The following is a 57,671-nucleotide window of genomic DNA, read 5'->3' on the forward strand; positions in this document are numbered from 1 at the left end:
GCCAGCGACTCGGCCCGTTCGTCGGTTTCGATATGCAGCGCACGGTCGGCGCCCAGCGCCAGCGCGGTACGCAGCTGCTCCTGAGCGGCTTTGGGGCCAATGCTAACGGCAACGACTTCCGTGGCCACGCCCTTCTCTTTTAGGCGCACGGCTTCTTCCACGGCGATTTCGCAGAAGGGGTTCATGGCCATTTTGACGTTGGTAAGATCCACGTCGGAGTGATCCGCTTTAACGCGGATCTTGACGTTGTAATCGATGAGGCGTTTAACCGCGACGAGAATTTTCATATGACATGCTCTCTTTGATCAGCCCTGGTACGTTGAGCCAGGGGCTTGTTCAACGTTTAAAGCGCGGATGAGGTTATTTTGCAGAGCAGATTTTGCACAGCAAAACTTTATTTCACTTTAATAAAACACCTTAAAAAAACGCTCGCGATAAATCAAGCGTTGCGACCTTTAGTATCTGATTAAAACGGCGACCATAAAAACCAGGCCGCCAACAGAGGGATACACGCTGCCAGAAACTTTCCATTCCAACGATAGCCGATGAGCGTGGCGGGCACGCCGGTAAATCTTGATAAAATCAGCATGGAAGCGGTCATTGGTGAAGACATCAGTGCCAGTGCCCAGCCCACCATTAATGAGGCACCGATCAGGATAGGCGAAAGACCTTCAATCATTAACGGCGGCAGCAGGCCCAGCAATAGTGTAACCGTTACGATGGGATTGACACCGATCTGGGCTAACCCGACGACCATGAGCATGGCTAAGACGGCGTTAAATGCTCCCCACTGGTCGAGTACGCCCAATAGAGGGGTAAGTTGCTGAACATCGACTAGGCCGACGCACAAATGCCCTAAGTAGCCTGCCGCACCCAATACCACAATTTCATTAGCACTGGGCGAAAGTAACCAAGGGAGCTGTCGATGCAGCGTACTCAACGCACCAGGTACTCCCGCATAACCAAGCCGACGACGCTGCCATGCAAGCCAGATAACCGCCGCTAGCGGTGCGCCTAGTAGCGCCGCAATGGGTAAACGCAATTCACCCAGCCAGGCAATTGAGAAGACCAGCGTTACAATGGCCATCAATAGCCAACTGAACTGGACCATTGGCCGCAACGATGGTGATACAGCTCTAGAGTTATTGGCAGGTGGATGGGGGCCGGTCAAAAAATCGACGGCCCAGCCGACAAAAAATATCAGCGCGGCGGCCCCCAAAATATACGGCGCAAGCTCAAGCCAGGTAATTTGCGGCAGACTTGAGAGCACAACGGCAACGCCAATGCCCATTGGCGAAATCAGCGGCGCCAAAGCAAATCCACGCAACAACCCAAGCATCATGCGCCGCTGGCGTGCCTGCTGCACCCATACGCGCCCTTGCGCCGCTTCTAAGGTGTTACTCTTTTCAATCATCGATGCAAACAGATTCAGCACGCCAATATTCAGAATAATGCCGAAGAGTGCCGAACCTAGCGATAGGATGGGGTAACGCCGACTGGGTAGCTGCAGCAGCATACTCTGCCCACAACGGCGCACTAAACGTGAACGGTAAGCTGGTAGCCTGAGCATACTTAGCGCCACCACAAAGGTCGCAAAAAACGCAAAGCGTCCTCCGGCGTCAAAAAGCAGCTGAGCGGGAGCAGGCGAGCGCCAAAGCGCCAATAAGCTTACCCCTCCGGCTACCCAGAGCAACCCTTTGGCCATCGTTGTAAGCTGACCGCCAAGGGTCAGTAGATATAGCAGTAGCGCGCCAATTCCCAATGCTTCGAACAGACGACTACCCAGTACCAGATGGATAAGCGTTGCTGAGGTTACGACTAGCAGAAAAGATACCCGCAGGCGGGCTGGGTTCACTCGTGGCCCTCCCCAGCCAGCGGGTCTGGCATCCCCTCAGGCGACTCGCTACCGTTGCGCCGACGAAATGCGCCCTCCCCGATGGCCACCAGGTTTCCCTGGGAATCCTTGATTTCACCGCTCGACATATACGTCTTTTGCCCGCCGCCGCGTACCGTGCCTATCGCTTGGATCACTCCTTCGCGGGCAGGCCCTACAAAGCTGGTGGTTAGCGAGAGCGTCATGCCGCGGCGAATATTGCCGGGTATGCTGCAGTGCAGGCCCGCAAGGCTCAAGGCGCTATCCAACATCGAGGCCAATACGCCACCGTGAACATTGCCGCTGCGATTAAGGTGCTGGGGCTTGATGGCAAGCTCGACCACGGCGCGCCCTTCCTGCCACTCCACTACCTGCATTCCCAGCAGTTCGTGATACCCCATAAGCGCCTGCTGCGGCGCGTTATCGGTTGACGACTCAGCGCTTGATGACTGACTCATGAGCGACTCTCCTGCTGGGCTAAATCACGTTGTTGGTCTAAATCGCGTTGTTGGGCTAAATCACGCAGCCGCCCTTTAAGAATTTTGCCGCTTGCCGTAGAAGGCAGCGCATCCATTAGTACAATTTGAGTCGGTCTCTTGTAGGGCGCCAGCCGCTCGGCAATAAATGCCTTGAGTTCAGCCATATCGACCTCAATGCCCGCCTCGCACTGCACAAACGCCACGACTTCTTCATTACCCGCGATTTGGCGTCCCACCACAGCGGTTAGCGTGACTGCCGGGTGCTCGTTGATGACTGCTTCGACATCTGGAGGGTAAATATTAAACCCAGAGCGAATGATCAGCTCTTTACTGCGCCCCACAATATACAGCTGGTTCTCGGCGCCAAGCCGGGCAATGTCTCCCGTATTAAGCCAGCCGTCTTCATTTAACGTCGCGCGGGTAGCTTCCGGCTGACGAAAATAGCCTTTCATGATATTGGGGCCGCGTACCCAAAGCTCGCCGACCTCATCGCCAGACGGCTCGTCGTTGCCGCTGTCACTTAAAGGCTCCAGACGATATTCCAGAAGCGGCAATACCCGGCCGACCGTACTGCTGGCATAGCGGTCATCGATGCGCGTTTGGCTGATGGTGGGGCTGGCTTCGGTCAAGCCGTAACCGTTATGCAGCGTCAGACCAAAAGCTGCTTCTACACGCACTTTGGTGTCGCTATCCAGCGGCGACCCGCCAGCAGAGATATAGATTAGCTCAGGGGCTTCTAGGGAGCGCTGTTCGCGCTTTAAAAACTCCAGTGCACGGGCGTACATAGCGGGTACGCCCTGAAGAACGGTAATCCGCTCCTGCTTTAACGCAGCCAGCAGTTGGGCGGCGTCAAACCGGGGCACGGTATAAAGACAGGCCCCGTTATAAAGAGAGCCCATGCATACCGATGAAAGCCCAAATACATGCGACATGGGCAACACGCCATACACACGCTGGCCTTGACTTAAATGGCGCATGCCGCCTGAAATCGAGGCGATATACAGAATACCCCGGTGGGTCAGCATGACGCCCTTGGGCGTGCCCGTTGTTCCGGAGGTATAGATCATCGCCGCGACTTGGTCAGCCCCACTGGCGCTTACCGGCTCGGGGTCGCTCTCGTACAAGGGCGAGATAGCCAATTCGCCCCATTGCGGATGCTGATAGCGCTCAGCCATGTGGCGCTCTGCATGCTGAGCGGCCTCAGGAGACGCTTCACAGGTATAAAACACTCGCCGAGGTAGGCAGTTAGCCTGAATCAGGTCAACCTCTTGAGCAGAAAGGCGTGAATTGACGATGGCTAACCACACATCCATTTCGCTGGCCGCGAGAAGCAATACCACCAGGGCACGACAGTTCTCACTCACCGTCATGATACGGTCGCCAGGACGAATGCCCAGCGTTTTTAGCCAGTGGCAGGCGGCATGTATTTCCTGACCCAGCTCGGCGTAACTCCAGCGCACCTGGCCATCCACAATGGCTGGCTGGCCGCCAAGACGCTGCGCGTTTTCAAGCACGCGCGTACTGAGCCGTTCAGGAAGTTCAGCCACCAGCTCGCTTGCCCAGCGTCCAAAAATCTCCTCATCCTGGGCTTGGTAGGCAACCGACAAAGTCATTAGGACGCCTCCCGCACCATATTGCGCGCAATGACGATTTGCTGAATCTGCGTAGTTCCTTCGTAGATACGAAACAGCCGCACGTCACGATAAAAGCGCTCTACCGCATACTCCGACATGTAGCCTGCACCGCCATGAACCTGCACCGCGCGATCAGCTACCCGGCCAACCATTTCAGCGCAGAACAGCTTGCAGCATGAGGCAAGCGTGGAGACGTTTTCACCATCGTCCTTGCGGCGTGCGGCGTCCATCACCATGGTTCTTCCCGCGTAGGCTTCGGTCTTACTATCGGCCAGCATCGCCTGAATCAGCTGGTGCTCGGCAAGCGCGGCGCCAAACTGCTTGCGCTCCATCGTATAGCGTAACGATTCTTCCACTAGGCGCTCTGCCACGCCAACACATACCGCTGAAATATGTAGCCGCCCTCTATCCAGCACTTTCATGGCGGTTTTAAACCCTTGGCCTTCTTTGCCGCCGATAATGTTCTCGGCGGGCACTCGGCAATTATCAAAAATGATATCGCAGGTATGCGCGCCCTTTTGGCCCATCTTGTTATCAGCCGGGCCGCGGATTAAACCAGGCGTGTCACCTTCAACGATGAACGCAGAAATACCCCCGGCTCCTTTATTAGCGGGGTCTGTACGCGCCATCACGGTAAACAGGTCGGCTTCAGGGCCATTGGTGATATAGCGCTTGGTGCCATTTAAAATGTAGTGGTCGCCATCGCGTACCGCCGTGGTGCGCAGGCTGGCCGCATCGGAGCCGGAATCGGGTTCGGTAAGACAAAACGAACTCAAGATTTCACCGGTAGCCAAGCGCGGTACATATTTGGCTTTTTGCTCCTCAGTGCCATCTATCAAAATGCCCTGGGCACCAATGCCGTTATTGGTCCCGAATACCGAGCGGAAAGCAGGCGAGGTTTTACCAATTTCCATGGCCACCAACGCCTCTTCTTCCATGGTAAGCCCCAGGCCGCCGTACTCTTCAGGAATGGATAAGCCAAACAGACCCATTTCTTTCATTTCCGCCAGAAGCTCAGCAGGCACCGCATCCTCTTCAGCTAAGCGCGTTTCATTAGGAATTAACCGTTCGCGAACAAAACGAGAAATGGTATCAACGAGTTGATTGAGCAATTCAGTATCACGAATCATGATGGCTCCTGGCGTGAATAATCGGTTTTAATCTTTTTAGAGTGAGATAAAGTGAATCAACCCACTAGATTCTGCCTAGCGGAATTAACGTTCACTTTTCTTGTCAGGCACTTTTGCATAGCCTAGGATGGCAGTCAATAAACGAAACGCCATTCTGCAATGCAGAACAAAATAAATTCAAAGCAAGGATTTAATACATGGCTAACGACTCAACATCGCTCCCCTTCACCACGCTTGGCATTGTTGGCACTGGCGCCATGGGGCGCGGCATTGCCCAATTAGCCGCTCAGGCAGGCCTTGACGTCATGCTTTTTGACCTCAAAGAAGGTGCCGTACAAGAAGCGCAAACCTTCATTAATGGCCTGTGGCAGAGAAGCGCTGACAAGCAGCGCATTACTGCCGAGCAAGCACAGCAATATAGCCAGCGCCTGCGCGAGGCAACCGAGCTGGCCGCCCTCGCCCCCTGCGATATTGTGGTCGAAGCGATCGTTGAGAAGCTGGAGGCCAAGCAGGGGCTGTTTAGCGATCTAGAAGAAATTGTTAGCCAGCAGGCGGTGCTGGCAACAAACACTTCATCGCTATCAGTAACAGCTATTGCAGCGGCGTGTCAGTACCCAGAACGGGTCATCGGCTTTCACTTCTTTAACCCTGTTCCGCTGATGAAAATCGTTGAGGTTATTCCTGGCCTGCGCACGGCCAGTGATGTTACCCAGCGAGTAAACGCGCTGGGCGACGCCATGGGCCACTTTACTGCCCAGACAACCGATACGCCTGGATTTCTGGTCAACCATGCCGGACGCGCCTTCGGCACTGAAGCGCTTAAAATTCTGGGTGAACGCGTCACCGAGGCGGCGACGATCGACCGTATCATGGTCGACCAGGGCGGTTTTCGGATGGGGCCTTTCACACTGCTTGATTTAACGGGTCTGGATGTTTCTCATGCGGTGATGGAATCGATCTATCACCAATATTATGAAGAAGCGCGTTTTCGCCCTTCACCGTTAACGCGTCAACGCCTGAGCGCGGGTCTATTGGGCCGTAAAACCGGCGAAGGCTTTTACCGCTATGTTGAAGGCCAGCAGCAGATGTCGGATGAGCCGGCCATAGCCTCAATATCCCCTTGCCCGGTATGGATCAGCCAAGACGCCCCCGATCATGCTGCCGCGCTTAGAGAACTGGTGGAAGCGGCTGGCTGGCCTTTAGAAACCGCTACACAGCCCACCGAAAAAGCGCTCTGCCTGCTGACCCCACTGGGCGAAGATGCCACCAGCTGCGCGCTTCGCCAAGGTCTAGATGCCAAACAGTGCGTTGCGATAGATATGCTGGCAGGCCTTGAAAAGCGCCGCAGCTTGATGACGACACCGCTGACCGATACTAACTTCGCTCAAGCAGCGGCCAGCCTACTCAGCCATGACGGCACCCCGGTGAGCACGCTTCAGGACAGCAATGGCTTTGTGCTCCAGCGCATTATTGCCTGTATCGTCAATGTAGGTGCCGACATTGCCCAGCAGGGCGTTGCCGCCCCAGCCACTATCGACCGTGCGGTGGAGCTTGGCTTGGGCTACCCCTTCGGCCCGCTACGCATGGGCGACCATTACGGGCCAGCACGCATTATGACGATACTCACCAACCTGCTGGATGCGACCGGCGACCCCCGTTACCGCCCTAGCCCTTGGTTGCGCCGCCGCGCCGCCCTGCAGATGTCGCTTACCAAAGCCTAATGCGTACCAGCACCCTCGTTCAGAACAACCGTTTTCATGACAGCTATCGGCCATAAGAATAATCGGGAGAATCATTATGCAAGACGCTTATATTTATGATGGTTTACGTACGCCTTTTGGGCGCCATGGCGGTAGCCTAGCGGCTATTCGCCCGGATGAACTGCTGGGGTTGACGCTGAAAGCCCTGGTCGCCCGTAATCCTTTCGCCCTTGAAAGCTATGAAGAGGTACTCGCAGGCTGCACTAACCAGGCAGGCGAGGATTCCCGTAATGTCGCTCGTCATGGTGCGCTGCTGGCGGGCCTGCCTATCGAAGTGGCGGGGCAAACGGTCAATCGCCTTTGCGGCAGTGGTTTGGCGGCGATGATGGATGCTGCTCGTGCAGCCCGGCTAAACGAGGGCGAGCTATTTCTGGCCGGTGGCGTGGAATCCATGTCCCGTGCGCCCTATGTGCTCGGCAAGGCAGACGCCGCGTTTGCCCGTAACCAGCCAATGTACGATACGGTGATTGGCTCACGCTTTCCCAACCCGTGGATTGCCAACGAGTACGGCAGCCACAGCATGCCTGAAACGGCGGACAATATTGCCCATGATCTGAATATTAGCCGTGACGCAAGCGACGCCTTTGCGGCCCGCTCCCAGGCGCGCTACGCCCAAGCGCTGGCCGCCGGTTTTTACGATGCTGAGATGTTTGGCGTTGAGGTCCCTCAAGGGCGTAAACAGCCGCCGCTAATAGTTGATAGAGATGAACACCCGCGCCCGCAAAGCACTGAAGACAAGCTTGCCAAACTAAATGCCCTGTTTGAAGGCGGCGTGGTGACGGCCGGGAATGCATCCGGGCTTAACGATGGCGCTGCGGCGTTAATTGTTGGCACATTGGGGGCCGGCGAACGGGTTGGGTTGCGCCCGCGCGCGCGTATTTTGGCGAGTGCCGTCGCTGGCGTTGCGCCACGCGTAATGGGCTTGGGTCCGGTGCCTGCTTCACAAAAAGCCTTAAGCCGAGCAGGGCTTACCCTTGAGCAAATGGATGTTATTGAAATTAATGAGGCGTTCGCCGTTCAAGTGCTGGGCTGCGTACAGCAGTTAGGGCTATCCGCCGACGATCCGCGCCTAAACGCTAACGGAGGCGCCATCGCGATCGGCCACCCGTTAGGTGCCTCGGGCGCGCGCCTGGCTCTGACGGCATTGCGCCAGCTGGAGGCAACGGGGGGACGTTACGCCCTGGTGACCATGTGTATTGGAGTTGGCCAGGGTATTGCGACGATTATCGAGCGGCTCAACCCTTAACCCAACTTCGCGAACCCAATACCGCTAGCGCCTGGGTCGTTTCGTTGATAGCGCTTTGTATGGTTATTAAGCACTTATGCGATACTTGCCGCTATAAGACATTCTCTGCTGGAATTATTAATGACCGCTATCGACAATACTGCTGATGATCCGCAGCTGCCGGAAAAAGATCGCAATTTCGTTACTGCACTGGCACGCGGATTAGAGCTGATGCGTGCCTTCGGCAATGGAGAGGAATACCTGGGTAATGCGGAGCTTTCCAACCGGACCGGGATTCCACGTCCCACGGTTTCGCGCTTGACCTATACCTTAACCCAGCTAGGTTATTTACAGCACAACACCCATCTGGAGAAATACCGCTTAGGCCCCGGCGTACTGGCGCTGGGGTATCGGTTTCTGGCCAATATGGGCATTCGTGAAGTCGCGCGTCCGCATTTGCAAAAGTTTGCCGATGCCACGGATTGTAACGTGAGCCTGGGCGGCGCTGACCGTAGCGATATGGTTTATCTGGAGACGTGTCACGGTAGCGGCCCTCTGATCATTCGCTTGGACGTTGGTTCACGCTTGCCAATAGCCACCTCGGCAATAGGCCGAGCCTGGCTATGCGGCCTGCCTGAAACCCGTCGCCAACAGATTCTTAAAGAATTAGCAGAATTCCATGGAAAAGAGTGGCCTGCTCTGGAAGCATCCATTAAGCAAAGCATGGAAGATTATGCCCATTACGGCTTTTGCTTATCCGAGCAGGACTGGCAACGCGATATTAGCGCCGTTGCCATGCCGCTGATTCTAGAGGATGGCGCTGAAGTGCTGGCGATCAACTGTGGGGGATCCAGCTTGCGTTTGGATCATGATCGTCTGGTCAATAATCTTGGCCCGAGGCTTAAAGAAGTGGCAGCTCAAATTAAGCAGGAACTCGCTCCAAAGCATAAACTGATGCGCTGAGTTTATGCTTCTTGGCCTTTCCCTAACGCTCGTTTGAATGCATCATAGAAACTTAACGATAGGCGGGTGTAGAGGAGCAGGGATGCCAAGTGAATGGATAACGCGCCAGGATGGACAGTTAGTTTTACAAGGGGAATGGACGCTTAACCATTACCCAGAGCTTAAGGAAGCCTCCACGTCTTATGCGGAGACCCAAGCAGACGAGACGGTATCGCTGACCGATATACAGCGTCTGGATACCGCTGGGGCTGTGCTGGTTATCGGCATTATCGGGGTTGAAAGAGCCAAGCAGGTGCCCGATTGGGCGGAAGATCTGCCCAAGGAACAGCAGGCGCTGCTGGTTCGCATCGCCGAGGCCATGGATGCACCGCTCGATGTATCTCGTCACAATACCCATCGTATTACCGATGCGCTAGCCAGCGTCGGCGAGCAAATGATGGGGTTGTGGTCCCAGCAGCGCCAGCTGCTGGCGTTTATAGGTTTGGTACTGGCCACCTTTGCCCAAACGCTGTTGCGGCCACGCCACTGGCGCTTTACCGCGACCATCGCGCATATTCAGCAAACCGGCCTGAATGCCGTCCCCATTGTTGCCCTGCTCACCTTCATGGTGGGCGCGGTGGTCGCTTTTCTGGGGGCTACCGTTCTTGCCGATTTTGGCGCTACCGTTTATACCATCGACCTGGTCGCCTTCTCGTTTCTTCGCGAGTTCGGTGTTCTTTTGGCTGCCATCCTATTAGCTGGCCGAACGGCGAGCGCCTTTACGGCCCAGTTGGGGGCGATGAAATCCAATGAAGAGATTGATGCCCTGCAGGCTCAGGGGCTTGATCCGATAGAGCTTTTGGTCTTACCCCGCGTCATGGCACTGCTGGTAAGCCTTCCCCTTCTCGCTTTTATAGGCATGCTTAGCGGCTTATTAGGCGGGGCGCTGGTTGCAGTTCTGTCGCTGGATATTTCATTTCACCAGTTTATGACCACGCTACAAAAAGATGTCTCGGTGGTGCATTTTCTGGTCGGGCTGAGCAAGGCGCCAGTTTTTGCCTTTGTTATTGCCGTGATTGGCTGCCTGGAAGGTTTTAAAGTCAGCGGCAGTGCCCAGTCGGTTGGCGCCCACACTACGTCCAGCGTGGTGCAATCCATTTTCATGGTAATCCTGATTGACGCCTTGGCGGCACTCTTTTTTATGGAGATGGGCTGGTGAGCGAGCAATCTTCATCCAAGGATGTATCCGCGGAGGCATCATCCAGCGATGCATCAAATGCTGCACCCAGCCAAGAGCCGGTTATCAAAGTCCGCGACCTGGAAAACCGCTTTGGTGATCATGTCGTGCATGAGTCGCTGGATCTTGACCTTCTAGACGGTGAAATACTCGGCGTGGTGGGTGGTTCAGGTACCGGAAAATCCGTTTTGTTACGCAGCATCGTAGGTTTAAAACGCCCTAATGCTGGAACCATTGACGTATTAGGCACTAACCTTAATGAGCTTAGTGAAAAAGAGCGTAGCCAGATAGAGCGGCGTTTCGGGGTTCTGTTTCAGCAAGGCGCACTGTTTAGCTCGCTTAATTTGCAGGAAAACGTAGCGCTTCCACTGATTGAGCATGCCAAGCTGGCCAGAGAAGATGCGGAGCACCTGGCCCGGGTAAAGCTTTCTCTAGTAGGGCTTGAGCCTGAAGCCGCTTTGCAATATCCCGAATCGCTCTCCGGCGGGATGATAAAACGCGCCGCATTGGCCCGCGCATTGGCACTGGACCCGGATATTTTGTTTCTTGATGAGCCAACGGCAGGACTCGACCCCATTGGCGCTGCCGCGTTTGATCAACTACTGGTCACGTTGCGCGATGCGCTGGGTTTTAGCGTTTTTCTGGTCACCCACGACCTGGATACGCTTTACGCCGCCTGCGACAGAGTCGCGGTTTTATCTCAAAAACGGGTTTTGGTGGTGGACACGCTGCAAAACGTTGCCGAAACCGATGATGAGTGGATTCAAAATTATTTCCACGGACCTCGCGGCCGGGCTGCAGAGCAGTCATCATCCTCTTCAACGGCTCAGCCTAAGGAGTGAGTAGCACATGGAAACGCGCGCTCATCACGTTTTAATTGGATTATTTACCTTACTCACCGCGGCTGCGGCGCTGCTATTTGCACTATGGATGAGCCAAGTGGCTGGCCAGCAGGACTATCAGCCTTATCGCATTCTGTTTGAGCGAAACGTTAGCGGCTTATCCGTGGGCAGTACCGTGCAATATAACGGCATCGAAGTGGGGGATGTGACCGAGCTGACGCTAGACCCCACTGATCCTCGCCAGGTGGTTGCCAGCATTCGCGTTGAGGAAGATACGCCAATCAAAACCGACACCCGGGCCAAACTCGCGTTTGCCAGCATTACCGGCAGCATGTCGGTACAGCTTCATGGCGGCACGCCGGAAAGCCCACGCCTTATTGACCAGACCGACGATGATGCGCCGTTTATTCGTTCCGATCCTTCTCCCATCGCCACACTGTTTGAAGAAGGCGAGGAAATGATCGATAACATCAACGCTATTTTACAGAACGTTAATGAGCTGTTTGACGATAATAACCGGGAACAGGCAGGCAATATTTTAACCAATGTTGCCCAGATCACCCAGATGATAGCCTCTCAGCAAGATGCGCTGGATGAGAACATGGCGCTTTTCGCGGACGCTTCACGCGAGGCGACTACCACGCTTGAAAGTATCAACACGCTTAGCCAAGAGGCCACTCAGCTCCTCAGGCAAGACGGGCAACAGGTCATACAAAGCGCTGCCGATGCAAGTAACGATGTGGCACGCGCGGCGCAGCGCCTGGAGCAGCTTATCGATCAAAACGCCGGTGCCGTAGAGAGTACCCTTCAAGGCACGCGGGATATAGCGCCCGCCCTTTCCGCGCTGCGCTCCACGCTCAATACGTTAGACCGCATTACCCGCCAGTTAGAAGAGAGCCCGAGAGACTTTTTACTGGGCCGCGATCAGGTAGAGGAGTTTCGACCATGAGCTTACGCCCTTGGGCTATTGCCGTAACCGCGACGGTGCTTTTATTGAGCGCAGGCTGCTCTATATTGCCGGAAAGCGATCCTGCAACGCTTTACCGCCTGCCATCTTCTGACCCAGCGCGCAGTAGCGTAGCGCCAACGGCCATGAGTGGTCAGAAACGCTTGGGCATTGCAGCACCCGAGGCGGGGTATCTGTTAAGCAGCAACCGCATCGTGGTGTATCCCGAGCACAACGTCGTGAATGTTTACGAAGGCGCCCGCTGGCACGAAGATACGCCGGAGCTTGTCCAGGCCAGGTTAATAGACGCCTTACAGCAAAGCCGCCTGTTTGCCAGCGTAGGCAGCGATCACATGCCGTCTGATTTACTGCTGCTCAGTGAGCTGCGCCATTTTCAAAGCGAATATGACAATGGCCGCCCCAAGGCGGTTATTCAGCTGGATGTGCAGCTTGTCGAAGCCAGTGCGCGAACGCCCATTGCTTCGCAAAGCTTTAGTGCCACAAGCCAAGCCGCAGACGTTGAAATTCCCTCGGTCGTAAACGCCTTTGGACGCGCCAGCGATACGCTTACCGAACAGCTCACCACATGGCTTTCAGATAATGCTCACGCGATCACTGAATCTGCCAGCCCGTAAGTGCCGTGTTTATTGTTTAGCTCACTGCGCTAGCTGCTTTATATACCCCCGCGGATCGCGGGGGTAATAGTATTCTGGTTGACGTTCCAAGTGGGTAAAAAAACGCGTGTCTTTATAGGGCATCTTCATAAATCCTGAAACCCCCAGGCCTTCAATCTGGTCGACACAGGCGAGAATACTCGCCAACAGCGCGCGAAACTCATCCTCCTTGGCCGGGTCTAGCAAACGGTAGTAGCTGTGAATTTTTAGATGCTGGGGTAGCGCTTCAAAGATGATCATGCCGGTATGGTGGATATCGTTGAGCCTTTGCAGGATATCCATGATCGATTGGGGAAGCGCTAACAGCTCCTCCGGGTCCGGCCCATCCTCAAAATAACTGTGCTGGCGCGTTCGATCCTCAAGCTCGGGTACCGCGCTTAACTCGTAGTTAATCGCCATCTTCGCTTCAGGATAAAAGGGCTCATCGAGCGCCAAACGCTCCAGGTGTAGCGTTTGTCGGGCGTTAAACAGGCAGCTTTTAAACACCCCCTGGCGATGAATCGCCCGAGCCAGGTGTACCATGTTATTGACGGCCTCGATGAACGCAGGCTTCAGAGCTGGGTCGTGAAGGTTTAACGACGAATCGATATACACGCCATCGCGTTCCCAGCGCACAGCCAAGCCACCCACTACCGGGTATTTGCCCAAGCGACTTACGGCGGCCAGGAAGGCTTTTTCAGTCTCCCCCATTCCCTGCATAAACTGCTTGTAGTAGCGGTCAAGCTGTACGTCATTGACGTCGTTTAGCGTTTCCTGAACGTTGGCTTCGCGCAGAAACGCCTTGCGAGAGCTATAAACCACGGTGTCGATTTCTTGTTTGGAGGAGCGCGCCCAGACCGGCACCAGCGGCGTTTTTAGACTAACCGGCAGGTCAATCATGACCATCTTGGAAAGCCTGGGCATCGCGCTTAAAAAATAGTCACCGGCTTTACGACGCACCTGCGGGTTGGGGTCCAGCATGCCGTCTAGAGTTTTTGCAAACTCCATGGGCAGACCTAACGAGCTTGCCGGTATTGCCCGATGACCAAATCGACATGACTGGGCTGATGCCAGCGCATAAAGCGTTCCGGCGGCGCCCTGCTCATCAAAGCGTGGCGAAGACAGCGCGCCGTTGAGCTGCTCCTCACCGATAAAGTAGACATCCCCCAGGCGGGCATTGGTCTGCTGCAGGTTATCGGACATCAGCTCCATCACGTTAGCGCCAACGAACTGCAGCTCGCTATCCAGCTGAGCAAATACTGAAGAGCCCCAATCAATAAGCCCAATCGACTCATCCACTGGATCAAACACAATATTGGAAGGTTTAATATCACCATGCACCACAGGCCGACACTGTGGCCCGGCTTCGCGGCGCAGCGCTTTTAAAATATCCGCCAGCTGCTGCGCGATACGCATAATCAGACGCGGTGACAAACGCCCTTCTCTCAGGGATATTTGCTCTAGATTCCATCCTGGGGCGCGCTCCATCACCAGGATCGACTGGCCTCTGGCGCGCTGGTAGGTAATCAGTTTAGGAATGCGGGGGTGAGAGACTTGCTCCAGCATGAACGCCTCTTCTTCCAGACGTTCTTGCAGGTGAGTGGGTAGCGTAATACGGGAAAACTTGAACACATAGTGAACTGAGTCGTTTCCCTGGGGCACGCTTCCCGCAAAGACAAAGCCATAGGCGCCCTTACCGATCAGCTCGATATCCCGATAACCCAATTGGGTAAGCTGTGCCTGGCACAGCGCTACCCAGTCTTTAAGCTTTTGGGCATCGTGATGGTTCAGCAGATAAACCGACTGCTCTTCGGGTATATAGAACTGCTGTAACGGCGCCTGCGGCATTCATTAGCCCCTGCGATGACGTTTTAGCCCAAATAAAGCAGCATCGTTTCAGGCGCTTCCAGAAAGCCTTTCCACGTATTACAGAAACGAGCAATAGTACCGCCATCAATAAACCGGTGATCGCCCGCCCAGGTAATCGTCATGATGGCACGGCGCTGAACGACGCCCTGTTCATCAAAGCGCGGTAGCCACTGGGTTTTGCCTATCGCCACAATCGCCGCTTCCGGAGCGTTGATGATGGGGGCGGCATACGTGCCCCCCAAGGCACCAATATTGGAAATACTAATCGTGCCTCCTTTAAGGTCGGCCTGGTCAACGCGCCCTTCACGCGCCGAGGCGGTCAAACGGCCTACTTCATGGGCAATCTCGAATAGCGTTAAGCGCTCAACGCCCTTGACGTTGGGTACTAGCAAACCGGCCTTGCTGTCTACCGCCATGCCGATATTGCACTGGGGATAGTAATGCAACGCGTCGCCAGCCTCGTTTAGCTGAGCATTGAGTATCGGAGTTTCGGCAACGGCCAATGCCATTGCTTTCATAAAGAAGGGCATTAAGGTGAGGCGTTGCCCCTGAGCGTCGACCTGGGGTTTTAACCGTTCGCGCAGGGCCAATAGCTCGGTGACATCGATCTCTTCGCCATAATGAAAATGTGGAATCGTTGTGGCCGAAACCACCATGCGCTTGGCCATTACAGCGCGCACGCCCCGCAAAGGCTCGATTCTGGGTGGCTCCTGGCCCTGGGCGCGGACTTCAGACTGATCGGATACCGGCTTATCGGGCGCTTCTACTGTCTTGCCTTGATCAAGATACGCCAGCACATCTTCTTTAAGCACCCGGCCATCTTTACCGCTACCTACCATATCGGTCAGCTTGACGCCGTGTTCGCGCACCAGCCGCCTCACGGCGGGGCTGGCAGGCACCTTGCCCTTATCGCTATAGACACCTTCGCCAGACGCTTTGGGCGGTGCAGCACCGGGCAGCTCCGCGGCGTCCTCTACTGCGTTATTAAAGGCTTGAGACGGCGCCTGGGACGGGTGAGTCGCCGAATGATCATCCTCTTGGGCCTCTTGAGGCTGGGTGGTGGACTCTCCCTCGCTCTCGCCCTGATAGGCATATAACGGAGCATGCACTTTGGCAATCTGCCCCTGGGCCACGTAAAGCTTGGTCACTACGCCAGCTTCCGGCGCAGTGATTTCTACCAGCGCTTTATCGGTCATTACTTCGACAATGGGCTGGTCTTCTTCGATCTGGTCGCCTTCCGCGACCCGCCATTCCACCACTTCACACTCGACGATGCCTTCACCGATATCGGGCAGCTTAAAATCGCTCATTGTGTTTCTCTCCATGCGTTCTTAGGCGCTTTAAACCGCTAAAAATTAACGCTTTCGCGAATCGCTTCATAAATTTTCAGGTGGTCCGGGAAATACTCTTTTTCCAGTACTAGCGGAAAAGGCGTATCAAGCCCGGTTACCCGTCTAATCGGCGATTCCAGGTAGAGAAAACAACGCTCTTGTATGGTCGCCGCTATTTCACCGGCAAACCCGCCGGTTAACGGCGCTTCATGACTGACCACTAACCGGCCCGTTTTTAGCACTGACTCGGCCACGGTATCGGCATCCCAGGGAAGCAACGATCGAAGATCAATGACTTCGCAGGCAATGCCCTGCTCTTCAGCAAGCTCTACCGCTTTACCAATCACTTCCATCTGCGCGCCCCATCCCACCAGGGTAATATCGCTGCCCTCCTTGATGATTTCCGCCTCGCCAATGGGCAGCTGATAATCCTCTTCAGGCACTTCACCAACTGAGGCGCGATAAAGACGTTTGGGCTCCATAAACAGCACCGGGTCTGGATCGCGTATTGCCGCCAGCAGCAATCCCTTGGCTTGGTAAGGGTTGCGCGGCACCACTACTTTCAGACCTGGCGTATGCGTAAAGTAGGCTTCGGGGGACTGAGAGTGATAAAGGCCCCCGGCAATACCGCCGCCATAAGGCGTACGAATGGTAAGCCCGCCGACGTTAAACAAATCGCCGGAACGATAGCGATATTTGGCGGTTTCATTAACAATCTGATCAAAGGCGGGAAAGATATAATCAGCAAACTGAATTTCTGCTACCGGAACGGAGCCTTGCGCGGCTAAACCGTTGGCAAAGCCAATAATCCCCTGCTCGACCAAGGGCGTATTGAAACAGCGTGCCTTGCCGTATTTTTCCTGAAGATGGCTGGTTGCTCGGAATACACCGCCAAAAATGCCCACGTCCTCACCAAAGCAGATGACTTTTTCATCCTCCGCCATGGCAATATCCAGCGCATTATTAATTGCCTGTAGCATATTCATCGTGGGCATATTACGCGTCCTCCTGCGGGCTGGTGGCGGTATCCACGTCTAGATCCAGCGATTGCATTCCGCGCGGGTATGCCTCGGGATAACGGCGAATATGGCTTTTCAGGTGATCGAATTGGCGCTGCAGCGCTGGGGTAACGTCGGCATAGACATCGCTAACCAGGCTATCCAGAGGCGGAGACGGACGTTTCTCAGCGCGCTTCATGGTTTCGAGCACTTCACGACGCAGGGTTTCCTGCAGGTGGGTCTCTTCCTCCTCACTCCACCAGCCCTTTTTAAGCATCCACTTCTGCATACGCAGCACAGGGTCTTTGAGCCGCCACGTTTCTTCTTCACTTTTCAGCCGGTAACCCGACGGGTCATCAGATGATGAATGCGCCGCAAGGCGATACGTCATGGCCTCAATTAACACGGGCTGATTTTGCTCAACGGCGATTTTTCGCGCCCGTTGCGTGGCCTCAAAAACCGCCAGCACGTCGTTACCATCCACGCGAATAACATGCATATGGTAGCCAAATGCACGCGGTGCGATGCCGTCGGCGGCAAACTGCTCAACCGCCGGGGTGGAAATGGCGTAGCCGTTATTACGGCAGAAAAAAATGACCGGTACTTTATGCACCGAAGCCATATTCAGCGCCGCATGAAAATCGCCTTCTGAGGCGGCACCTTCGCCAAAAAAGGTCAGCGTGCAGTTACCGTCTCCGGCAAGCTTCTGGCCGTATGCGTAGCCTGTCGCCTGAGGAATTTGCGTCGCCAGCGGTGAGGAAATTGTCATGTAATGGAGCTTGCGCGAGCCGTAGTGAACCGGCATCTGGCGGCCTTTGCCATAATCCAGCTCATTACCAAATAGCTGGTTCATAAATTCATCAATGGAAAAGCCGCGATACATCAGAGCACCCTGTTCACGGTACTGGGCCATGATCATGTCGGTGTCGCTCAGGGCAGCGGTAGAGCCGATAACGGCAGCTTCTTCACCGACACACTGCATATAGAAGCTAAGCCGCCCCTGGCGCTGAGCGGCCATCATGCGCTCGTCAAGAATCCGGGTGGAAAGCATGGCGTGATAAAGCCTGCGAGCATGGTCACGTTCAAGCGCCGGCTCTTCGGCGCCGCTATACAGCTCGCCTTCAGGATCAAGCACGCTGAAGGTGTCAATGGACAGCTCATCACCGGTCATGAATGTCGGCTGGTGTACGTAGTGCGTCATCATTATTGTCCTTGTTTTGCCCCTTTTGAAGGCAGTGTTGTTGGTGATGACCTTTTATGCCAGTGGATTTATCTGGTTTAAGTCAACGCAACTACTGCGACAGTAACGCAGCACAAGACAATAAGGGATTCAACTTAAGACGAAGAGACACGCGATAGCGCGCTTTGAGATGAGGCGACTTAGGCAAGGCGCCGCTTAACGTGTCGAATGACGGGCCAAATCCCCTGGGGAGGACGACAAATGCAGGCGTATCTTGCTTTGTAAGGCATCAAATAGGCTATCGATCGTCAGTGCCAGCAGCGCAATCAGTAGCGCGCCCTGGATAACATACGCCATATTGCCATTGATGATGCCGGCAATAATCGGGTCGCCCAAATTGCTGGCCCCAACGGTTGCACCCAAGGCAGCGGTGGCAATATTAATCGTCACCGATGTACGAATTCCGGCCAGGATAACCGGCGCGGCCAGCGGAAGTTCTACCTGATAAAGCGTTTGTAACGGCGTCATGCCCATGGCATGGGCAGCGGTTTTCATATCGGCGTCCACATCTTGAAGACCTGTGAGCGTATTGCGAACAATCGGCAGCAGGCCATACAGCATTAACGCCATGATAATGGGCAGCGTACCAAAACCCAGCACCGGCACCGCCAGCGCCAGTACCGCCACCGGTGGAAACGTTTGCCCAAGCGATGCAAGCTGCGATACTAAGGGTAAAAAGTCTTGGCCTTTTTTGCGCGTCACCGCAATCCCCGCGCCAACGCCAAGGCTAATAGTGACAATCGCCGCCACTCCCACCACCAGCAGATGACGCCCAAGCAGATCGTAGAAATGCGCGCGCTGATAAATCACCTGCCGGGCATTAGGTTCAAACCACCGAAAGAGCCCTTCTGCATACGGGATACCCAGCACACAGATCGCCAGCAATAAGCCCCAAAGTAGCGGCTGCCCCCATAAGCGATTGCTGGGGGATTGCGCTGACGGGCGAGCAGGCTGTTTTACGTTAGGTTTCACGCATACTTCCTTTTTCCAGCTGGGCCTCTTTAACGATTTTGCGCAGCGACAGTTCGCCAATGGGCACATCGTGCTGGTCGACAACGGCAAGGCGGTCGGTATGATCCCGCAGCATCATCGATAGCGCCTGGCGCAGAGAGAAGTCCGCGGGAATACGATACTGTGAAGGCAAGGTGGGTCCCATAGACGACATATGATCTTTTACGCGCGTCAATGCCGCCTGCTTTAAACCGCGCTCCAGTCCACCCAAAAGCGATTCGACAAAGGAGTCCTTCGGGTGCTGCAAAAGCGCCAGCGGTGTGCCCTGCTGCACAATCAAACCGTCACGCATCACCACTAGATGATCGGCAAGTTTTAATGCTTCATCCATATCGTGGGTAACAAATACCACCGTTTTATGCAGGCGAGCCTGAAGACTTGCCAGCTCATCCTGAAGCTTGATGCGGGTAATCGGGTCCAGCGCACCGAAGGGCTCATCCATCAATAGAATATCCGGATCCGCCGCCAGAGCCCGTGCTACACCTACGCGCTGCGCCTGTCCGCCGGAAAGCTGATACGGATACTTGTGGGCAAACTCCTCAACGGGCAGGCCGAGCAACTCCATCAGCTCTTTTACACGCGCCTGAATATCCTCAGCCGACCATTTGAGTAGCCGAGGCACCAGGCCGATATTGCGCGCGACCGTCCAATGCGGAAATAAGCCGGTGCTTTGTATCACGTAGCCAATCCGGCGACGCAGCTTGACCGGGTCGTAAGCCTCAATGGCTTGGCCATCCAGGATAATATCACCATCGCTACGCTCGATCAGGCGGTTGATCATACGCAGCGTGGTTGATTTACCGCAGCCCGACGTGCCTACCAGCGCACAAAATTTGCCTTTGGCGATCTTCAAATCAATCGCATTGACCGCCGTTTCATCGCCAAAGCGTTTGGTGACTTGTGATAGCTCAATCATCGAACACCTCCGGGGCGCAGCACTTCAGCCAAGGCACCCAGCCCAGCATCCACCACCAAAGCCAGTATCAAAATAGGCAGTGCGCCAAGCAGCACCATATCCATAGCAGCTTGGCCGAGCCCTTGAAATATAAACGTTCCTAACCCGCCAGCGCCGATTAACGCGGCAACCGCTGTCAGTCCTATGGCTTGTACGGTGGTAATACGCACCCCCTCAAGCATAATCGGAAGGGCCAGGGGTAAGCGCACCTGCCAGAACCGCTGGCTGGCGCGCATGCCCATGGCGCTGGCGGCTTCCAGCGTATCAGGGCTGACTTCTTCAAGCGCAATGTAGGTATTGCGCACCATGGGCAACAGGCTATAGGCCACCAATGCAATTAACGCCGGCGTATTACCAATCCCACTGACCCCTAACTGGGCAAGGATAGGTACGTTAGCGGCCAGCCAGGCAAGCGGCGCCAGCAAAAGGCCAAACAGGGCCAGACTCGGAATGGTTTGGAGAAAGTTGAGTATCGCAAAAGCACTTTTCTGCAGTTTTACAAAGCGTCGCATCAACAACGCCAAGAACGTACCCAAGACGATGCTAATACTGACCGCCACGCTTACCAGTAAAATATGCTCTAAAGCCGCCTGGATAAACTGTCGATCACGAGCTTTAAATTCTTGAACCAGCGCCAAATCGCTCAACCATAGCGATGCGCATAGCCACCAGACCAGCCCTATGCTCGAGAGTATCACCACCGGCCAAAAGCGCTTCAAGGCGAGTTTTAAGCGCAGCTCAATCAGGCATAGCATCAGGATAAACAACAAAACCCAGTAGCCTGCCCCAATGCCTAACCGTGCTTGAGGAAGCTCCGGGTCTATTAAAAAGTGGCCAGCAACCATTAATCCAAACGGCATCAGCGCTAGAATTAACACCACTACCCCGAGGGCTGCCCAGTAATTAGTGCGGCTGGGTTGATAGGCAAGCCCGCCCACCGCGATAATTAATAGCGATGCCAGCAGCACCCCGGGCCAGCCGATGGCATCCATTGCGCTAACGCCTGTCGCCTGGACAATTCGATTCGCCGCAACGCTTGCTGCGTCCAACCCCCACACCGCCGCAAGCATCGTCACGCTTAAACTGACTAAAACAGCATTAGGGTGCTTGCCACGCCCTAGCCTGGGCGTGGGTAGCGCATCCAAAAGCGACATTAATTAGTTATCCAGACTGTCGAGATAGTCGTTGGCGACTTGATCCGCCGATAGGCCATTAACGGCTACGTTGGCATTAAGTTCCTGCAGGGTTACTTCATCGAGAGTTGAAAAAACCTCTTCAAGCAGCGGCTCGATATCCGGATAGGCGTCTAAAACGCTTTCACGCACAACAGGCGACGGCTGATACACCGGCTGAACGCCTCGCGTATCCTCTAACACCACCAGACCCAGCGCGTTTAATCCACCGTCGGTCCCGTAGGTCATGGCACCATTAACACCGCTGGTCTGTTGGGCCGCAGCGCGCATTGTCGCGGCGGTATTGCCACCTGAAAGCACCAGCAGCTGATCTGCCGTCAGTTCAAACCCGTAAGCCTCCTGAAACGCAGGGAGCGCTTGGGCGGACTCAACGAACTCAGCGCTGGCTGCGAATTTGAAATCTCCGCCATCAGCGATATAGGCGGCTAAATCATCCAGCGTTTTTAAATTATGTTCGCTAGCGACATCTTCACGAATACTCATGGCCCAGGTGTTATTGGCACTCGCCGGCGTCAGCCACACCAGTCCGTTTTGAGCATCCTGTTCGCGTACGGTCTGGTAGGCCTGTTCAGGGTCTTTCCAAACGTCGCTTTCAGCCATGTCGAAAAAGAACGCGCCGTTACCGGTATATTCAGGATAAATATCTATCTCACCGGTTGTCAGCGCGGTACGCACAACATTGGTTGCACCCAGCTGCAGACGATTTTCAGTGGAGATGCCGTTGCGCTCCAGCGTCTGAATGATCAGCTCACCTAGCACGGCGCCTTCCGTATCGATCTTGGAAGACACTACGACGGGGTCGTTCGCGCTCGCTTGAGAGAGTGTTACCAGCGAGAGGCTGGTCACCAATAGCAAAGGTTTCATTGTAAAGCGCATCTTGGCAATCCTTTAGTAGACGTCTTTATTGAAGGGCTCGTTGCTGAGCGTTGTAGGCAAACTGACGCTCATGCCAGCTTGCCTACACATCCTGGCATTTACAGGTTCTACATTTATAAATGCTGTGTTTATAAGCCCCGTATCTATAAACCCTGTCCTTGCGAAGCGTGAATTTATAAATACTGAGGTTATAAACTCCAGTATAAGAGGCATTTGCGCGGATGCCAGACGCCGCTATCGCGGCGTCTGGACTACATATGCCTATTGCGGAGATTCAACCACCCAGGTGGTTCCTTCGCGGGAGTCTTTTAAAATAATGCCTAACGCGGCCAATTCGTCACGAATGGCATCCGCCTGGGCAAAATCCTTGTCCGCTTTCGCCGCTTGCCGCTGAGCAATCTTTTCTTCAATTGCCGTTTCGCTTAACGCAGCGGTTTGCGATTGCGTGCCCTTTAAAAACGCCTGGGGTGCTTGCTGAAGAAGGCCCAATAGGCCGGCGAGCTGTTTAAGCTCAGCGGCCAGCGGACGAGCTTTTTCAGGCGCTTCGCTCTTGGCGCGATTCAAGTCCCGGGCCAAGTCAAAGAGCACGGCAAGCGCTTCAGGCGTATTGAAGTCGTCATCCATCACGGCCGTGAAGCGCTCTCGATAGTTGCCGACAGCGTCTGCCTGAGCATCCTGGCTATCGCTCTCCACGCCTTCCAGCGCGGTGTAAAAGCGCGTTAACGACTTTCTGGCTTCATGTAGAGAATCGATCGAGTAGTTGATCGCGCTTCGGTAGTGGCTGGCCACTAACAGATAACGCACCACTTCGGGATCGTGGTCAACCAGCACATCGCGAATAGTGAAAAAGTTGCCCAGGGATTTCGACATTTTTTCCTGATTAACGCGCACGGCCCCCGCATGCATCCAGGTATTAACGTAGGTTTTACCCGTTGCGGCTTCCGACTGGGCAATTTCGTTTTCATGGTGCGGGAAGGTCAAATCAGGCCCCCCACCATGAATATCGAAGGTATCGCCCAGGCAGCAGGTCGACATGGCCGAGCACTCAATATGCCAGCCAGGACGGCCATTGCCCCAGGGGGACGGCCAGTGCGCTTCACCCGGCTTTGCGGCTTTCCAGAGCACAAAATCAAGCGGATCTTCTTTATGAACATCCACATCAACCCGTGCGCCTGAGCGCATATCATCGAGCTGGCGATTATTGAGCTTGCCGTAATCGGTAAATTTACGCACCCGGTAGTACACATCGCCGTTGTCAGCGGGGTAGGCGAAACCTTTAGCAATTAGCGTTTCGATCATCGCAACGATATCGCCAATATGCCCCGTTGCCCGGGGCTCATGACTGGGAGGCAGCACATTCAGCCGCGCTTCATCTTCATGCATGGCGTCAATCATGCGTTCCGTGAGCGCGGTAATGCTTTCCCCGTTTTCCTCGGCACGCTTGAGGATCTTATCGTCGATATCGGTGATGTTGCGCACGTAGGTAACATCGTAGTCCCGATGGCGTAGATAGCGGGTAATGACATCAAACGCGACCATGACGCGCGCATGGCCAAGGTGACAATAGTCATACACCGTCATGCCGCAGACATACATGCTCACTTTACCCGCGACCAGCGGAGTAAATGGTTCTTTGCGACGCGTCAGCGTATTATAAATTTGCATATGACTATTCCTTAGCCTTTCTGTTTGATTTTCGCCCAGCTATCTTTTAGTCCTACGGTACGGTTAAACACCAGCTGACCCGGTTTGGACAGATGGCGGTCAGCACAGAAGTACCCTACCCGCTCAAACTGAAAACGTGCTTCAGACGTCGCATCGGCAAGACTCGGTTCGCCAATCGCCTGACATACGGTGAGCGATTCTGGATTCAGGTGCTCCAGGAAATCGACGTCTTTATCGCGGTCAGGCTGCTCTACCATAAACAGGTTGTCATACAGGCGCACGTCCATGGGAACGCCGTGGGCCGCACTGACCCAGTGGATGACGCCTTTGACCTTACGCCCTTCCGGGTTTTTACCTAACGTATCGAAATCAACCGAACAGTGCAGCTCAGTGACCTCGCCCGCGGCATTTTTAATCACATCATCACAACGGATGACGTAGCTATTGCGTAGACGTACTTCCTTACCCGGCGCTAAGCGGAAGAACTTCTTGGGCGCGTCTTCCATAAAGTCATCCTGGTCGATGTAAAGCTCTCGACTAAACGGCACCTTGCGCATCGGCATATCGTCACGCGCGGGGTGGCCCGGCACTTCGTACGTTTCCTCATGGCCTTCTGGCACATTGGTTAGCACTACTTTAAGCGGCTTCAACACACACATGGCACGCGGTGCGTTATCTTCAAGGTCCGAGCGGATAGCGTGAGTTAGCATGGCAATATCCACCAAGCCGCCATCAGCGCGGGTTACCCCGATCATTTCGCAGAATTTACGAATAGAGGCAGCGGTATAACCACGGCGGCGCATACCGGAAATCGTCGGCATCCGCGGGTCATCCCAGCCGTCCACAATCTGCTCGTCAACCAACAGCTTCAATTTGCGCTTGGAGGTCAGCGTGTAATCAAGATTCAGGCGTGCAAACTCGATCTGACGCGGCTTTGCAGGCACCGGCAGATTGTTAAGGAACCACTCATACAGGGGACGGTGATCTTCAAACTCAAGAGTACAAATCGAGTGGGTAATCCCTTCGATCGCATCCGACTGGCCATGGGTAAAATCATAGGAAGGATAGATCTTCCATTTATCGCCCGTCTGGTGGTGGCTTGCATGACGAATGCGATACAGGATCGGATCGCGCAGGTTGATGTTGGGCGATGCCATATCGATTTTGGCGCGCAAGACTTTCTCGCTTTCGCCAAATTCACCGGCGCGCATACGCTCCAACAGATCCAGATTTTCTTCGACGCTGCGTTCGCGATAAGGGCTTGGCTTGCCAGGTGCCGTTAACGTGCCGCGATACTCACGAATCTCATCGGGTGAAAGATCATCCACGTAGGCTTTGTCTTCGCGAATCAGATGCTGCGCCCAGGCGTAAAGCTGATCAAAGTAGTCTGAGGCAAAGCGAACCGGGCCCGCCCAGTTAAAGCCTAACCAGCTGACGTCCTCTTTAATGGCATCGATATACGCCTGCTCTTCTTTTGCGGGGTTGGTGTCGTCAAAACGCAGATGACAGTCACCACCCATTTGCTCCGCCAACCCGAAGTTCAAGCAGATCGATTTTGCATGACCGATGTGCAGAAAGCCGTTGGGCTCAGGGGGGAAACGTGTCACGATTTTTGTGACCTGGCCGCCCTCGATTTCGTCGCGTACTTGGTTGCGAATGAAGTTCGGCGCTGGGGTGGTCTCGTTGGTCATGGTGGTGTTGAAAACCTCGTGGTGGATGGCGTGCCAGGCAACCAGTACCTACGCTAATCGGGTTAGCGCTTCGCGGTGCAGGGCAAAACCGCTATTATAGCGTGACGCCGATGCACAGCGCCAAGGCGAACGCCTTTATTGAACAGGAATTTATCTATGATCGTATTACAGACGAACCACGGTGACATCACTATCGCGCTTAATCATGAAAAAGCGCCGGTAACAGCGGCTAACTTTGAGCAGTATGTTCGTGACGGCTTCTACGATGGCACACTGTTTCACCGGGTCATCGACGGATTCATGGTCCAAGGCGGTGGTTTTGACCAGGACTTTAATCAGAAGCCTACGCGTGACCCGATCGAAAATGAAGCGGACAACGGCTTGAAAAACACCGTTGGCACGCTGGCCATGGCCCGCACCCAGGATCCGAACTCGGCTACCGCTCAGTTTTTTATCAATGTGGGCGACAACAGCTTTTTAGACCATAGCGGCAAAAGCCTGCAAGGCTGGGGTTACGCGGTTTTCGGTGAAGTAGTTGAAGGTATGGATGTGGTTAACGCTATCAAGGGCGTGAGCACTACTCGCCGCGGCATGCACGCCGATGTGCCAGCGGAAGACGTGATTATTGAGCGTGCCTATGTAAAAGAAGCGGAATAACCCTTCGGGAGCTTTATGCGCACACTGCTTGTAGCTGATATGCACCTAAGCAGCGACACCCCTGAGATCAATCAGGGGTTTTATCGCTATTTGGAACACACTGCTCAAGGAGCCAATGCCCTTTATATACTGGGCGATCTTTTTGATGCGTGGATTGGCGATGACCTGCTTGATACTCAGCACCCGCTGAGTGCGGTAGCTCATGAGGTTATCCAACGCTTACGCCAGCTGAGCGATAACGGTACAGCCATTTACATAATGCATGGCAACCGGGATTTCTTATTGGGTGATCGCTTTATCAATGCCTGCCAGGCATCGCTTCTCTCGGATGTACAGGAAGTGGAGCTGGAAGGCCTGGCGGTTGCCCTGCTGCATGGCGACAGCTTATGCACCAAGGATGAGGCCTACATGGCCTTTCGCCAGCAGTCACGCAATCCTGAATGGCAGGCTCAAATATTGGCCCTGCCGTTTGAGCAGCGCCTGGAACTGGCTAAAAGCTTGCGGTTACAGTCGGGTGATGCCAATGCCAACAAGGCTGAGGCGATCATGGATGTGACCCAGGACGAAGTAGTAGCACTGATGGAGCGCTTCGGCCTTACTACCATGATTCATGGCCATACCCACCGGCCAAAGGTGCACGACCTTACGGTGGAAGATGTGCCTGCCAAGCGCTTTGTGCTGGGCGACTGGGATAATCAGCACGGCTGGGATGTGATCATTGAACGATCAGATCATAATACCATGCCACACTTGCGCCAGTTTGACCTGACAACGCCTCCAGCGGCTTAGTCTGTTCATAATCTAGCGATAAAAAAGCCGATCAATTTGATCGGCTTTTTATCTCAGTTGTTATCTTAGGCGCTCGCCTTACGTGAGTAGACTAGCGCTTAATATCGGCATCCTGATGCAGGTTATCAATCAAGCCTTGAATCACTGCCTGAGCCCTTAACTGCTCTGACATTTGCGCGACAAAACCTGACATCTGTTCGTCAACCTCACCGTCAGAGACCTCATCCAAGGCCACCACGGCAACGCCCTGCGGCAACACAACTGCCCGATAAAGGCTCTCGCCATCTTCCGGATGTGGCATGCGGAAGGCTTCCTGCACTAATGCCTGAGGCAATGCGCTCTCCGACTGGCGGCTCACATTGGCGGCCTCCAGCCAATCGACATCGACTGACTCACCGGCATTAAGCTCAGCGGTCATGGCTTGCGCCTGCTCCAGCACGGCCTGCTGGCGCTGTTCTGCCGCGACGGATTGCTCTACTTCATCGCGCACTTCATCCAGGCCAATCAATGTTGCATCGCGATGCTCTGCGACACGCAGCACCAGGCGACGGTCATCATCCAATTCGATGACTTCGCTGTTATAGCCATCTCCCAAGACTTCGTCGCTAAAGGCTTCATCCAGCACGCCTGGCTCAGAAAGGACGCCTTCCCCTTCACCACGGGCAAGCCAGTCGGTCTGATTGAGGGTTAGGTCCAGCTGGTCGGCAACGCTTTGCAAATCTTCAGCGGCGAAACTTTCATCAATCAGCTGCTGCACTTTGGTATTAAACGTGTCGTTGACTTCAGTCAGGGCAACGTTCTGGCGCAGCATCTCACGCTGCTCTTCAAATGCAGGCGCATCGATTTCGGTCACTTGAAGGATATGGAATGCACCGTCAATCTCCACCGCCGAAGAAGTGTCTCCTTCTTCGAGGGCAAAGGCGGCATTATCAAACTCTTCGCCAAAAATGCCGCGTGAAATCGTACCTAAATCTCCGCCCTCTTCGGCACTGGCCGTATCATCAGAGTAACGCAGTGCGGTGTCAGCAAAGGTTTCACCGCTTTCTAGATCGCTTTTTGCGGTTTCAGCAATCTCGCGCGCTTCATCACGAGTGCGCTCATCGCCAAATGCCACCATGATATGCGAGATACGTCGATCGGCATTTTGATTCTGTTCACGCCACGCATTGCGCAGAGTTTGTTCATCGACATCGCTTTCAGAAGCCATCTCCTGACGATCAATCAGCACATATTCGACGCGCACTTGCTCAGGACGCTCAAAGCGCTCCTGATTGGCATCATAGTAGGCTTGCACCTGCTCGTCGGTGACATTGGTCTCGATATTGGCGTTATCGTTATCCAACAATACGTAACGGAAACTGCGCTGCTGACGCTGCAGCTCCGCTAAACGATTCTGTTCGCTTGGCAGGCTAAAATCACTAAACGCCAGACCTTGCTGCAAGTGCTGACGTTTGATGTCAAGGCGCAGGTCTTGCCTAAATGAGACAGGCGTGTAGCCTGCGCCTGCCAGACGGTTGCGGAAAATCTCAGCTGAGAAACGGCCTTCCTGGTCATGAAACTCGGGCAGTCCAACAATGATCTGATCTAGCTGTGCATCGGAAACAAAAAAACCGCCGTCATCGGCGTACTGCGTTAGCAGTTGCTGTGTAATCAGCTGATCAAGCATGTCATTGCGTAACGCGCGTTCCTGCTCTGGCGGCACTTGGCCAGAGCGCAGCGCCCGCTGCACTTCAAGCTCCACCTGCTGACGCATGATGGGCTCACCGTTAACGCTTGCGACCTCATTGGGATCACTACCAAAGACACTAAACAGGGATTCCACCCCAAACAGCGCCATGGCAGCTACCATGAGACCGATAATAATTTTGGCGCCCCAGCTTCTGGAGCCATTTCGAATACTTTGCAGCATGCTAGCCTCAGATAAACACAGCCATACAAATAAACCTTAATGTTGCCCGAAAATTGTTTTCGGATAACCCCTTAAATACCAGGCCAGAAAATAACATGGGCGCATCGCGGATGCGATGCGCCCATTAGATTACTTAAACACAGATCAATTAATTGACGGCGTCTTTCAGCGCCTTGCCTGCTTTGAAGCTGGGTACTTTAGCAGCTTTGATCTCAATAGGCTGACCAGTCTGCGGGTTACGACCAGTACGTGCAGCACGTTCTTTAATTGCGAAGGTACCAAAACCTACCAGTGAAACGCCTTCACCTTTTTTGAGGCTCTCGGTGACAGACTCCACCATGGCATCCAATGCGCGGGTTGCCGCTGCTTTAGGAATATCGGCAGACGCGGCAATGGCTTCAATCAGCTCGGACTTATTCACACTTCACCCCTTAACTGTTTCAAAAAAATGGCTCTGAACGGCATGGCCACCAGAAGGTACAACCTCAAAGCATAGCTGCGTTTTATAGCAATGCCTTGAAACACCTGTCAAGCAACCACGCCGTGAAATGCCCGCCGCACAAGGCATTGGGCAAATTCATTAAGTAAAATTAAAGACCAATGGCTTTAAAATTAATGGGTATTGGCGACGGCGGAGGCGTCAAACGATGACTCAGTGCTCTTTAACGGAGCACCTCCATCGTTTTCATTACTAACTAACGCCACTGCCAATACATCATCTATCCAGCGTACCGGACGAATATCAAGTGCCCCTTTGATATTTTCCGGTACTTCCTTGAGATCACGACGGTTTTCTTCAGGAATCAAGACAGTCTTTATACCACCGCGGCGGGCTGCCAGCAATTTCTCCTTCAAGCCGCCAATCGGCAGAACTTCACCACGCAGGTTCACTTCACCGGTCATGGCGACATCGCAACGTACCGCAAGCTGTGTATAGGCCGAGACCATTGCCGTAACCATTGCCACGCCCGCGCTGGGGCCATCTTTAGGCGTCGCGCCTTCAGGCACATGGATATGCAGGTCTTCAACCTCAAACCGCGCAGGGTCGATACCAAAGCCTTTGGCGCGCGCTTTGACAACCGTTTGCGCCGCGCTAACCGACTCTTTCATGACATCGCCCAGCGAGCCGGTTTTATGGATGCGTCCTTTACCCGGCGTAACCACCGACTCGATGCTTAAAAGCTCGCCACCCACCGATGTCCAGGCAAGGCCTGTCACACGGCCGATCTGATCATCCTGCTCTGCCAAACCATAGCTGTAGCGCCTTACGCCCGCATAGGTCTCAATCTGCTCGGCAGATAGAACCTGCTGCTCTTCAAGCCCCTTACTCTCAAGACGCTCACGAAGTACCTTACGACACACCTTCGCAATTTGCCGCTCTAACTCCCGGACACCGGCTTCACGCGTATAGTAACGAATAAGCTCTAACAGCGCGTCATCTTGAAGCGCCAGCTCGTCGGTTTTCAAGCCATTAGCTGCAAGTTGCTTAGGCAGCAGGTAACGCCGTGCGATCGCCAGCTTCTCATCTTCGGTGTAGCCAGGCAGACGAATAATTTCCATACGGTCCAAAAGCGGACCAGGAATATTCATGGAGTTGGCAGTACAGATAAACAGCGTTTCCGAGAGATCATAATCGAGTTCAAGGTAGTGATCGCTGAAACTGTTGTTCTGCTCTGGATCCAACACTTCAAGCAGCGCCGAAGCGGGGTCTCCGCGGTGATCCATGCCTAGCTTATCGACTTCATCCAGCAAAAAGAGCGGATTCTTAACACCTGCACGACTCATGCGCTGCATTAGCTTGCCCGGCAGCGAACCGATATAGGTGCGTCGGTGCCCCCGGATTTCAGATTCATCGCGTACACCGCCCAGTGCCAAGCGCACGTACTTGCGGTTCGTCGCCCGCGCAATCGACTGACCCAGAGAGGTCTTACCCACCCCTGGCGGGCCTACCAGACACAGCACCGGGCCTTTCATCTTGCGAACGCGCTTTTGTACGGCCAGGTACTCAAGAATGCGCGCCTTGACTTCTTCCAGGCCGTAATGATCCTCATCAAGCACCTCTTGCGCTTTGACTAGATCGTGCTTCACGCGCGTGCGTTTTTTCCAAGGTACTGCTATCAACCAGTCAAGGTAGGAGCGTACAACGGTCGACTCGGCAGAGTTAGTGGCCATCATTTTGAGCTTGTTAAGCTCTTGAGTCGCTTTAGCGGCGGCCTCTTGAGGCATGCCTGACTCTTTGATTGCCTTCTCGTACTTTTCCGCCTCGTTAGGCACGTTGTCGAGCTCACCCATTTCTTTCTGGATGGCCTTCATCTGCTCGTTGAGGTAGTACTCGCGCTGTGTTTTCTCCATCTGCTCTTTAACCCGCGAGCGGATGCGCTTTTCTACCTGAAGCAGATCAATTTCGGACTCGATCAACGCCATGAGGTGTTCGATGCGATCACGCACTCGATCCATCTCTAAAAGCTCTTGCTTATCGCCAATTTTCAGCGATAAGTGAGCGCAGATGGTATCCACCAAACGGCTTGGGTCCTCAATACCTGATAGCGAGTTAAGCACCTCGTTAGGCACTTTTTTGGACAGTTTGACGTATTGCTCGAACTGATTAAGCAGCACACGCACAAGCGCTTCCTGCTCGCGACTACTTAGTGGCTCGCTCTCACGCGGAGACAGGTGCGCCTGGGTGTAGCCCGCTTCGTTCTCTTCGATCTCAAGTACATCTGCGCGAAAGCTGCCCTCTATCAGCACTTTTACAGTGCCGTCAGGCAGTTTCAGCAGTTGCATAATATCCGCCACGGTTCCCATGGCGTAAAGATCAGCATTATCCGGCTCGTCCTGGGAAGCTTCGCGTTGAGCCACCAGCAATACACGCTTATCAGCTTCCATCGCCACTTCAAGCGCTTGGATCGACTTTTCACGACCCACAAATAGCGGGATAACCATCTGCGGGTAAACCACGACATCCCGCAATGGTAATAGGGGTAGACATTGAGTCTGTTCGGCGTTCTGCTGCATCGCAGACGTTCCTCAACAAATCGGATGAGTACTCGATAAAACGCTTAGCCAAGTACATCACTGTATGAAAAGTACTACGCAGTGTAGAGCATGCTACGCAGTGACACCTTATGAACAACGAGGGGCCGCCTAGGCGACCCCTCGAAATGGCGCAAGCGCTTAAAGCTAGGCCGCGGCTATTGATTCATTACTAGCCATCAGTGCCATCAACCTTCGCTTCTTCCTGCTTTGAGTACACTAAAAGCGGCTCGCTTTCACCAGCAATTACCGAATCATCGATAACCACCTTGCTGACGTTTTCCAATGAAGGAATTTCATACATGGTGTCAAGCAATACTGATTCAAGGATCGAGCGTAGGCCACGTGCACCTGTTTTACGCTCCATTGCCTTGCCAGCAACCGCCCGCAACGCTTCATCTCTGAACTCAAGCGTTACGCCCTCCATTTCGAAGAGCTTCGCATACTGCTTGATGAGAGAGTTTTTAGGCTCTGTCAAAATCTGCACCAGCGCATCTTCGGTAAGCTCGGTTAGCGTCGCGATCACCGGAAGACGACCAACGAACTCTGGAATCAAACCAAATTTCACCAGATCCTCAGGTTCGACATCCGCTAACAGCTCGCCCACACCGCGCGATGACTCTTTGCTTTTTACGCTGGCATTGAACCCGATGCCGCCTTTTTCAGCACGGTCACGGATAACCTTATCCAGCCCAGCGAAAGCACCGCCCACAATGAACAGAATATTGCCAGTATTAACCTGAACAAATTCCTGCTGTGGATGCTTACGCCCGCCTTGAGGCGGTACAGAGGCCGTGGTGCCCTCAATCAGTTTGAGTAGCGCCTGCTGCACGCCCTCGCCCGATACATCACGTGTAATGGACGGGTTATCTGACTTGCGTGAAATTTTGTCGATTTCATCAATGTAAACAATGCCGCGCTCGGCTTTCTCTACATCGTAGTCGCATTTTTGCAGCAGTTTTTGGATGATGTTTTCAACATCTTCACCCACATAACCTGCTTCGGTCAGCGTTGTTGCATCCGCAATGGTGAAAGGTACGTTCAATAAACGCGCCATGGTTTCCGCCAGCAGCGTTTTACCGCTACCTGTCGGGCCGATGAGCAGAATATTGGATTTACCTAGTTCTACATCGCCATCACGCACATCCGTTTTAAGACGCTTGTAGTGGTTATAAACCGCTACAGACAGCACCATCTTGGCGCGGTCTTGTCCGATGACGTAGTCGTCCAGGGTATGACGTATTTCGCGAGGCGTAGGTAAACGCTCCTCATCGCTCTCGGCATCGGCTTCGAGAACTTCCTCGCGAATGATGTCATTACATAAGTCGACACACTCATCGCAGATATATACGGACGGACCAGCAATTAGCTTACGCACTTCGTTTTGGTTTTTTCCGCAAAACGAGCAGTAAAGCAGTTTGCCACCTTCGTCCTTGCCTTTGCCGTCGGCCATTCGCGTACCTCTGTCACTGCGGCGGCTTACACCGCCATAAAAGCTCGTTAGAAAAGCAAAACCTCATCACGCTATCAGGATGTAGGCCGCTTATCCAGCACTGCGTCAATCAAGCCATACTCTTGAGCTTTATTGGCGCTCATAAAGTTATCACGATCAGTATCACGGGCAACCGTTTCTAAATCCTGGCCGGTATGGTGCGCCAAAATCTGATTGAGCTTCTCGCGGATACCTAAAATCTCACGGGTGTGGATTTCGATATCAGAAGCCTGCCCCTGATAGCCACCCAGCGGCTGATGAATCATAACGCGCGAGTTGGGAAGGCAATAACGCTTGCCTGCCGCACCGGCTGTTAACAGCAGTGCGCCCATGCTGGCCGCTTGACCAATGCACACGGTTGATACATCGGGCTTAACAAACTGCATTGTGTCATAAATCGACATACCTGCAGTTACCGATCCGCCCGGTGAGTTGATGTAAAGGTGGATATCCTTATCGGGATTTTCCGATTCAAGGAACAACATCTGAGCGACCACCAGGTTAGCCATGTAGTCTTCAACAGGGCCAACCAGGAAAATCACGCGTTCTTTCAGCAGACGCGAGTAAATATCATAGGCTCTTTCCCCTTTGGCGCTCTGCTCAACCACCATGGGCACTAAACCGCCGGCGTTTTGAATATCAAATTCACTCATTAAGGTGATTCCTTGCGTCCGGTAAGGGAAAGGCGCACCGCAAACGGTGCGCCGCGCTGATGGGGTAACTTAGGCGTCCGCTTTCTCGCCTTCTTCAGCACCCTCGTCTTGCTCAGCCTGTTGCTGAGCGGCAGCTAGTGCTTCCTGATAAGACATTTCAACATCTTTAACGTTCGTTTGCTCAAGCAGCTTGTCTACCGCTTTCTCTTCGAGAATGGCAGATTTTACCTGAGTTTTCAGCTGATCGTTGCTCATGTAGTACTCAACAACCTCGGAAGGATCCTGGTACTGCTCGGCAAGCTCTTCTACTTTCGCTTTTATAGCAGAATCGTCAGCGTCAAGCTCATTAGCTTTGATTACTTCAGCCAGCAGAAGGCCTACCTGAACGCGGCCTTTAGCCTGCTCTTCGAAAAGCTCATTGGGCAGCTGACTAACATCGAAGTCTTCTCCCAGACCGAACTGCTGTGCCGCTTGACGCTTCATGGCATCGGTTTCTTGCTGAACCAGTGCGCTCGGCACCATGATGTCATTGGCTTTTTTCAGCGCGTCCAGCACTTGCTGCTTAACACGATTATCGACGGCCTGCGTCGCTTCACGAGTCATGTTTTTCTTAATTTCAGCGCGGAATTTTTCCTGGTCGCCATCTTCAACGCCGAAGCGTTCAATGAAGGCATCATCAATTTCAGGTAGTTTCTGTGTGCTGACTTTATGAACCGTAACGTTAAAGCTTGCTTCCTTACCAGCCAAGTGTTCGGCTTGGTAATCTTCTGGGAAGGTCACTTTAATGGTTTTATCTTCGCCGGCTTTAGCACCGATCAGCTGCTCTTCAAAGCCTGGAATAAAGCTGTTGGAGCCAATAACCAAGGAGTGGCCTTCTGCACTACCACCTTCAAACGGCTCATCGCCCAGGAAACCCTGGAAATCGATAGTCACCTGATCGCCATCAGCTGCCGGCGCATCAGTCTCCTGCCAATCAGCATTCTGTTTGCGCAGTGTTTCAATCATTTCATCAACGTCAGCATCGCTTACGCTAACCACCGGGCGCTCAACATCGGTACCTTCAATCGATGTCAGCTCAACCTCGGGGTAGATTTCCATGATCGCTACAAATTCTAGATCTTTGCCAGTCTGGTTAACCTGGGGCTCGATCTGGGGGTAGCCAGCCGGATTAAGGCCTTCTTCGGTGATCGCACGTACATAGCGCTCGCGCATCACCTCACCCACCACTTCACTGCGGACGCTGTCGCTGTAGCGCTGACGAACGACGGACATCGGCACCCGGCCTTGACGAAAACCATTCAGGCGCACGTTTTTCGCGGTGTCTATCAGGCGAGCACTGACAGCCTCGTCGATTTCGGCAGCCGGTACTTGAATAGTAATACGGCGTTCGATCTGGGAGGTCGTCTCGACGGAAACTTGCATGAATTGTCCTCTAGCGGCTGGGCGTTATGTTAACTGTGTTTAAATAAATTCTAAGGGGCAATTTTATGAACCCTAGCGCAAGGTGGCAAGCGCCATGCTCGCAAGATGGGGGCACAGCGATTAATTACAAGGGAATAAGTGACTAATTTATTACTTTTAGACCTTGGCCAAAGAATTATTTGCTCAATACGGTATGCTACCTACAACTTAGCAACCTTTACTGGCTATCGTAACGATACTCATGACTATTCATCAAGATTTACCCATTTCACGCATCATGCAAACCAGCATTTTGCACTGCGCAGCCGACACTCCCCTTTACCAGGCTGCAAAACGCATGACCGAGCGTCACTGTAGCTCCATTGTCATTATGGAAAATCAAAAAGCTGTGGGTATCTGGACAGAGCATGACGCCCTAACAATTAATTTCGATACGCCCTCTGCCCTCATGCGGCCTATCGCTGATTTTATGTCTGCACCGGTATATACCGCAACGCATCAAATGTTGCTAAGCGAAGCGACTCTCCTTCTCAATACCCACAAGCTTCGCCATCTCCTGATCATTAATGAAGAACAGCAGCCAATCGGGATTTTATCGCAAACCGATATTGCCGTTAATCAGGGACTAGAGCCCTACCTTCGCCTTCGCGAAGTACATGCTGCCATGCGATGCAACCCACTAATAATTGATGGCTCGCTAAATTTGGCGGAAGCTGCATTACAAATGCGCAATCACCATCAAGATGCTGCGATTATTCTATGCAATGATCAGCTCGGCATTATTACTGAGCGTGACATCGTATCGTTTATCGCCAATCAGTCCGATGATACCCCGGTGAAGTATCTGGCTAGTCAGCCATTGATCTCTATTGAGGCAACCGCACCATTAATCAACGCACGGGATCTTTTGATTGATCACCGTGTACGCCACTTAGCTGTTCACAATAACGATGGCGATATCATCGGCTTGCTTGGATTTTCCGACATACTTCACGGCGCTGAATACTTGTATCTTGCCGACTTACGCGATGCCCTTAAGCAACGCGATCAAGCGCTGGCGCGCTCGAATCAAAACCTGCAGTTGGCAGAGCGAGTAATTGATTCATCGTTGGAAGGAATTATCATTACCGATGCTGCAGCATGTATTGAATTTGTGAATCCTGCCTTCACCCACCTAACCGGCTATAGCCTGGATGATGTACTGGGCAAGACGCCAAACGTGCTAGGTTCAGGCCGGCAAGATGCAGCGTTCTATGAGCAAATGTGGAATACCCTAAAAGCAGATGGCTATTGGCGAGGCGAGGTATGGAATCGGCGTAAATCGGGTGAGCTATATCTTGAGCTACTGACCATCACGGCTATTCGCGATGACATGGGCATAACACAGCACTACGCCGGACTCTTTTTAGATATCACGCACATGCGTGAAAACGAAGAGCAGATTCGCCACTTGGCCTACTACGATGTGTTAACCCGGCTACCCAATCGTCGCCTGCTTGAAGATCGCATCACTCTGGCTATTCGCCACGCCCATCGCGCCACAGAACAGCTGGCGGTGATATTTATCGATTTGGACCATTTCAAGCAGGTAAACGACACACTGGGACACGCCCTAGGAGATGACCTTCTGTTAAGTGTTGCCGAGCGTATGACGGCTAAACTACGCGAAGATGATACGCTCGCCCGACTGGGCGGAGACGAATTTATTGCATTACTGCCTAATATTAACGGTTTTTCCGAAGCCTCTTCCGTTGCCCAACGATTAATTGACGCCGTCGGCGCACCTTATTCGTTACACGGCCACAGTTTTCGCATTGGCTCCAGTTTGGGCATCAGCCTTTACCCTGATGACGGCAGCACTTCTGAAGCATTAATCCAGCATGCCGACGCAGCAATGTATCGTGCCAAACGTGAAGGGCGAAATACCTATCGCCTATATCAGGCGGCTGTCGATCAGCAGGCGCGTGACCAATTAAGCATGGAAACGGCCTTGCGTAACGCGGTTGAAACCGGCGAAGGCTTATACATGGCTTATCAGCCGCTAGTTCAGCGCAACAATCGCCGGCTCGCCTCTGCCGAGGCGCTCGTTCGCTGGAGACATCCACAGCGCGGCCTGATACCACCGGGTGAGTTTATTCCTCTTGCAGAACGCTCAGGCTTAATTTTGCCGTTAGGCGAAAAGGTAATCGACCTGGTACTTGCTGACATGCGGGCATGGAAGGCTACAGGAAAAAAACTAATCTCTGTGGCCATTAATCTTTCCACCGCTCAGTTTTGGCAGTCCAATTTCGTTAATCATATTACTCAGAAATTACGTGATAGCCAGCTTTCCCCCGCTTTGATCACCTTTGAGCTAACCGAAAGCATACTGCTTAACCGCGAAGCAGAGGGAGCGACCCTGCTCAAACAATTACGTGCATTGGGTTGTGGTATTGCGCTGGATGATTTTGGCACAGGCTATTCCTCACTAAGCTATTTGCATAACATTCCCGCCCATAGCCTTAAAATAGATCGCAGTTTTATTGAGGCCTTGCACCCACAAGAAAACAGCAGCCGTACCATTGTTGCAGCGATTGCAAGCCTTGCCCGTGAACTGGGTTTAAAAGTAGTCGCCGAAGGCGTTGAAACGGAGCAGCAATGGAATCTGCTGGGAGAATACGCTATCGACTTTATTCAAGGATTTTATATAGCCAAACCCCAGCCGGCCAGCCACTTTGCTGAATTACTCGAAGCGAACTGAACGCTTCACTACCAATGAACCACTCATGCCTGCTAAACAGCATCATGCCTACCAAACACAGTATAAAGGCGCTTAAAAAGGCGCCTTTATAATCTGCCTATTTAGCCAGCTATGGATTACCTGCGGCGTTCATGTCCCCACCATAGGCTTACCGCATGAATTAACAAGCCGCAGGTAGCCGCATGAGATATAAACACTTGCCAGCTAATCCAGGTGGTAAAAATTGCGTGCCAGATACCCATAATCACTGCGCCGATGACAAGCATTAGCGCAAACCGAATACCCAGCCTAGGCAGTTTCCGTCGACTATCGCTGGTTAATAGGCGCCATTGCGCTATTGCGGCAGCAGCTACGAAAACTACCGCCATTATAATCAGTGTTTGACGGGTGCTATGTCCGCCCGCCATAAAGCGTGGCAAAGATGCCAGCATCACTACACATAGCCCCAGCGCAACGCTGACGCGCTCAGCTGAATAAGGCGTTGTTTGCTGCATCGTTAGGCTACCTTTATCTGCTGCTCTTCGATCCATTCCTCGACCCAAGGTACCGCAGCGTCATCGGCCATAAAGGTTTCCATGGCATCTACTTCCAACCGCTCACCCATCCGACGCGCACCGTGATCTTCAAGCAGGCTATCCAGCTTTCTGCCAGCGCCGCAGAAAGTATCGCCATAGGAGCTATCCCCTAACGCAATCAGACCATAGCGAAGTCCCGTAAGTGCAGGGCTTTTATCACTCAGGCCACGCACAAAAGGAACGAAATTACCGGGAAAATCACCATTACCGGTTGTTGAAATCACAAACAATGAAATATCCTCATCGCTTGTCAAATCATCAAGCGTGGGCTGCTCAACAATGTCAACGCCGAATCCGGCTTGCTCAAAGAGTGGCTTTACCTGCTCAGCCACATCTAAAGCGCCACCGTACATCGTACCAACCAATATCTTTAATTGAGGCATTATTGCTATCACCTTTCATGTTCACGGCGCCAATCCGCTGCCTTGCAAATAGCCGTCTGAATTTGTACAAGATATTAACATAGCTTGCTTATACGACCCATTTTGATGGCGCGGGGTTCACCGTCGGCAACGCAGCCGATTTTCCTACCCCTACGCTCACATGTGCTTCTTAGCGCTCTACTGCGGATGCGGCCAATCGTCATAACCACGTCTTTTACCACTGTAAAAAAACGGAGTGCTTAGAAGCACTCCGTTTGTATAGCCGAGACAGTCTAATAGCAATGCGATCCCTATTAAGCACTATCCCTATCAAGCGCTACTTCCCTTCCTATCAAGCACTACTTGTTTTGCACGTAATGCTCGACTTGCTGCTTTAGCTTTTGGCCTGGACGAAACGTTACCACCCGGCGAGCAGAAATAGGTATTTCTTCACCGGTTTTAGGGTTGCGCCCTGGCCGCTCACGCTTATCACGCAGGTCAAAGTTGCCAAACCCTGACAGCTTGACCTGTTCATTTTCTCGTAAGCAGGCTCGAATCTCTTCAAAAAAAGCTTCGACCATGGCTTTTGCTTCTCGCTTAGATAGTGCCAGCTCAGTATGTAAATGCTCTGCCAACTCTGCTTTGGTCAACGCACCCATAGGGACCTCCTTATAGCAAACGCATTGCCAAGAACGTGATAAGCGTCGTGTCGTGGCATATTATTGTCAGCCGCGTAGCTCAGCCTCCAACTGGACACGCACTTGTGTCACGATGGAATCTACCAACTGGTTGATTTCTTCGTCGTTTAGCGTGCGTGAAGGATGCTGCCAGGTCAAGCCTAAAGCAATACTCTTATGGTCGTCCGCCACGCCTTTACCAGCATAGACATCAAATAGCGTAATGTCTTTTAAGTAATCACCGGCTTTTTCTTTGGCGCAATCCAGCAAGGCCTGCACGGGCACTGCGCTTTTAACGATGAAAGCTAAATCGCGACGCACTTCAGGATAACGCGACAAGGCTTCAAAGGCGGGAATCTGGCCTTGGCTTAGGGTATCCAGCCGGACCTCAAACAGTACAGCGTCTACTTTCAGGCCAAGTTTGGCGCGTACTTGCGGGTGCAGTGTGCCAATCCAGCCAGCATGCTCACCATTACACAGTATCTCGGCACTTTGTCCGGGGTGCAGCGCCGAATGCTCAGCGGGTTCAAAACGCCAGGCATCAGGGTTACCCCCCAAAGCTAAAAGACTTTCTAGATCCCCTTTTAGATCGTAAAAGTCGATGCGCTCTTTCGAGCCGGTCCAGCCTTCGGTTTCCCGAGTGCCACAGACTAACGCACCCATCATGGGCACCTGAGAAAGCTGATCTAATTCGCCATTAAATACCAAGCCCGTCTCAAATAACCGTACACGGGTCTGCTGGCGATTTAAATTATGCTCCATCGCCCGCACAAGGCCTGGAAACAAACTTGCCCGCATCACCGACAGATCGGCGGAGATAGGATTGGCAAGTACCGGAGAGACGGCATCAGGCAGTATAGCGGCCTGAAGCTCGGGAGCAACAAAGCTATAAGTAATCGCCTCTTGGAAACCACGAGCGACCATTTGGCGACGCAGTTGCGCCTGGGTCAGCGTTGCTTCATCACTAGAACGTAGCGCTAATCGCGCAGCCGGGCGGCGAACGGGCAGATTATTGTAACCATGAATCCGAGCGATCTCTTCGATCAGGTCTTCTTCAATCGCGACATCGAACCGCCAGCTAGGCGCAACAGCGGACCAACCTTCTGCCTGAAGACTTACCTCAAGCCCCAATCGCGTCAGAATATCAGTGACGTCATCGGTGGCGAGCTTCTTGGAAAGCGCACTTTCCAGGCGCGCTTCACGCAGTAAAATAGTGCGTGGAGCAGGCACATCAGATTCACTGACGCATTCAGTGACAGGCCCTGGTTGACCGCCGCAGATTTCGATCAGCAAGCGTGTTGCCCGTTCAACGGCCACTTTAGCAAGCTCAGGATCCACGCCACGCTCAAAGCGGTGTGACGCATCCGTATGCAGGCCGTAGGAGCGCGCCTGACCGGCAATAGCCAGCGGCGTGAAAAAGGCCGACTCCAAGAAAATCGACTGGGTGGTTTCGTTGACCCCTGAATTTTCTCCGCCCATGACACCCGCCATGGCAAGCAGCCCCGCTTCATCCGCAATCATTAGCGTTTCAGGGCGCAGGGCAACGTCTTGACCATCCAGCAGCGTTAACCGCTCGCCCTCTTTCGCCATGCGTACAATGATGCGGCCGTTCAGGTTATCGCGATCAAATGCATGCATCGGCTGCCCGAGCTCAAGCATAACGTAGTTGGTAACATCAACCACAGGGTCGATGGAGCGAATACCGCTACGACGCAGGCGCTCTCCCATCCAGAGCGGTGTTTCTGCTTTTACATTGATGCCCTTGATAACACGGCCAATATAGCGAGGGCACTGCTCAGACACTTCAACGCTAATAGCAAAGGTGTCGTCAATTAACGGCGCAACGGGTTCAATAACCGGCGGCGTTACGGCCAGACGGTTAAGCACACCCACTTCACGGGCCAGGCCTTTAACGCTTAAACAGTCGCCACGGTTAGGCGTGAGATCTACCTCAATGGTCATATCATTGAGGTGCATATACTCACGGAAATCGACGCCAACAGGTGCAGAATCCGCCAGTACCAAAATACCCGGCGAGGTATCTTCCTCAAGCCCAAGCTCTGATGCTGAACAAATCATGCCGCGTGATTCAACGCCACGCAGTTTTGCCTTTTTAATTTTAAAATCGCCAGGCAAGACACCGCCCACCTGAGCGAACGGTATTTTCTGACCGATATCGACATTGGCCGCACCGCAAACCACTTGCACCGGCTCGCCGGTACCATCGTTTACGGTACAAACGTTTAACTTATCGGCGTCAGGGTGCCTCTCTTTGGTAAGCACTTCAGCCACGACAACGCCACTAAACGCAGCGGCTACCGTCTCAACGGCATCGACCTCTAAGCCGGCCATGGTGATCTGATCTGCAATCGCCTGCGTGTCCAGCTGCGGCGATACCCATTCGCGCAGCCACTGTTCTGAAAATTTCATGATCGTTCCTGTGTTCGGCAGCGGTCTTAAGCGAATTGGCGCAAGAAGCGCAGGTCATTTTCAAAGAACAAACGCAGGTCGTTCACACCGTAACGCAGCATCGCCAGGCGCTCAGCCCCCATACCAAAGGCAAAGCCGGTATAGCGTTCAGTATCAATACCTGAATGACGGAATACTTCTGGGTGCACCATGCCGCAGCCCATCACTTCAAGCCAACCGCTGTGCGAACAGACACGGCATCCTGAGCCACTACACATGACGCACTGAATATCGACTTCGGCAGAAGGCTCAGTAAACGGGAAGTATGAAGGCCGGAAGCGCACAGAAAGATCATCACGCTCAAAAAACGCCTGCAGGAAATCTTCGATTGTACCTTTCAGGTCGGCAAAGCTGACCCCTTCGTCCACCAGCAATCCTTCAACCTGATGAAACATGGGTGTATGAGTCAAATCGGAGTCACTGCGATAAACGCGCCCGGGGCACACAATACGAATCGGTGGCTCGCTCTCTTTCATGGTACGCACCTGTACCGGCGACGTATGTGTTCTCAGCAGACGCGTTGCATCAAAATAAAACGTATCGGCCATGCCGCGCGCAGGGTGATGAGCTGGAATGTTGAGCGCCTCGAAATTGTGATAATCATCTTCAATTTCAGGGCCTACCGCAACGTCATAGCCAATGCGCGTAAACAAGCTTTCAATACGCTCAAGCGTGCGTGTTACGGGATGCAATCCGCCGCTCGCCTGATGACGGCCGGGTAACGTAACGTCGATTCGCTCAGCCGCCAAACGCGCGTTTAGTGCAGTGGTTTCAAGCTGCTGACGCTTGGCATCAATTTCACTTGCCAAGGTCTGCTTGGCCTGGTTGATGCGCTCACCGGCAGCCGGACGCTCTTCAGCCGATAGTTTACCCAAGCCTTTCAGCAAAGCAGTTACTTCGCCTTTTTTGCCCAGGTAGCGAACTCGCAATTCCTCTAGCGCAGCGACATCTTGCGAGGCCTGGATGGCATCACGAGCCTCAGATACCAGAGTAGGAAGGTGGTCCATCCGTTTCACTCCGAATTAAGCGGTTCCCTCGTAATGAGGGTGTAGCACGTTGAAGGTGACAAAAAAACAGGGGAAGAGCGGCTGCTCTTCCCCTGCGGGTCACACTGAAATGACCTTCGTCAATTCACGCTGGCAGTCGCGCAGCGTATGACGTTATTGGGCAGCCTTGGCTTTTTCCACGATAGCAGCAAAAGCAGCTTTTTCGTGTACAGCCAGATCAGCCAATACTTTACGGTCAATTTCGATACCGGCTTTCTTCAAACCGCCAACAAAGCGGCTGTAAGACATACCGTTGATGCGCGCAGCAGCGTTAATACGCTGAATCCACAGCGCACGGAACTGACGCTTACGGTTACGGCGGTCACGATAAGCATACTGGCCCGCTTTAATAACGGCCTGCTTAGCTACACGGAAAACACGCGAACGGGCACCGTAGTAACCTTTAGCCTGCTTCAATACTTTTTTATGGCGACGACGGGCCACTACACCACGCTTAACACGGGTCATAACACACTCCTGACTTTATAGCTGAGGCTTAAAGCACTCAGACAAGAAAATTCGACTTATAGGTTCGGCAGCATGCGTTGGATCAACGCTTTGTCAGAAGCATGAATCTGCTTCATACCACGCAGCTGACGCTTACGCTTAGTCGATTTCTTGGTCAAGATGTGGCTACGGAAAGACTGCTTGTGCTTAAAGCCATTAGCGGTCTTTTTAAAGCGCTTTGCAGCGCCGCTGTTGCTTTTGATTTTCGGCATGAGAAAACTCCGCTCGATATTTTTTAGAAAATCCAGGGCCGACCATCGCCTACGCGATGGCCCGTTGGTTTCGCCGCTGGATCACTTCTTTTTCGGGGCAAGAATCATGATCATCTGGCGGCCTTCCATTTTCGGGAAAGACTCCACCGCTCCGATCTCTTCCAGGTCTGCCGCGATCCGCTCCATCAGCTTGCGGCCGATGTCCTGGTGCGCCATTTCGCGACCACGGAAGCGCAATGTGACCTTACCCTTGTCACCACCTTCCAAAAAGCGAATCAGGTTTTTCAATTTTACCTGATAATCGCCCTCATCGGTGCCAGGACGGAATTTAACTTCCTTGACCTGGATTTGCTTTTGCTTTTTCTTTTGAGCCGCTTTCTGCTTCTTCGTCTCAAAAACGAATTTACCGTAATCCATAATCTTACAGACGATGGGATCGGCATTCGAAATTTGCACAAGGTCTAAACCGGCAGCTTCCGCACGTTCGATTGCTTCAGTGGTGGGCACAACACCCAACTGCTCACCTTCAGCATCGATTAGACGCACTTCTTCTTCGGTAATTCGCTCGTTCATTGGTGGGCGTTTGTCTGCTGGACGCCCGCGCTGGTTGCTTCGCTTGATCGTTCCGTCTCCTTAGGCAATTGACGATGTCGCCAGGGCTGCTCGCTCTGCATTAAGACGTTCAATGAGTGCATCGATTGTCATAGTGCCGAGGTTTTCGCCGCTGCGAGTTCGCACGGCCACTGAGTCAGCTTCGACTTCCTTATCTCCCACCACAAGAAGATAGGGAATTTTCTGTAACGTATGCTCACGGATTTTAAAGCCGATCTTCTCGTTCCTCAAGTCCGCTTTGACCCGTAAGCCACTTTTTTGCAGGCGTTGCTCTAATTCAAGCGCATAATCACGCTGCGCATCGGTGATTATCATCACTACCGCCTGCTGAGGTGCTAACCATAATGGCATAGCGCCAGCATAATGTTCAATCAAGATACCAATGAAACGCTCCATAGAGCCCACAATTGCACGATGCAACATAACCGGCGGCTTGCGCTCACCCTCTTCGGTCACATATTGAGCACCCAGGCGCTCAGGCATCATGAAATCAACCTGCATGGTACCAACCTGCCACTCGCGCCCCAAGCAATCTTTCATGTGGTATTCAATCTTGGGACCATAGAACGCGCCTTCGCCAGGAAGTTCCTGCCATTCGACGCCACAGGCTGTTAACGCACCACGTAGGGCATCTTCAGCCTGATCCCAAACATCGTCACTGCCAATACGCTTTTCTGGGCGCAGAGCAATTTTAATGGCAATGTCTTCAAATCCAAAATCGGTATAAACCTTCAACGCCTGACGATGAAAGTTAGTAACTTCGGGCTCGACCTGGGCTTCGGTACAGAAAATATGCCCGTCATCCTGAGTAAAGGCTCGAACACGCATAATACCGTGCAATGCACCGGAAGGCTCGTTACGGTGGCATCCACCAAACTCGCCAAACCGTACAGGCAGTTCGCGATAGCTGCGCAGCCCGGAATTGAACACCTGCACATGGCCGGGGCAGTTCATCGGCTTAAGCGCATACTCACGCTTTTCGGATTCGGTAAAGAACATACCGTCAGCGTAGTTATCCCAGTGCCCGGACTTTTTCCAAAGCGACACGTCCATTACTTGAGGGCAGCGAATTTCCTGATAGCCACCTTCTTTATAAACGCCTCGCATGTACTGCTCGACCTGCTGCCATAGCGCCCAACCATTCGGGTGCCAAAACACCATTCCCGGTGCTTCTTCCTGCATATGGAAGAGATCAAGGCGACGGGCAAGCTTGCGGTGATCGCGCTTCTCAGCTTCTTCAAGGCGCTTCAAATAGGCTTTTAGCTGCTTCTTATCGCCCCAGGCGGTCCCGTAAATGCGGGTTAGCATGGCATTTGAAGCATCCGCTCGCCAGTAGGCCCCGGCAAGCTTGGTCAACTTGAATGCTTTTAGATGACGAGTATTAGGCACATGAGGACCACGGCACATATCCGTGTACTCTTCATGATGATAAAGCCGAATGTCTGCGCCTTCAGGAATATCGTGAATGATTTCCTGCTTATAAGTTTCGTCACGCTGCGCGAACGTTGCCATCGCTTTATCACGATCCACATATTCACGCACTACATCGTATTCACGCTCAATTAAATCTTGCATCCGCTTTTCGATGGCATCTAAATCTTCTGGGGTAATTGAGCGGCCAAAATCAATATCATAATAAAAGCCGTTTTCGATCACCGGCCCGATCGCCATCTTGGCATCGGGATAAAGCTGCTTCACTGCGTGACCAATCAAGTGCGCGCAGGAGTGGCGAATAATTTCCACGCCTTCAGGATCACGCGCGGTAATAATAGCAACATCCGCGTCACGCTCAATCAGGTCGGCGGCATCTACCAGCACGCCATCGATCCGCCCGGCTATGCATGCCTTGGCCAAACCAGGGCCAATGGACTCTGCAAGCTGCATGATGGAAAGCGGCGCTTCAAAGGTTCTTTCGCTACCGTCAGGTAGTGTCACAATAGGCATTCAGATATTCCTTGAGCGCAGTGGTGATCCATACCAAGGATCACATTTCGCTATCAATGATCGTAGGCGTAAAAACAATACAAAAAATACGCGCTTAGCCTACCAGACTTAAGCGCGGCGGAAAATAAAAACGGGAGGCTTGCGCCTCCCGTCGTTACTTACTTTATTACTTACTACGCAACCATTAGCGTTATAACAACCGCGCTAAAGAGCTACGTCTTAGTTCCACTCATCAAGTTCAACACGACGGTTTTGCGCGCGACCTTGATCAGTCTCGTTAGAAGCGACCGGACGCTCTTCGCCGAAGCCAACTGCACGCATACGGTTTGCGCCTACGCCACGCTGAGCGAGGTAGGTGGTAACAGATTCAGCACGACGCTGAGACAGGTCTTTGTTGTACTCAGCACTACCGCGTGAATCAGTATGGCCTTCAATGCTAACGCGTACGTCAGGGTTGTTAACCAGACGTTCTGCAACACCGTTTAGGATATTGCGGGCATTAGCAGTCAGCTGAGCTGAATCGAATTCGAAGTTAACGTCGTTAAGAACAACGCTGTCTGGGCAACCCAGCGCGTTCACTTCGGTGCCAGCTGGCGTATTGGGGCACTGGTCACGGTAGTCCGGCACGCCGTCGTTATCGGAGTCAAGCGGGCAGCCTACAGCGTCAACTTCAACACCAGCAGGAGTACCTGGGCACTGATCACGGTAGTCCGGCACGCCGTCGTTGTCAGAATCTAGCGGGCAGCCTTGAGCGTCAACTGCAACGCCAGCAGGCACTTCACCGTAGCTCGGGCACTGGGGCGCTACAGGCTCAGGTGTACGGTCTGCACACAGCAGGCCACCGATTGCGGCACCCGCTACAGCGCCAGTTGCCGCACCGCTTTCTTCATCAGAAGAGCCGCTAGTGGCATAACCAATGCTACCGCCAATCAAACTGCCCGCCAGACCACAAACGGCCGGGTGCTGGTACCAGCTACGATCGCTGCTGGCGCTAGCTTGACCAGATGATTGGTTGGCCGAGGTGGCACAGCCTGATAGGCCCACTACTAGAGCGGAACCGATTAGCAAGCCAGTCGTTGATTTTTTCATGCAAGACTCCTTCTTGATCCAATGCTGACATGGCCATATGACCAAATCTATCCAATGCTTCTTATTGCGAGAGCATCCATTTTTCGCCTGTTCAATAGTACCACGCGGGCGTTCCCCTGCTTGGCATTGAACGGTGCGCCTATCATTAACGTTTCAACGCTAGAAGGCAACAATGCCGAGATATCAACTTCTTGCCAATATCGACATCTCAAGCATAGCAAAGCTGCCACAATCGGCACCAAAAAAACACATTACACTATTAATTTAAATAAAATCGTCTTATTAATTCCAAGCTAGTGTAACGCAGAAGGCCCTTTTGCACGCCATTTTATAACGGCCTCGGCCGCAGCCAAAACAGCCGGACGCATCTCGTCCTCAACCGCTAAGCGCTGTTTATCTTCAGCCATGCGCTCGCGTGGTGTTAATTTCGCACGTGCCGAATGTGTTTTTAGATGCCGTGTACGGTTATAAACATCGGCAAATGCCTGAAAATCCGGCCGCTCGGTAAGACTGGGGTCAACGATTTCAAGCAGCACCTTACAGCGCCATGCACCTTCTGTAATCTCGACCTGCTCCTGAATCAACGCACTCGTAACGTAATCCAGATTTTCCAGGCTGTTTTGCTGGGCTCTACGATCTTCATCTATGCGAAAGGCCTCGCGGCGCTTTACCTCTTTACGCAGCTTAAGGGCATAGATTGATAAGCCGACAATGACAGCAAGCGCTAACGCTAGCGCTACAAGTGCGCTGATCGAATTCATAATACTCCCAGTTGCGCTTTTAAAAATAGCTTAACAGAAATTGTACATCAATTTAGCACTGAACCGTTAATTTCCATAATTCAGCGGCATACACCACCAAAATTAGTAATAAACCTGATCTTTCTTACAATTTTTTATGAAGGCACAGGAGGATGGGAAGAATATAAATCAGCTTGAGCAGTGTAGTTTTCCTCCTTACTCAATCGCCAACGCCACCATGCCCATAATAAGCTAACCGTCAGTAAAACGGCACCGGCTGTATGCAGCAAAGCTAGCCATAACGGCAGCCACATCAGCACGTTGGCCATTCCCAGCAGCGCTTGAAAAACATAAATTGCTACCACTAAGCCTAGCGGACCTGCAACATGACAAGCGCGTCGATGTCGATACCAAAGCATCAGCAACGCAATGCCTAACAGTAGCGCTCCCATACGGTGGATAAAGTGGATGGCAACTCTAGCTTCGGCATGTAATTGCCCGTGTAAGTAATTAGGCCCTACTGTTTGGGTCACATGAAAACCTTCGCTAATATCCATGGCGGGCCACCATTGACCATTACAGGTAGGAATATCCTGGCAGGCAATACCCGCGTAATTACTGGTAACCCATCCGCCCAATGCAAGCTGCACAATTAACAGCCCTACAGCCATCCCCCACCAAATATTTAGCCGTTGGACATTGAGCAGCTTTTGCTCGGCGACACCTCTTATCCTTAGATGCAGCCAGAGAAATAACAGCAGCACGCTTAATCCACCAAGTAGATGTAACGTCACTACTTGCGGCCAAAGTTTTAGCGTGACGGTAAAAGCCCCAAATGCACCTTGTACTAAAATAGTGGCAAGTAGCGCTATGCTAATAAACCAAGGATATTGGGGATGTTTCCTGAATGGCCAACCAAGCGCTAAAACGCTCACTACCAAGATGCCAAGTAGCGTTGCAATATAACGATGGATCATTTCAACCCAGGCTTTAGAGGCATCCAGAGGGACATCAGGATGGTGTAACGCAGCGTGATCATTATCAGGTACCAACAGGCGCCCATAGCAGCCTGGCCAATCAGGGCAACCCAGTCCAGCATCGACTAGTCGCGTCCATGCGCCCACTAAAATGACTAAAACTGTCAGTAACGTTCCTAAAAGTGATAAGCGCAAAAGCCACTTTAAGCGCCTCTCTAACGATGCTTGCATGATGTATCCTTACACTCATTAGCAATGGCAATACCCTTGGTTTTAATACAGAAAACCGAGCCTAGATCGCCAAATATATCCTTGAAAACTTATATTAGCACTAATCGAAATGATCGACCTGAAGCCTTAAAACGTGCTCATTGTCTTACTACAAACATTTGCCCTCCTCATAGCGGGCCACTTTATGATTTCAGCGTTGAGCTTTCCATGAGAACTGGCCATGAAAACTGGCGAGCCCGATGCGCATTTCGCACAGGCTAGCTGCAAATAAAATAAGTATAGATATTATTGGTTATTCGCTACGCTTTCGTGATTAATAGGTAGCTTTTTAACAAAGCGTTAACCTTATTGGCGATCTATAATTCACTGACTATCAATCTATAATTTTATCAATGATCCTGGCCATTCCTAATAGGGTCGGGCAACAATGGGAGCAATATATGCAGAAGTACCCCCTCACCACAGGGATAGTGGCCCTCGTGGCGTTCATGACCTTGGCTTCTCTCGCTGGCTGCACCACTTACACTTGGCCGGATGGCTCAAAGGAAACGGTGCTAGGTGTCGCCCCTGAAGATGAAAACAAACGCTTTGAAGAGCAGCAAGCTGATGGCGTTCGTTATCGCACCCCGGGTGAAATCCCCGAATAACAACCGTAGCGTTTAAATAGCCCCACCCACTGAGCACCTAATCGCTATACGCTTATTTACGTTTTTTAGTGGTGGCTGTTGCCTTTGCAGCGAGTGGATCGTCAGGCCACGGATGCCTTGGATAGCGGCCACGCATCTCTTTACGTACCTCTGGGTACCCATTAAGCCAAAAGCCTAGCAAATCCTGGGTCACTTGAAGTGGCCGGCGCGCGGGCGAGAGTAGATGAACCGTTAAAGCAATGCGCCCCTCAACCACAGTGGGCGTATCACGCCAACCAAAGGCTTCCTGAAGCTTTAACGCCAGCACCGGGGATTGATGCGCCAAACAGGGCGAATAGTCAATAACCGTAGATTTACCGCTAGGCACTATCAAGGCTTGAGGTGCCAGCCGCTCCATTTCATTTTGCTGATCCCATGTCAGGGTATTCAGCAGATAGTGATGAAGCGGTAGTTTTTCAACTTGGGAAAGCCGCGTTATATCGGTTAAGTAGGGGGCAAGCCAATGGCTTAGCGAATCTACTAGCGCCGCGGTAGACCAGTCTGGCCACGGCTTACCCAATGTCTCGCGCAGCAGCGCTATCCGCCCCTGCAGCTGCTCCAACGCTTGGGAATGTAACAACGCTGGCCGCTGGCTTACGGCATTTAGCAAGGCCTCTACTACAGCGTCTTTAGGCAGCGTAGCTAAAGGGTGCCTGGCTATCGTCAAAGCACCATAGGCCTGGACCTTCTCACCGATCAGCCGTCCCTGTTCTTCAGACCATGTGACGCGTGTCTGCCACTTCACTCGCTCAGGATAAAGCTCTATTAATGCCTCAAGTGTTAGTGGTTCAGCCGCGTATATTTTGGCTTCGCTTGAGGCACTCTCCAGACTTGCCACAATAAGATACGGCTGATGCGCCAGCGGGTCGTTTAACGAAACTACCGCCGTTTTTCCTGAGGCGAGCTGAAATCGCCCCGGCGTAATTTGCTGACCTATCCGGTCCGGATAAGCCAATGTCAACAGCCTACCTAATGGGGCCAAGTCGATCCGATTCAATGCAGCATGCGCCTGTTTGGCGAGCCGCCTGGCTTCCTGCGCCCATACAGGGAACTGCTTGGGTTGATCAAAGCGCTGACTAAGTGCTTTTTGAAAAGAGCGATCATTGCTTTCACAGCTTTCAAGCAATGCGGCCAAGCCACACGCCAGGGGGGTGGCCTCTAGCGCTTCCGAGCGCTCCATCATGACGGCAAGGCGTGGCGATAGAGGCCAGCGCGCGCAGCGCCGACCTAACAATGTGAGCTTATGTTGCTCATCCAACAACCCCAGCTGGACAAGCAGTGCCTGACCACTCTGCCACGCCCCTTTAGGCGGAGCTGAAACCCAGCAAAGCTTATCGGGTGAATCCACGCCCCAGCGTGCCAGTTCAAGCACAGTGCTCGACAAATCCGCCTGGAAAATTTCGGGTTCGCCGTGAGCGACCAACGGCTGCTCTTGAGACCATAAACGAAAACAGACACCCGGGCACTGGCGCCCCGCCCGCCCACGGCGCTGGTCTGCACTGGCACGATTAACGCGCCGGGTGGTTAAGCGCGTTAATCCTGTACGAGGTTGAAATAAAGGCACACGCTCAAGCCCCGCATCAATAACCACATTCACACCATCCACCGTTATGCTTGACTCCGTAATAGCGGTAGACACAATAACGCGGCGCTGCGAATTCTCTGCTACTAGCGCAGCCCGCTGCTCGGCAATGGTCATTCGGCCATGTAATGCGCTTACCGCTATGTCCGGCAGAGATTGGCGAAGGGCTTGAATCAGGCGCTCTATCTCGGACACGCCGGGGAGAATGACCAGTAAATCACGAGCATTTGAATCGCCTAGGGCCTCTTCCACGACTCTAAGCGCCGTCTGCTCGATTTTTTCGTTTGCCTGAGCGGGTCGATAATAGGTAGCGACCGGGTATTGACGCCCTTCACTAACAATTAGCGGCGTATGCTCGCCTATTACCTGCCGTAATGCATTCACATCAAGCGTTGCTGACATTACCAGCAGGCGTAAGTCATCACGTACACTAGCTTGAACATCCAGCGCGAACGCCAGCCCCACATCCGCTTCTAAGCTGCGCTCATGAAACTCATCAAAAATGATGCCCGACACGCCCTCCAGCAGCGGATCTTCTTGCAGCATTCGCAGCAAAACACCCTGCGTAATAACTTCTAGCCGAGTATTTGAGCCAGTACAGCTCTCCCCGCGCATCCGGTAACCAACCGTTTGACCTACCGTTTCACCTAGCGCTTGCGCCATAAAACTTGCCGCTAATCGAGCGGCTACGCGACGCGGTTCAAGCAATAATATTTTTTGTCCAGCCGCCCACTCACTGGTCAAGAGCATCAGAGGAACACGCGTAGTCTTTCCCGCGCCCGGCTGCGCCATGAGAATTAGTCGGTTATGATTTTCAAGGCCCGCTTGTATGGCCTCCAGATGCTCCTCGATGGGCAATGCATTCATAACATCAATTCGCTGCAGAAGATGCTTGGGAAGAAGCTAGCAGGGAGATACCACATCCTTTCAAAATAACGTGTTCCAGAAACTGGGTAATTGAGGCGAGGTCTTCCTCATTCAAGGCATCGCGCCCTAGCACCCGGGTTATCTGAGCACTATATTCAGTGTAATGCTGAGTCGCCGACCAGATTAAAAAAATCAGCCAGCGTGGATCTACATCATCCATTTTCCCCTGCAGGGACCACTGTCGAATAATCGCTGCACGAGATGCCACCCAATCACGCAGCTCACCGGCGAGATACTCATCCAGGAAAGGCGCCCCGGCTAATATTTCTGCCGCAAACAATTTTGAACCATCAGGGTAGCGCTGCCCCAGCACTATTTTAGTGCGAATAAAATCGCTAAGCACTTCACCGGGATCGCTCTCCGGCGTTATGTTCTCAAGAACGGCATTCCAGCGCCGCATCATACGATTGAGCAATCGAACATAGAGCGCCTGCTTGCTGCCCATATAATACAGAATGTTAGCTTTGGGCAGCTCCGCCTTATCAGCAATGGCTTGCAAGCTAGCCCCACGATAGCCATGCACTGAGAATATTTGTTCGGCAGCATTTAGAATTCGCTGCTCTATTCGCTCACGGTTTGCACTTTCGTTTGGTGCGGTTTCGACTGTCATTGATAGACTTCCTGGAAAACTTGGTTGCAAACGCTTTAGAAGGCGCATAAGCATCGCTTATTGCACAAAAATCCTGCATTTTTAATTACTTTGCCCCATATCAGTGCGTCCAGTAAATACTTGCAAGACACGCTATTTTGTCTCAAGCTCAAACCATATTGACCGATCGGTCAGAACAATCACAATGGAGTTTGGTATGGCTATTATTGAGTTTCTTCTCAATGGCGTTCCCAAACAGTGCACCGTATCGCCAGATACCAGTATTTTAACGCTATTGCGTGAGCATTTGGGGACCACAGGCACCAAAGAAGGCTGTGCCTCAGGCGATTGCGGGGCATGCACCGTTGCCATTGGTGACTTAGCTGATACTCCGCGCGCTTACACAAGCGCCAATGCATGTATCACGCCAGCCCACCAACTGCAGGGCAAAGCGCTTGTCACTATTGAAGGATTGGCTGCTGAAGGCCAATTACACCCAGCGCAAGCGGCCATGATTGAATGCCACGGAAGCCAATGCGGCTTTTGTACCCCAGGCGTTGTCATGTCTCTGTTTACGCTTTACGAATCGCCCGACAAAGACACTTTATCGTTAACACCTGAGCAGCTTGAGGAAAGCTTGGGTGGTAATTTATGCCGCTGTACAGGGTATCGCCCGATTCGTGATGCAGCACTTCAAATGCACACTCATTCTTACGAGCGGCCAAGCTGGTATAATGCCACCTCACCCAAAGCTTCGTCTTCTAGTACAAACACTCAAAATTCCAACGAATGTTTTTTCGTTCAGCCGACATCGCTTGCAGATTTAACGGCGGCTCGCCTGCGATTTCCAGATGCTCGCCTTGTGGCTGGTGGAACGGACCTATGGCTAGAAAGCACACAGCGCTTAACACCTCTTGATCAGCTAATCGACGTTACACACGTTAAAGAACTGCTGACCCTTAAAGCGGATGAATTTAATAATCAATCTGGTTGGTGGGTGGGTGCAGCAGTCACCTATACCCAGCTTGAGCCATTATTAAATAGCCACTTTCCCGCCTTTCGCCACTTGCTACAGCGCCTGGGCTCCCAGCAGATTCGTAACCGTGGCACGCTGGGCGGAAATATCGCAAACGCCTCCCCTATCGGAGACACCCCGCCCGTGTTGCTAGCCCTAGGCGCATGGGTTGAGCTGGCTAGTACATCAGGCACTCGCTGCCTACCGTTGGATCATTTTTTTAGGGGATATAAAAAAACCGCCCTGGCGGCGGATGAAATTCTGTCACGCATATTTATTCCCAAACCTCCAAATACCCATGCATTACGCGCCTGGAAATTGTCTAAGCGGCGAGAGGACGATATTTCAGCCGTGTTAGGTGCTTTCAGCTACCGCCTGGAAAAAGATACCCTGCACGATGTACGCATTGCTTTCGGCGGCATGGACGCCATACCCAAGCGCGCGCTGGCAATGGAAAAAAAACTGGAGGGTCAAAAGGTTACAGTAGACACCTTTCGTGCAGCACAGGCGGCTATCGCCCAGGATTTTACTCCGATGAGCGACGTTCGAGGCAGCGATGTTTATCGCCAACAGGCAGCAGCCAACTTGATTGAACGGCTTTACTTAACGCTTTCAACGCCGGATCAGGAGGTGATGCTGCATGCGTACGCTCACTAGACTCGATAAAGACAGCCAACGCGCCCGCCAAGAGCTTAAAGATCAAATCCAAGGCGATGGCCCACTCGCTTGCCATACGGTAAAAAGCAGCGGAGCACGCCAGGCCGGCCAATCCAGCATTCATGAAAGTGCTGAGAAACACGTTACCGGCAAAGCAGCTTATATTGATGATTTAAAAACGCCGTCTGATGCACTGCATGTAGCGTTAGGCCTGTCGCCGGTAGCACACGGTAGACTAACCGAGCTAAATCTTGACGCCGTGAAGCAAGCTTCGGGTGTTATCGATGTCATTACGTTTCATGATGTGCCGGGCGATACTGATATTGGGCCGGTTTTCCCTGGCGACCCTATCTTCGTTGATCAGGAAATTAGCTATGCCGGTCAGTGCCTGTTTGCTGTAGCGGCTACCTCTCTAGATTCAGCCCGCCGCGCGGTAAAACTTGCAAGCATTGAAATTGCCGAACAGCCTGCAAGCCTTGACCCCGTGACTGCCACTCAGCGTGAAGAATTCGTGCGTCCCTCTCATGTGCAGGAACGTGGCGATTGGCAGCAAACCTTACGCAAAGCCACTTATACTGTCGAAAGCGAGCTGTCCGTCGGCGGGCAGGAGCACTTTTATTTAGAGGGACAGGCATGTGTAGTGCTGCCGACCGAAGATGAAGGCGTGATTGTTCATACCTCCAACCAGCACCCCAGTGAAACGCAGAAACTTGTTGCTGAAGTGCTCGGTATTCCGCTTCATGCCGTCACGGTAGAAGTCCGTCGTATGGGCGGCGGGTTCGGTGGCAAAGAGACCCAGGCATCCTCCTGGGCCTGTATTGCCGCCATTATTGCTCGCCGTACAGGTAAAGCAACACGTCTTCGTCTGCCGCGCAGTGAAGATATGCGCGTTACCGGCAAACGCCATCCCTTTCATAACCGCTATAAGCTGGCCATTGATCAACAGGGCATTATTCAGGGCGGTGAAATAAGTGTTATCGGCGACTGCGGCTACTCACCTGATCTTTCTGATGCGATTGTTGATCGCGCCATGTTCCATACGGATAACGCCTATTCGTTAGGCGATGCCAGAGTGGTTGGCCATCGCGCTAAGACACATACTGCTTCCAATACGGCCTTTCGTGGCTTTGGCGGCCCTCAAGGCATGATGATTATTGAGGCGGCCATGGACGATATTGCCCGCCAGGTGGGTGAGGATCCACTGACTATACGTAAGCGAAACTTTTATCGTGATGGGCGAGACACAACTCACTACGGACAGCATGTCGATCAACGCCAGCTACTGCACACGCTTGTTGAAGCACTCGAAGCAGACAGCGCTTACTGGGCACGTCGTAAAGCCATTAAAACGTTTAATGCCAAAAGCCCCGTCATTAAGAAAGGTCTTGCGCTTACTCCCGTCAAATTTGGCATTTCGTTTACCGCACAACATCTTAATCAGGCCGGTGCGCTGCTACATGTCTATACCGACGGAAGCGTCATGATCAATCATGGCGGTACCGAAATGGGCCAAGGGCTACATACCAAAATCTGTCAGGTTGTTGCTCGCGAATTGGGTCTGAGCCTTGAGCAGGTGCGTATAACGGCAACCCGCACGGATAAAGTCCCCAATACCTCTCCCACTGCCGCTTCCAGCGGTGCCGACCTAAACGGCATGGCTGCTCGGGACGCGGCCAGTAATTTACGTGAACGGCTATTCGATTTTGCAGCCTCACATTTTACAGCGGGCTTGGATCGAGAAGGAATGCGCCTTGAAGATGGCATGCTGGTTTCAGGCAGTAACGAAAGCGAGCAGCGAATTCCCTGGGGCGAGTTGATTCAAACCGCCTATCTCAATCGTATTTCGCTTTCAGAAAAAGGCTTTTATGCCACGCCCCTGATCCACTACGACCGCGCGACCGGACAAGGGCGACCCTTTTATTACTACGCGTTTGGCGCAGCGGTATCCGAGGTCAGTGTTGATATGCTGACCGGGGAATACCAGGTTGATCGGGTTGATATACTGCATGATGTAGGTACGTCGTTAAATCCCGCCATCGATATTGGCCAAGTGGAAGGCGGCTTTATTCAGGGGATGGGCTGGCTTACCAGTGAAGAGCTTAAATGGAACGCTAAAGGGGTACTGGTAAGTGATGGCCCAGCCACTTACAAAATTCCGACCTTTGGCGACTTACCGCCTGTCTTTAATGTAGCGCTAATGGAAGGCCACCCGAACTCCATGGCAAGCCTTTATCGCTCTAAAGCGGTGGGCGAGCCTCCGCTTATGCTGGGCATTAGCGTATGGTCGGCATTACGGGATGCCCTTTCAAGCTTGACCAACTACGCTACTTCACCGCGCCTGGATACACCGGCAACGCCCGAACGCGTTATGCTGGCAGCCAACGCCATCAGGGAGAAAACCCTGTGACAGCCCCCATGGCATGGCATGCCGCGATTGACTGCTTACAGCGCGCAGGCACGCCTCATGTATTGGCAACCCAAGTCACTAGCGCTGGCTCTACTCCCAGGGAGCCGGGCGCGCACATGGTT

The 57,671-nt window shown here is 52.9% G+C and carries 49 protein-coding genes (1 of these 49 running past the window's edge); 14 read left to right on the forward strand and 35 right to left on the reverse strand.

Going from position 1 to position 57,671, the window contains the following annotated elements:
* The 5 genes from INT33_RS14110 to INT33_RS14130 all read right to left on the reverse strand — a co-directional run.
* Positions 1 to 287 (reverse strand): electron transfer flavoprotein subunit beta/FixA family protein (locus INT33_RS14110; RefSeq protein ID WP_407648095.1); only part of this gene is annotated, 287 nt, incomplete at its 3' end.
* Between the two features lie 179 nt (positions 288 to 466).
* Positions 467 to 1,855, reverse strand: a complete 1,389-nt coding sequence (locus INT33_RS14115) for a hypothetical protein (protein WP_193092198.1) — start codon at positions 1,853 to 1,855, stop codon at positions 467 to 469.
* Complete coding sequence (locus INT33_RS14120; protein WP_193092199.1) at positions 1,852 to 2,331, reverse strand: PaaI family thioesterase; 480 nt, start codon at positions 2,329 to 2,331, stop codon at positions 1,852 to 1,854. The genes INT33_RS14115 and INT33_RS14120 overlap by 4 nt, the downstream gene beginning before the upstream one ends.
* A complete protein-coding gene (locus INT33_RS14125; RefSeq protein WP_193092200.1) occupies positions 2,328 to 3,965 on the reverse strand; it encodes a class I adenylate-forming enzyme family protein in 1,638 nt (545 codons plus the stop codon). Before INT33_RS14125 ends, INT33_RS14120 begins: the two co-directional genes overlap by 4 nt.
* Positions 3,965 to 5,116: an acyl-CoA dehydrogenase family protein gene (locus tag INT33_RS14130; protein ID WP_018916229.1), complete on the reverse strand. Its 1,152-nt coding sequence runs from the start codon at positions 5,114 to 5,116 to the stop codon at positions 3,965 to 3,967. The genes INT33_RS14125 and INT33_RS14130 overlap by 1 nt, the downstream gene beginning before the upstream one ends.
* A 197-nt stretch (positions 5,117 to 5,313) precedes the next feature.
* Here INT33_RS14130 and INT33_RS14135 point away from each other — a divergent pair, with 197 nt between their 5' ends.
* The 7 genes from INT33_RS14135 to INT33_RS14165 all read left to right on the forward strand — a co-directional run bounded on the left by INT33_RS14135 (position 5,314) and on the right by INT33_RS14165 (position 12,703).
* The gene (locus tag INT33_RS14135; protein WP_193092201.1) at positions 5,314 to 6,837 is read left to right on the forward strand and encodes a 3-hydroxyacyl-CoA dehydrogenase; all 1,524 of its coding nucleotides are present in this window, start codon (positions 5,314 to 5,316) and stop codon (positions 6,835 to 6,837) included.
* Positions 6,838 to 6,913: 76 nt separating this feature from the next.
* A complete protein-coding gene (locus INT33_RS14140; RefSeq protein ID WP_193092202.1) occupies positions 6,914 to 8,122 on the forward strand; it encodes a 3-oxoadipyl-CoA thiolase in 1,209 nt (402 codons plus the stop codon).
* Between the two features lie 120 nt (positions 8,123 to 8,242).
* Positions 8,243 to 9,064 carry an IclR family transcriptional regulator gene (locus INT33_RS14145; protein ID WP_193092203.1) on the forward strand — a complete coding sequence of 274 codons (822 nt, stop codon included), beginning with the start codon at positions 8,243 to 8,245 and terminating at the stop codon, positions 9,062 to 9,064.
* 82 nt (positions 9,065 to 9,146) lie between these two features.
* Positions 9,147 to 10,262 (forward strand): ABC transporter permease, encoded by a 1,116-nt coding sequence (locus tag INT33_RS14150; protein ID WP_193092204.1) that lies wholly within the window; start codon positions 9,147 to 9,149, stop codon positions 10,260 to 10,262.
* An 83-nt stretch (positions 10,263 to 10,345) separates the two neighbouring features.
* Entirely contained in the window at positions 10,346 to 11,122 is a 777-nt protein-coding gene (locus tag INT33_RS14155; RefSeq protein WP_040460104.1) for an ABC transporter ATP-binding protein, read from the forward strand.
* A gap of 7 nt (positions 11,123 to 11,129) precedes the next feature.
* Entirely contained in the window at positions 11,130 to 12,071 is a 942-nt protein-coding gene (locus INT33_RS14160) for an MlaD family protein (protein WP_192538574.1), read from the forward strand.
* Positions 12,068 to 12,703: an ABC-type transport auxiliary lipoprotein family protein gene (locus tag INT33_RS14165; protein WP_192538573.1), complete on the forward strand. Its 636-nt coding sequence runs from the start codon at positions 12,068 to 12,070 to the stop codon at positions 12,701 to 12,703. Before INT33_RS14160 ends, INT33_RS14165 begins: the two co-directional genes overlap by 4 nt.
* 21 nt (positions 12,704 to 12,724) lie before the next feature.
* Here INT33_RS14165 and INT33_RS14170 read toward each other — a convergent pair whose 3' ends face one another.
* From INT33_RS14170 to INT33_RS14215, 10 genes are all read right to left on the reverse strand, one after another.
* Positions 12,725 to 14,569 (reverse strand): protein kinase domain-containing protein, encoded by a 1,845-nt coding sequence (locus INT33_RS14170; protein WP_193092205.1) that lies wholly within the window; start codon positions 14,567 to 14,569, stop codon positions 12,725 to 12,727.
* 23 nt (positions 14,570 to 14,592) lie between these two features.
* Complete coding sequence (locus INT33_RS14175; protein WP_193092206.1) at positions 14,593 to 15,900, reverse strand: 2-oxo acid dehydrogenase subunit E2; 1,308 nt, start codon at positions 15,898 to 15,900, stop codon at positions 14,593 to 14,595.
* 38 nt (positions 15,901 to 15,938) lie between these two features.
* Entirely contained in the window at positions 15,939 to 16,916 is a 978-nt protein-coding gene (locus tag INT33_RS14180) for an alpha-ketoacid dehydrogenase subunit beta (protein ID WP_193092207.1), read from the reverse strand.
* A gap of 1 nt (position 16,917) precedes the next feature.
* Complete coding sequence (locus INT33_RS14185; RefSeq protein WP_192538569.1) at positions 16,918 to 18,120, reverse strand: thiamine pyrophosphate-dependent dehydrogenase E1 component subunit alpha; 1,203 nt, start codon at positions 18,118 to 18,120, stop codon at positions 16,918 to 16,920.
* Positions 18,121 to 18,315: 195 nt separating this feature from the next.
* The gene (locus INT33_RS14190) at positions 18,316 to 19,131 is read right to left on the reverse strand and encodes an ABC transporter permease (protein ID WP_193092208.1); all 816 of its coding nucleotides are present in this window, start codon (positions 19,129 to 19,131) and stop codon (positions 18,316 to 18,318) included.
* Positions 19,121 to 20,086 carry an ABC transporter ATP-binding protein gene (locus INT33_RS14195; protein WP_193092209.1) on the reverse strand — a complete coding sequence of 322 codons (966 nt, stop codon included), beginning with the start codon at positions 20,084 to 20,086 and terminating at the stop codon, positions 19,121 to 19,123. The genes INT33_RS14190 and INT33_RS14195 overlap by 11 nt, the downstream gene beginning before the upstream one ends.
* Complete coding sequence (locus INT33_RS14200) at positions 20,083 to 21,279, reverse strand: ABC transporter permease (RefSeq protein WP_193092210.1); 1,197 nt, start codon at positions 21,277 to 21,279, stop codon at positions 20,083 to 20,085. The genes INT33_RS14195 and INT33_RS14200 overlap by 4 nt, the downstream gene beginning before the upstream one ends.
* A 3-nt stretch (positions 21,280 to 21,282) precedes the next feature.
* Positions 21,283 to 22,194, reverse strand: a complete 912-nt coding sequence (gene osmF, locus INT33_RS14205; protein ID WP_193092211.1) for a glycine betaine ABC transporter substrate-binding protein OsmF — start codon at positions 22,192 to 22,194, stop codon at positions 21,283 to 21,285.
* 261 nt (positions 22,195 to 22,455) lie between these two features.
* Positions 22,456 to 23,859 (reverse strand): cysteine--tRNA ligase, encoded by a 1,404-nt coding sequence (gene cysS, locus INT33_RS14210; RefSeq protein ID WP_193092212.1) that lies wholly within the window; start codon positions 23,857 to 23,859, stop codon positions 22,456 to 22,458.
* A gap of 11 nt (positions 23,860 to 23,870) precedes the next feature.
* Positions 23,871 to 25,550 carry a glutamine--tRNA ligase/YqeY domain fusion protein gene (locus INT33_RS14215; protein ID WP_193092213.1) on the reverse strand — a complete coding sequence of 560 codons (1,680 nt, stop codon included), beginning with the start codon at positions 25,548 to 25,550 and terminating at the stop codon, positions 23,871 to 23,873.
* Positions 25,551 to 25,706: 156 nt separating this feature from the next.
* Here INT33_RS14215 and INT33_RS14220 point away from each other — a divergent pair, with 156 nt between their 5' ends.
* Positions 25,707 to 26,207 (forward strand): peptidylprolyl isomerase, encoded by a 501-nt coding sequence (locus tag INT33_RS14220; RefSeq protein WP_018916247.1) that lies wholly within the window; start codon positions 25,707 to 25,709, stop codon positions 26,205 to 26,207.
* 15 nt (positions 26,208 to 26,222) lie between these two features.
* A complete protein-coding gene (locus INT33_RS14225; protein ID WP_193092214.1) occupies positions 26,223 to 26,996 on the forward strand; it encodes a UDP-2,3-diacylglucosamine diphosphatase in 774 nt (257 codons plus the stop codon).
* Positions 26,997 to 27,087: 91 nt separating this feature from the next.
* Here the strand turns inward: INT33_RS14225 and INT33_RS14230 are convergent, their stop codons facing one another.
* The 6 genes from INT33_RS14230 to tig all read right to left on the reverse strand — a co-directional run bounded on the left by INT33_RS14230 (position 27,088) and on the right by tig (position 35,505).
* Entirely contained in the window at positions 27,088 to 28,905 is a 1,818-nt protein-coding gene (locus tag INT33_RS14230) for a SurA N-terminal domain-containing protein (RefSeq protein ID WP_193092215.1), read from the reverse strand.
* A gap of 148 nt (positions 28,906 to 29,053) precedes the next feature.
* Positions 29,054 to 29,326: an HU family DNA-binding protein gene (locus INT33_RS14235; protein ID WP_018916250.1), complete on the reverse strand. Its 273-nt coding sequence runs from the start codon at positions 29,324 to 29,326 to the stop codon at positions 29,054 to 29,056.
* A 191-nt stretch (positions 29,327 to 29,517) separates the two neighbouring features.
* On the reverse strand, positions 29,518 to 31,920 hold the full coding sequence (gene lon, locus INT33_RS14240; RefSeq protein ID WP_193092216.1) for an endopeptidase La: 2,403 nt from the start codon (positions 31,918 to 31,920) through the stop codon (positions 29,518 to 29,520).
* Between the two features lie 190 nt (positions 31,921 to 32,110).
* Complete coding sequence (clpX, locus tag INT33_RS14245) at positions 32,111 to 33,391, reverse strand: ATP-dependent Clp protease ATP-binding subunit ClpX (protein WP_193092217.1); 1,281 nt, start codon at positions 33,389 to 33,391, stop codon at positions 32,111 to 32,113.
* A gap of 74 nt (positions 33,392 to 33,465) precedes the next feature.
* Entirely contained in the window at positions 33,466 to 34,083 is a 618-nt protein-coding gene (gene clpP, locus INT33_RS14250) for an ATP-dependent Clp endopeptidase proteolytic subunit ClpP (RefSeq protein ID WP_192538559.1), read from the reverse strand.
* Positions 34,084 to 34,152: 69 nt separating this feature from the next.
* The gene (gene tig, locus INT33_RS14255) at positions 34,153 to 35,505 is read right to left on the reverse strand and encodes a trigger factor (RefSeq protein WP_193092218.1); all 1,353 of its coding nucleotides are present in this window, start codon (positions 35,503 to 35,505) and stop codon (positions 34,153 to 34,155) included.
* A gap of 241 nt (positions 35,506 to 35,746) precedes the next feature.
* Between tig and INT33_RS14260 the strand changes: the two genes are divergently transcribed.
* Positions 35,747 to 38,245: an EAL domain-containing protein gene (locus INT33_RS14260; RefSeq protein ID WP_226940206.1), complete on the forward strand. Its 2,499-nt coding sequence runs from the start codon at positions 35,747 to 35,749 to the stop codon at positions 38,243 to 38,245.
* A gap of 116 nt (positions 38,246 to 38,361) precedes the next feature.
* Here INT33_RS14260 and INT33_RS14265 read toward each other — a convergent pair whose 3' ends face one another.
* The 12 genes from INT33_RS14265 to INT33_RS14320 form a co-directional block, all read right to left on the reverse strand.
* On the reverse strand, positions 38,362 to 38,739 hold the full coding sequence (locus INT33_RS14265; RefSeq protein ID WP_226940207.1) for a hypothetical protein: 378 nt from the start codon (positions 38,737 to 38,739) through the stop codon (positions 38,362 to 38,364).
* Positions 38,740 to 38,741: 2 nt separating this feature from the next.
* Complete coding sequence (locus INT33_RS14270) at positions 38,742 to 39,203, reverse strand: flavodoxin domain-containing protein (RefSeq protein ID WP_192538557.1); 462 nt, start codon at positions 39,201 to 39,203, stop codon at positions 38,742 to 38,744.
* Between the two features lie 338 nt (positions 39,204 to 39,541).
* Complete coding sequence (locus INT33_RS14275; protein WP_018916258.1) at positions 39,542 to 39,841, reverse strand: integration host factor subunit alpha; 300 nt, start codon at positions 39,839 to 39,841, stop codon at positions 39,542 to 39,544.
* A gap of 66 nt (positions 39,842 to 39,907) precedes the next feature.
* Positions 39,908 to 42,289: a phenylalanine--tRNA ligase subunit beta gene (gene pheT, locus INT33_RS14280; RefSeq protein WP_193092219.1), complete on the reverse strand. Its 2,382-nt coding sequence runs from the start codon at positions 42,287 to 42,289 to the stop codon at positions 39,908 to 39,910.
* Between the two features lie 26 nt (positions 42,290 to 42,315).
* On the reverse strand, positions 42,316 to 43,335 hold the full coding sequence (pheS, locus tag INT33_RS14285) for a phenylalanine--tRNA ligase subunit alpha (protein WP_193092220.1): 1,020 nt from the start codon (positions 43,333 to 43,335) through the stop codon (positions 42,316 to 42,318).
* Positions 43,336 to 43,488: 153 nt separating this feature from the next.
* Positions 43,489 to 43,842 carry a 50S ribosomal protein L20 gene (gene rplT / locus INT33_RS14290; protein WP_018916261.1) on the reverse strand — a complete coding sequence of 118 codons (354 nt, stop codon included), beginning with the start codon at positions 43,840 to 43,842 and terminating at the stop codon, positions 43,489 to 43,491.
* Positions 43,843 to 43,898: 56 nt separating this feature from the next.
* On the reverse strand, positions 43,899 to 44,093 hold the full coding sequence (gene rpmI, locus INT33_RS14295) for a 50S ribosomal protein L35 (protein ID WP_009724291.1): 195 nt from the start codon (positions 44,091 to 44,093) through the stop codon (positions 43,899 to 43,901).
* An 81-nt stretch (positions 44,094 to 44,174) separates the two neighbouring features.
* Positions 44,175 to 44,666 carry a translation initiation factor IF-3 gene (gene infC / locus INT33_RS14300; protein ID WP_018916263.1) on the reverse strand — a complete coding sequence of 164 codons (492 nt, stop codon included), beginning with the start codon at positions 44,664 to 44,666 and terminating at the stop codon, positions 44,175 to 44,177.
* Between the two features lie 60 nt (positions 44,667 to 44,726).
* Positions 44,727 to 46,649 (reverse strand): threonine--tRNA ligase, encoded by a 1,923-nt coding sequence (gene thrS / locus INT33_RS14305; RefSeq protein WP_192538554.1) that lies wholly within the window; start codon positions 46,647 to 46,649, stop codon positions 44,727 to 44,729.
* 219 nt (positions 46,650 to 46,868) lie between these two features.
* A complete protein-coding gene (locus INT33_RS14310) occupies positions 46,869 to 47,738 on the reverse strand; it encodes an OmpA family protein (RefSeq protein WP_192538553.1) in 870 nt (289 codons plus the stop codon).
* A gap of 293 nt (positions 47,739 to 48,031) precedes the next feature.
* Positions 48,032 to 48,499, reverse strand: coding sequence for a DUF2489 domain-containing protein (locus INT33_RS14315; protein ID WP_192538552.1), 468 nt, complete (start codon positions 48,497 to 48,499; stop codon positions 48,032 to 48,034).
* Between the two features lie 134 nt (positions 48,500 to 48,633).
* A complete protein-coding gene (locus INT33_RS14320; RefSeq protein WP_193092221.1) occupies positions 48,634 to 49,686 on the reverse strand; it encodes a COX15/CtaA family protein in 1,053 nt (350 codons plus the stop codon).
* Between the two features lie 440 nt (positions 49,687 to 50,126).
* On the opposite strand from INT33_RS14320, the gene INT33_RS14325 reads away from it, so the two are divergent.
* On the forward strand, positions 50,127 to 50,333 hold the full coding sequence (locus INT33_RS14325; protein ID WP_193092229.1) for a hypothetical protein: 207 nt from the start codon (positions 50,127 to 50,129) through the stop codon (positions 50,331 to 50,333).
* Positions 50,334 to 50,385: 52 nt separating this feature from the next.
* Here INT33_RS14325 and hrpB read toward each other — a convergent pair whose 3' ends face one another.
* Complete coding sequence (gene hrpB / locus INT33_RS14330; RefSeq protein WP_193092222.1) at positions 50,386 to 52,821, reverse strand: ATP-dependent helicase HrpB; 2,436 nt, start codon at positions 52,819 to 52,821, stop codon at positions 50,386 to 50,388.
* A gap of 4 nt (positions 52,822 to 52,825) precedes the next feature.
* Positions 52,826 to 53,491, reverse strand: a complete 666-nt coding sequence (locus INT33_RS14335) for a TetR family transcriptional regulator C-terminal domain-containing protein (RefSeq protein ID WP_193092223.1) — start codon at positions 53,489 to 53,491, stop codon at positions 52,826 to 52,828.
* 196 nt (positions 53,492 to 53,687) lie between these two features.
* On the opposite strand from INT33_RS14335, the gene xdhA reads away from it, so the two are divergent.
* The 3 genes in view from xdhA to xdhC are tightly spaced (each overlapping or abutting the next) and all read left to right on the forward strand, a layout consistent with a single transcriptional unit that may run on beyond the window.
* The gene (gene xdhA / locus INT33_RS14340; RefSeq protein ID WP_193092224.1) at positions 53,688 to 55,142 is read left to right on the forward strand and encodes a xanthine dehydrogenase small subunit; all 1,455 of its coding nucleotides are present in this window, start codon (positions 53,688 to 53,690) and stop codon (positions 55,140 to 55,142) included.
* The gene (gene xdhB, locus INT33_RS14345) at positions 55,126 to 57,549 is read left to right on the forward strand and encodes a xanthine dehydrogenase molybdopterin binding subunit (RefSeq protein WP_193092225.1); all 2,424 of its coding nucleotides are present in this window, start codon (positions 55,126 to 55,128) and stop codon (positions 57,547 to 57,549) included. The genes xdhA and xdhB overlap by 17 nt, the downstream gene beginning before the upstream one ends.
* A protein-coding gene (xdhC, locus tag INT33_RS14350) for a xanthine dehydrogenase accessory protein XdhC (RefSeq protein ID WP_319643933.1) crosses the window boundary here: on the forward strand, positions 57,546 to 57,671 show its 5' portion. The gene runs 738 nt beyond the window's last position; only the first 126 of its 864 coding nucleotides appear in the window; its start codon is at positions 57,546 to 57,548; its stop codon lies beyond the right edge, outside the window. Before xdhB ends, xdhC begins: the two co-directional genes overlap by 4 nt.

Origin of the sequence: Halomonas colorata, from assembly GCF_014897985.1 — a bacterium.
GTDB lineage: Bacteria > Pseudomonadota > Gammaproteobacteria > Pseudomonadales > Halomonadaceae > Vreelandella > Vreelandella colorata.

Bases quoted from the DNA above. Each gene is read 5' to 3' on its own strand.
- INT33_RS14220 (WP_018916247.1), top strand. From the start codon at position 25,707: ATGATCGTATTACAGACGAACCACGGTGACATCACTATCGCGCTTAAT.
- INT33_RS14230 (WP_193092215.1), bottom strand. From the start codon at position 28,905: ATGCTGCAAAGTATTCGAAATGGCTCCAGAAGCTGGGGCGCCAAAATT.
- INT33_RS14260 (WP_226940206.1), top strand. From the start codon at position 35,747: ATGACTATTCATCAAGATTTACCCATTTCACGCATCATGCAAACCAGC.
- hrpB (WP_193092222.1), bottom strand. From the start codon at position 52,821: ATGAATGCATTGCCCATCGAGGAGCATCTGGAGGCCATACAAGCGGGC.
- clpX (WP_193092217.1), bottom strand. From the start codon at position 33,391: ATGGCCGACGGCAAAGGCAAGGACGAAGGTGGCAAACTGCTTTACTGC.
- lon (WP_193092216.1), bottom strand. From the start codon at position 31,920: ATGCAGCAGAACGCCGAACAGACTCAATGTCTACCCCTATTACCATTG.
- INT33_RS14135 (WP_193092201.1), top strand. From the start codon at position 5,314: ATGGCTAACGACTCAACATCGCTCCCCTTCACCACGCTTGGCATTGTT.
- INT33_RS14130 (WP_018916229.1), bottom strand. From the start codon at position 5,116: ATGATTCGTGATACTGAATTGCTCAATCAACTCGTTGATACCATTTCT.
- pheT (WP_193092219.1), bottom strand. From the start codon at position 42,289: ATGAAATTTTCAGAACAGTGGCTGCGCGAATGGGTATCGCCGCAGCTG.
- INT33_RS14125 (WP_193092200.1), bottom strand. From the start codon at position 3,965: ATGACTTTGTCGGTTGCCTACCAAGCCCAGGATGAGGAGATTTTTGGA.
- INT33_RS14140 (WP_193092202.1), top strand. From the start codon at position 6,914: ATGCAAGACGCTTATATTTATGATGGTTTACGTACGCCTTTTGGGCGC.
- INT33_RS14160 (WP_192538574.1), top strand. From the start codon at position 11,130: ATGGAAACGCGCGCTCATCACGTTTTAATTGGATTATTTACCTTACTC.
- INT33_RS14170 (WP_193092205.1), bottom strand. From the start codon at position 14,569: ATGCCGCAGGCGCCGTTACAGCAGTTCTATATACCCGAAGAGCAGTCG.
- INT33_RS14200 (WP_193092210.1), bottom strand. From the start codon at position 21,279: ATGTCGCTTTTGGATGCGCTACCCACGCCCAGGCTAGGGCGTGGCAAG.
- pheS (WP_193092220.1), bottom strand. From the start codon at position 43,335: ATGGACCACCTTCCTACTCTGGTATCTGAGGCTCGTGATGCCATCCAG.
- INT33_RS14145 (WP_193092203.1), top strand. From the start codon at position 8,243: ATGACCGCTATCGACAATACTGCTGATGATCCGCAGCTGCCGGAAAAA.
- INT33_RS14175 (WP_193092206.1), bottom strand. From the start codon at position 15,900: ATGAGCGATTTTAAGCTGCCCGATATCGGTGAAGGCATCGTCGAGTGT.
- INT33_RS14265 (WP_226940207.1), bottom strand. From the start codon at position 38,739: ATGCAGCAAACAACGCCTTATTCAGCTGAGCGCGTCAGCGTTGCGCTG.
- clpP (WP_192538559.1), bottom strand. From the start codon at position 34,083: ATGAGTGAATTTGATATTCAAAACGCCGGCGGTTTAGTGCCCATGGTG.
- INT33_RS14180 (WP_193092207.1), bottom strand. From the start codon at position 16,916: ATGCCCACGATGAATATGCTACAGGCAATTAATAATGCGCTGGATATT.
- xdhB (WP_193092225.1), top strand. From the start codon at position 55,126: ATGCGTACGCTCACTAGACTCGATAAAGACAGCCAACGCGCCCGCCAA.
- INT33_RS14120 (WP_193092199.1), bottom strand. From the start codon at position 2,331: ATGAGTCAGTCATCAAGCGCTGAGTCGTCAACCGATAACGCGCCGCAG.
- cysS (WP_193092212.1), bottom strand. From the start codon at position 23,859: ATGCAAATTTATAATACGCTGACGCGTCGCAAAGAACCATTTACTCCG.
- INT33_RS14215 (WP_193092213.1), bottom strand. From the start codon at position 25,550: ATGACCAACGAGACCACCCCAGCGCCGAACTTCATTCGCAACCAAGTA.
- INT33_RS14165 (WP_192538573.1), top strand. From the start codon at position 12,068: ATGAGCTTACGCCCTTGGGCTATTGCCGTAACCGCGACGGTGCTTTTA.
- INT33_RS14325 (WP_193092229.1), top strand. From the start codon at position 50,127: ATGCAGAAGTACCCCCTCACCACAGGGATAGTGGCCCTCGTGGCGTTC.
- xdhA (WP_193092224.1), top strand. From the start codon at position 53,688: ATGGCTATTATTGAGTTTCTTCTCAATGGCGTTCCCAAACAGTGCACC.
- INT33_RS14270 (WP_192538557.1), bottom strand. From the start codon at position 39,203: ATGCCTCAATTAAAGATATTGGTTGGTACGATGTACGGTGGCGCTTTA.
- INT33_RS14225 (WP_193092214.1), top strand. From the start codon at position 26,223: ATGCGCACACTGCTTGTAGCTGATATGCACCTAAGCAGCGACACCCCT.
- osmF (WP_193092211.1), bottom strand. From the start codon at position 22,194: ATGCGCTTTACAATGAAACCTTTGCTATTGGTGACCAGCCTCTCGCTG.
- infC (WP_018916263.1), bottom strand. From the start codon at position 44,666: ATGAACGAGCGAATTACCGAAGAAGAAGTGCGTCTAATCGATGCTGAA.
- INT33_RS14185 (WP_192538569.1), bottom strand. From the start codon at position 18,120: ATGACGCACTACGTACACCAGCCGACATTCATGACCGGTGATGAGCTG.
- INT33_RS14315 (WP_192538552.1), bottom strand. From the start codon at position 48,499: ATGAATTCGATCAGCGCACTTGTAGCGCTAGCGTTAGCGCTTGCTGTC.
- rpmI (WP_009724291.1), bottom strand. From the start codon at position 44,093: ATGCCGAAAATCAAAAGCAACAGCGGCGCTGCAAAGCGCTTTAAAAAG.
- INT33_RS14275 (WP_018916258.1), bottom strand. From the start codon at position 39,841: ATGGGTGCGTTGACCAAAGCAGAGTTGGCAGAGCATTTACATACTGAG.
- INT33_RS14150 (WP_193092204.1), top strand. From the start codon at position 9,147: ATGCCAAGTGAATGGATAACGCGCCAGGATGGACAGTTAGTTTTACAA.
- INT33_RS14310 (WP_192538553.1), bottom strand. From the start codon at position 47,738: ATGAAAAAATCAACGACTGGCTTGCTAATCGGTTCCGCTCTAGTAGTG.
- INT33_RS14335 (WP_193092223.1), bottom strand. From the start codon at position 53,491: ATGACAGTCGAAACCGCACCAAACGAAAGTGCAAACCGTGAGCGAATA.
- tig (WP_193092218.1), bottom strand. From the start codon at position 35,505: ATGCAAGTTTCCGTCGAGACGACCTCCCAGATCGAACGCCGTATTACT.
- INT33_RS14195 (WP_193092209.1), bottom strand. From the start codon at position 20,086: ATGATTGAGCTATCACAAGTCACCAAACGCTTTGGCGATGAAACGGCG.
- thrS (WP_192538554.1), bottom strand. From the start codon at position 46,649: ATGCCTATTGTGACACTACCTGACGGTAGCGAAAGAACCTTTGAAGCG.
- INT33_RS14320 (WP_193092221.1), bottom strand. From the start codon at position 49,686: ATGCAAGCATCGTTAGAGAGGCGCTTAAAGTGGCTTTTGCGCTTATCA.
- rplT (WP_018916261.1), bottom strand. From the start codon at position 43,842: ATGACCCGTGTTAAGCGTGGTGTAGTGGCCCGTCGTCGCCATAAAAAA.